The 55,825-nt window shown below is 73.2% G+C and carries 54 protein-coding genes (1 of these 54 cut by a window edge); 27 read left to right on the forward strand and 27 right to left on the reverse strand.

Annotation, left to right across the window (positions count from 1 at the left end):
* The first annotated feature begins 105 nt into the window (after nt 1–105).
* The 4 genes from ABT041_RS33115 (at nt 106) to ABT041_RS33130 (ending at nt 2,557) form a co-directional block, all read left to right on the forward strand.
* Nucleotides 106–585, forward strand: coding sequence for a hypothetical protein (locus tag ABT041_RS33115; RefSeq protein WP_351191488.1), 480 nt, complete (start codon nt 106–108; stop codon nt 583–585).
* Between the two features lie 168 nt (nt 586–753).
* Nucleotides 754–1,218 carry a hypothetical protein gene (locus tag ABT041_RS33120; RefSeq protein ID WP_351191490.1) on the forward strand — a complete coding sequence of 155 codons (465 nt, stop codon included), beginning with the start codon at nt 754–756 and terminating at the stop codon, nt 1,216–1,218.
* Between the two features lie 47 nt (nt 1,219–1,265).
* Nucleotides 1,266–1,811, forward strand: a complete 546-nt coding sequence (locus ABT041_RS33125) for an RNA polymerase sigma factor (protein ID WP_351191492.1) — start codon at nt 1,266–1,268, stop codon at nt 1,809–1,811.
* Nucleotides 1,808–2,557, forward strand: coding sequence for a hypothetical protein (locus ABT041_RS33130; RefSeq protein ID WP_351191494.1), 750 nt, complete (start codon nt 1,808–1,810; stop codon nt 2,555–2,557). The genes ABT041_RS33125 and ABT041_RS33130 overlap by 4 nt, the downstream gene beginning before the upstream one ends.
* Before the next feature lie 24 nt (nt 2,558–2,581).
* Here ABT041_RS33130 and ABT041_RS33135 read toward each other — a convergent pair whose 3' ends face one another.
* Nucleotides 2,582–4,636 (reverse strand): phosphocholine-specific phospholipase C, encoded by a 2,055-nt coding sequence (locus ABT041_RS33135; protein ID WP_351191496.1) that lies wholly within the window; start codon nt 4,634–4,636, stop codon nt 2,582–2,584.
* A gap of 249 nt (nt 4,637–4,885) precedes the next feature.
* Nucleotides 4,886–5,302 carry an organic hydroperoxide resistance protein gene (locus ABT041_RS33140; protein ID WP_351191498.1) on the reverse strand — a complete coding sequence of 139 codons (417 nt, stop codon included), beginning with the start codon at nt 5,300–5,302 and terminating at the stop codon, nt 4,886–4,888.
* 114 nt (nt 5,303–5,416) lie between these two features.
* On the opposite strand from ABT041_RS33140, the gene ABT041_RS33145 reads away from it, so the two are divergent.
* A complete protein-coding gene (locus tag ABT041_RS33145; RefSeq protein ID WP_351191500.1) occupies nt 5,417–5,908 on the forward strand; it encodes a MarR family winged helix-turn-helix transcriptional regulator in 492 nt (163 codons plus the stop codon).
* 193 nt (nt 5,909–6,101) lie between these two features.
* Here the strand turns inward: ABT041_RS33145 and ABT041_RS33150 are convergent, their stop codons facing one another.
* The 3 genes from ABT041_RS33150 to ABT041_RS33160 form a co-directional block, all read right to left on the reverse strand.
* A complete protein-coding gene (locus ABT041_RS33150) occupies nt 6,102–6,530 on the reverse strand; it encodes a MarR family winged helix-turn-helix transcriptional regulator (RefSeq protein ID WP_351191502.1) in 429 nt (142 codons plus the stop codon).
* Nucleotides 6,530–6,946 (reverse strand): SRPBCC family protein, encoded by a 417-nt coding sequence (locus ABT041_RS33155; protein WP_351191504.1) that lies wholly within the window; start codon nt 6,944–6,946, stop codon nt 6,530–6,532. Before ABT041_RS33155 ends, ABT041_RS33150 begins: the two co-directional genes overlap by 1 nt.
* 80 nt (nt 6,947–7,026) lie before the next feature.
* The gene (locus ABT041_RS33160; RefSeq protein WP_351191506.1) at nt 7,027–7,272 is read right to left on the reverse strand and encodes a hypothetical protein; all 246 of its coding nucleotides are present in this window, start codon (nt 7,270–7,272) and stop codon (nt 7,027–7,029) included.
* 45 nt (nt 7,273–7,317) lie between these two features.
* Between ABT041_RS33160 and ABT041_RS33165 the strand changes: the two genes are divergently transcribed.
* A complete protein-coding gene (locus tag ABT041_RS33165; protein ID WP_351191508.1) occupies nt 7,318–7,770 on the forward strand; it encodes a GNAT family N-acetyltransferase in 453 nt (150 codons plus the stop codon).
* On the forward strand, nt 7,767–9,050 hold the full coding sequence (locus tag ABT041_RS33170) for an MFS transporter (protein WP_502976648.1): 1,284 nt from the start codon (nt 7,767–7,769) through the stop codon (nt 9,048–9,050). The genes ABT041_RS33165 and ABT041_RS33170 overlap by 4 nt, the downstream gene beginning before the upstream one ends.
* Nucleotides 9,051–9,099: 49 nt before the next feature.
* Here ABT041_RS33170 and ABT041_RS33175 read toward each other — a convergent pair whose 3' ends face one another.
* A complete protein-coding gene (locus ABT041_RS33175) occupies nt 9,100–10,533 on the reverse strand; it encodes an acyl-CoA synthetase (protein WP_351191510.1) in 1,434 nt (477 codons plus the stop codon).
* A gap of 33 nt (nt 10,534–10,566) precedes the next feature.
* A complete protein-coding gene (locus tag ABT041_RS33180) occupies nt 10,567–11,088 on the reverse strand; it encodes a hypothetical protein (RefSeq protein WP_351191512.1) in 522 nt (173 codons plus the stop codon).
* 151 nt (nt 11,089–11,239) lie between these two features.
* Between ABT041_RS33180 and ABT041_RS33185 the strand changes: the two genes are divergently transcribed.
* A complete protein-coding gene (locus tag ABT041_RS33185; RefSeq protein WP_351191514.1) occupies nt 11,240–12,454 on the forward strand; it encodes a sensor histidine kinase in 1,215 nt (404 codons plus the stop codon).
* Between the two features lie 38 nt (nt 12,455–12,492).
* Nucleotides 12,493–13,131, forward strand: coding sequence for a response regulator (locus ABT041_RS33190; protein WP_351191644.1), 639 nt, complete (start codon nt 12,493–12,495; stop codon nt 13,129–13,131).
* A 9-nt stretch (nt 13,132–13,140) separates the two neighbouring features.
* Here ABT041_RS33190 and ABT041_RS33195 read toward each other — a convergent pair whose 3' ends face one another.
* The 3 genes from ABT041_RS33195 to ABT041_RS33205 form a co-directional block, all read right to left on the reverse strand.
* Nucleotides 13,141–14,325 carry an MFS transporter gene (locus tag ABT041_RS33195; RefSeq protein WP_351191646.1) on the reverse strand — a complete coding sequence of 395 codons (1,185 nt, stop codon included), beginning with the start codon at nt 14,323–14,325 and terminating at the stop codon, nt 13,141–13,143.
* A gap of 111 nt (nt 14,326–14,436) precedes the next feature.
* Nucleotides 14,437–15,972 (reverse strand): GAF domain-containing sensor histidine kinase, encoded by a 1,536-nt coding sequence (locus ABT041_RS33200; protein WP_351191516.1) that lies wholly within the window; start codon nt 15,970–15,972, stop codon nt 14,437–14,439.
* 37 nt (nt 15,973–16,009) lie between these two features.
* The gene (locus ABT041_RS33205) at nt 16,010–17,077 is read right to left on the reverse strand and encodes a rod shape-determining protein (RefSeq protein ID WP_351191518.1); all 1,068 of its coding nucleotides are present in this window, start codon (nt 17,075–17,077) and stop codon (nt 16,010–16,012) included.
* A gap of 460 nt (nt 17,078–17,537) precedes the next feature.
* Here ABT041_RS33205 and ABT041_RS33210 point away from each other — a divergent pair, with 460 nt between their 5' ends.
* Nucleotides 17,538–18,590, forward strand: coding sequence for an SCO2400 family protein (locus ABT041_RS33210; RefSeq protein WP_351191520.1), 1,053 nt, complete (start codon nt 17,538–17,540; stop codon nt 18,588–18,590).
* Between the two features lie 194 nt (nt 18,591–18,784).
* Here the strand turns inward: ABT041_RS33210 and ABT041_RS33215 are convergent, their stop codons facing one another.
* Nucleotides 18,785–19,225 carry a MarR family winged helix-turn-helix transcriptional regulator gene (locus ABT041_RS33215; protein ID WP_351191522.1) on the reverse strand — a complete coding sequence of 147 codons (441 nt, stop codon included), beginning with the start codon at nt 19,223–19,225 and terminating at the stop codon, nt 18,785–18,787.
* 106 nt (nt 19,226–19,331) lie between these two features.
* Between ABT041_RS33215 and ABT041_RS33220 the strand changes: the two genes are divergently transcribed.
* From ABT041_RS33220 to ABT041_RS33235, 4 genes are all read left to right on the forward strand, one after another.
* Nucleotides 19,332–20,351 (forward strand): NADP-dependent oxidoreductase, encoded by a 1,020-nt coding sequence (locus tag ABT041_RS33220; RefSeq protein ID WP_351191523.1) that lies wholly within the window; start codon nt 19,332–19,334, stop codon nt 20,349–20,351.
* 64 nt (nt 20,352–20,415) lie between these two features.
* Nucleotides 20,416–20,838, forward strand: a complete 423-nt coding sequence (locus ABT041_RS33225) for an organic hydroperoxide resistance protein (protein WP_351191525.1) — start codon at nt 20,416–20,418, stop codon at nt 20,836–20,838.
* Nucleotides 20,839–20,918: 80 nt separating this feature from the next.
* Nucleotides 20,919–22,469: a serine/threonine-protein kinase gene (locus tag ABT041_RS33230; protein ID WP_351191527.1), complete on the forward strand. Its 1,551-nt coding sequence runs from the start codon at nt 20,919–20,921 to the stop codon at nt 22,467–22,469.
* 9 nt (nt 22,470–22,478) lie between these two features.
* The gene (locus ABT041_RS33235; protein WP_351191529.1) at nt 22,479–23,309 is read left to right on the forward strand and encodes an EI24 domain-containing protein; all 831 of its coding nucleotides are present in this window, start codon (nt 22,479–22,481) and stop codon (nt 23,307–23,309) included.
* Between the two features lie 96 nt (nt 23,310–23,405).
* Here ABT041_RS33235 and ABT041_RS33240 read toward each other — a convergent pair whose 3' ends face one another.
* Nucleotides 23,406–24,362 carry a LysR family transcriptional regulator gene (locus ABT041_RS33240; RefSeq protein ID WP_351191531.1) on the reverse strand — a complete coding sequence of 319 codons (957 nt, stop codon included), beginning with the start codon at nt 24,360–24,362 and terminating at the stop codon, nt 23,406–23,408.
* Between the two features lie 138 nt (nt 24,363–24,500).
* Here ABT041_RS33240 and ABT041_RS33245 point away from each other — a divergent pair, with 138 nt between their 5' ends.
* A complete protein-coding gene (locus ABT041_RS33245; protein WP_351191533.1) occupies nt 24,501–26,690 on the forward strand; it encodes a M4 family metallopeptidase in 2,190 nt (729 codons plus the stop codon).
* 103 nt (nt 26,691–26,793) lie between these two features.
* Here the strand turns inward: ABT041_RS33245 and ABT041_RS33250 are convergent, their stop codons facing one another.
* Both ABT041_RS33250 and ABT041_RS33255 read right to left on the reverse strand, forming a co-directional pair.
* A complete protein-coding gene (locus tag ABT041_RS33250) occupies nt 26,794–27,507 on the reverse strand; it encodes a carbon-nitrogen hydrolase family protein (RefSeq protein ID WP_351191535.1) in 714 nt (237 codons plus the stop codon).
* 32 nt (nt 27,508–27,539) lie between these two features.
* Nucleotides 27,540–28,421, reverse strand: a complete 882-nt coding sequence (locus tag ABT041_RS33255) for a LysR family transcriptional regulator (protein WP_351191648.1) — start codon at nt 28,419–28,421, stop codon at nt 27,540–27,542.
* Nucleotides 28,422–28,518: 97 nt separating this feature from the next.
* Here ABT041_RS33255 and ABT041_RS33260 point away from each other — a divergent pair, with 97 nt between their 5' ends.
* Entirely contained in the window at nt 28,519–29,316 is a 798-nt protein-coding gene (locus ABT041_RS33260; RefSeq protein ID WP_351191537.1) for an NAD(P)-dependent oxidoreductase, read from the forward strand.
* On the opposite strand, the gene ABT041_RS33265 is transcribed toward ABT041_RS33260, so the two are convergent.
* The gene (locus ABT041_RS33265; RefSeq protein WP_351191539.1) at nt 29,313–29,876 is read right to left on the reverse strand and encodes a TetR/AcrR family transcriptional regulator; all 564 of its coding nucleotides are present in this window, start codon (nt 29,874–29,876) and stop codon (nt 29,313–29,315) included. The two genes, ABT041_RS33260 and ABT041_RS33265, sit on opposite strands and share 4 nt — an antisense overlap.
* A gap of 158 nt (nt 29,877–30,034) precedes the next feature.
* On the opposite strand from ABT041_RS33265, the gene ABT041_RS33270 reads away from it, so the two are divergent.
* A complete protein-coding gene (locus ABT041_RS33270; RefSeq protein WP_351191541.1) occupies nt 30,035–32,467 on the forward strand; it encodes a glycoside hydrolase family 3 protein in 2,433 nt (810 codons plus the stop codon).
* 54 nt (nt 32,468–32,521) lie between these two features.
* Here ABT041_RS33270 and ABT041_RS33275 read toward each other — a convergent pair whose 3' ends face one another.
* Nucleotides 32,522–33,403, reverse strand: a complete 882-nt coding sequence (locus tag ABT041_RS33275; RefSeq protein WP_351191543.1) for an SGNH/GDSL hydrolase family protein — start codon at nt 33,401–33,403, stop codon at nt 32,522–32,524.
* A 259-nt stretch (nt 33,404–33,662) separates the two neighbouring features.
* Here ABT041_RS33275 and ABT041_RS33280 point away from each other — a divergent pair, with 259 nt between their 5' ends.
* Both ABT041_RS33280 and ABT041_RS33285 read left to right on the forward strand, forming a co-directional pair.
* Entirely contained in the window at nt 33,663–34,157 is a 495-nt protein-coding gene (locus ABT041_RS33280; protein ID WP_041129084.1) for a DUF3145 domain-containing protein, read from the forward strand.
* Nucleotides 34,158–34,227: 70 nt separating this feature from the next.
* Nucleotides 34,228–35,712 carry an outer membrane protein assembly factor BamB family protein gene (locus ABT041_RS33285; RefSeq protein ID WP_351191546.1) on the forward strand — a complete coding sequence of 495 codons (1,485 nt, stop codon included), beginning with the start codon at nt 34,228–34,230 and terminating at the stop codon, nt 35,710–35,712.
* Nucleotides 35,713–35,768: 56 nt separating this feature from the next.
* On the opposite strand, the gene fabF is transcribed toward ABT041_RS33285, so the two are convergent.
* The 5 genes from fabF to fasR all read right to left on the reverse strand — a co-directional run bounded on the left by fabF (nt 35,769) and on the right by fasR (nt 40,680).
* On the reverse strand, nt 35,769–37,031 hold the full coding sequence (gene fabF / locus ABT041_RS33290; RefSeq protein WP_351191548.1) for a beta-ketoacyl-ACP synthase II: 1,263 nt from the start codon (nt 37,029–37,031) through the stop codon (nt 35,769–35,771).
* 79 nt (nt 37,032–37,110) lie between these two features.
* A complete protein-coding gene (locus ABT041_RS33295; protein ID WP_351191550.1) occupies nt 37,111–37,359 on the reverse strand; it encodes an acyl carrier protein in 249 nt (82 codons plus the stop codon).
* A 58-nt stretch (nt 37,360–37,417) separates the two neighbouring features.
* Entirely contained in the window at nt 37,418–38,449 is a 1,032-nt protein-coding gene (locus ABT041_RS33300; protein WP_351191552.1) for a ketoacyl-ACP synthase III, read from the reverse strand.
* Between the two features lie 18 nt (nt 38,450–38,467).
* The gene (locus ABT041_RS33305) at nt 38,468–39,409 is read right to left on the reverse strand and encodes an ACP S-malonyltransferase (protein ID WP_351191554.1); all 942 of its coding nucleotides are present in this window, start codon (nt 39,407–39,409) and stop codon (nt 38,468–38,470) included.
* Nucleotides 39,410–39,498: 89 nt separating this feature from the next.
* Nucleotides 39,499–40,680 carry a fatty acid biosynthesis transcriptional regulator FasR gene (gene fasR / locus ABT041_RS33310; RefSeq protein WP_351191556.1) on the reverse strand — a complete coding sequence of 394 codons (1,182 nt, stop codon included), beginning with the start codon at nt 40,678–40,680 and terminating at the stop codon, nt 39,499–39,501.
* Nucleotides 40,681–40,738: 58 nt separating this feature from the next.
* Between fasR and ABT041_RS33315 the strand changes: the two genes are divergently transcribed.
* Nucleotides 40,739–41,392 carry a pirin family protein gene (locus ABT041_RS33315; protein WP_502976649.1) on the forward strand — a complete coding sequence of 218 codons (654 nt, stop codon included), beginning with the start codon at nt 40,739–40,741 and terminating at the stop codon, nt 41,390–41,392.
* Between the two features lie 327 nt (nt 41,393–41,719).
* Here ABT041_RS33315 and ABT041_RS33320 read toward each other — a convergent pair whose 3' ends face one another.
* Nucleotides 41,720–42,892 (reverse strand): Ig-like domain-containing protein, encoded by a 1,173-nt coding sequence (locus tag ABT041_RS33320; RefSeq protein WP_351191558.1) that lies wholly within the window; start codon nt 42,890–42,892, stop codon nt 41,720–41,722.
* A 210-nt stretch (nt 42,893–43,102) separates the two neighbouring features.
* Between ABT041_RS33320 and ABT041_RS33325 the strand changes: the two genes are divergently transcribed.
* Genes ABT041_RS33325 through ABT041_RS33345 form a run of 5 tightly spaced genes read left to right on the forward strand, consistent with a single transcriptional unit; the run spans nt 43,103 to nt 48,780 of the window.
* Entirely contained in the window at nt 43,103–44,290 is a 1,188-nt protein-coding gene (locus ABT041_RS33325; RefSeq protein ID WP_351191559.1) for a lipid II:glycine glycyltransferase FemX, read from the forward strand.
* Nucleotides 44,287–45,939, forward strand: coding sequence for a murein biosynthesis integral membrane protein MurJ (murJ, locus tag ABT041_RS33330; protein ID WP_351191561.1), 1,653 nt, complete (start codon nt 44,287–44,289; stop codon nt 45,937–45,939). Before ABT041_RS33325 ends, murJ begins: the two co-directional genes overlap by 4 nt.
* A 50-nt stretch (nt 45,940–45,989) precedes the next feature.
* Complete coding sequence (locus ABT041_RS33335) at nt 45,990–46,673, forward strand: response regulator (protein WP_351191563.1); 684 nt, start codon at nt 45,990–45,992, stop codon at nt 46,671–46,673.
* Nucleotides 46,674–46,681: 8 nt separating this feature from the next.
* Nucleotides 46,682–48,175: an ATP-binding protein gene (locus ABT041_RS33340; protein ID WP_351191565.1), complete on the forward strand. Its 1,494-nt coding sequence runs from the start codon at nt 46,682–46,684 to the stop codon at nt 48,173–48,175.
* A complete protein-coding gene (locus tag ABT041_RS33345) occupies nt 48,172–48,780 on the forward strand; it encodes a hypothetical protein (protein WP_351191567.1) in 609 nt (202 codons plus the stop codon). The genes ABT041_RS33340 and ABT041_RS33345 overlap by 4 nt, the downstream gene beginning before the upstream one ends.
* 196 nt (nt 48,781–48,976) lie before the next feature.
* On the opposite strand, the gene ABT041_RS33350 is transcribed toward ABT041_RS33345, so the two are convergent.
* Nucleotides 48,977–49,807, reverse strand: coding sequence for a serine hydrolase domain-containing protein (locus ABT041_RS33350; protein ID WP_351191569.1), 831 nt, complete (start codon nt 49,805–49,807; stop codon nt 48,977–48,979).
* 52 nt (nt 49,808–49,859) lie between these two features.
* Here ABT041_RS33350 and ABT041_RS33355 point away from each other — a divergent pair, with 52 nt between their 5' ends.
* Both ABT041_RS33355 and ABT041_RS33360 read left to right on the forward strand, forming a co-directional pair.
* The gene (locus ABT041_RS33355) at nt 49,860–50,270 is read left to right on the forward strand and encodes a MerR family transcriptional regulator (RefSeq protein WP_351191571.1); all 411 of its coding nucleotides are present in this window, start codon (nt 49,860–49,862) and stop codon (nt 50,268–50,270) included.
* Nucleotides 50,267–51,292: an aldo/keto reductase gene (locus tag ABT041_RS33360; protein WP_351191573.1), complete on the forward strand. Its 1,026-nt coding sequence runs from the start codon at nt 50,267–50,269 to the stop codon at nt 51,290–51,292. Before ABT041_RS33355 ends, ABT041_RS33360 begins: the two co-directional genes overlap by 4 nt.
* Before the next feature lie 284 nt (nt 51,293–51,576).
* Here the strand turns inward: ABT041_RS33360 and ABT041_RS33365 are convergent, their stop codons facing one another.
* The 4 genes from ABT041_RS33365 to ABT041_RS33380 all read right to left on the reverse strand — a co-directional run.
* Nucleotides 51,577–52,773, reverse strand: coding sequence for an acyltransferase family protein (locus tag ABT041_RS33365; RefSeq protein WP_351191575.1), 1,197 nt, complete (start codon nt 52,771–52,773; stop codon nt 51,577–51,579).
* The gene (locus ABT041_RS33370) at nt 52,770–53,750 is read right to left on the reverse strand and encodes an alpha/beta hydrolase (RefSeq protein ID WP_351191577.1); all 981 of its coding nucleotides are present in this window, start codon (nt 53,748–53,750) and stop codon (nt 52,770–52,772) included. The genes ABT041_RS33365 and ABT041_RS33370 overlap by 4 nt, the downstream gene beginning before the upstream one ends.
* A 243-nt stretch (nt 53,751–53,993) precedes the next feature.
* A complete protein-coding gene (locus tag ABT041_RS33375) occupies nt 53,994–54,671 on the reverse strand; it encodes a response regulator (RefSeq protein ID WP_351191579.1) in 678 nt (225 codons plus the stop codon).
* Nucleotides 54,668–55,825 carry the 3' portion of a sensor histidine kinase gene (locus tag ABT041_RS33380; protein ID WP_502976650.1) on the reverse strand. Its footprint extends 204 nt past the window's final position, so only the last 1,158 of its 1,362 coding nucleotides appear in the window; the start codon falls outside the window, past its right edge — the gene reads right to left on this strand; it ends in the stop codon at nt 54,668–54,670. Before ABT041_RS33380 ends, ABT041_RS33375 begins: the two co-directional genes overlap by 4 nt.

The following is a 55,825-nucleotide window of genomic DNA, read 5'->3' on the forward strand; positions in this document are numbered from 1 at the left end:
TACGCCGGACCGGCCCCCCTCCCGCCCGCGGGGGGCCCCGCCGACCGACCCCCAGGGATCCCTGGGGGTCGGCCCCGCCGCCCGGAACGACTGGAAGGAGAAGGCGTGAAGCTCGACGTGTTTCGCATCGGCGCGATCCTCGCGACTGCCACTTTGACGGCACTGGCCTCGACCGCTTGCAGGGCAGGCGGACCCGCCCCCGTACATCCGAAGGCCGTACAGCATTCCGAATTGGTCGGCCGATGGGACGGGGATCCGAAATGCGGCTCGCCGGTCCTTCGGCTGCGTGACGACTACACCTTTTCCGGCAAGGGCGTTCCGGTCGCGTGGGACGGTCCCATTCCGGACGCGAAGGTGACGCGCCGTTCAGCCGACGGGAAATGGCATGCGGTCAACGAGGATCCCGGCCTGCCGCCTTATCTGGTGCTTCGTTTCGACCATCAGAACGACCATCAGATTCTGTCGTTCACCCTGGAGCAGGGGAAGCTGCTGATGGACGGGAGTGTCACGGCGGACGGGGGGGATCCCTATTCCTACTCATGTGACTACAGGCGCACTTCCGCCGACCCCGACTTCGACCGATAGCGAGCCCGCCCGAGGGTGTGACGCTCATCACAGCGTGGACCCGTGATGATCCGGCGTCCGGTTCCGCTGGCTTGGTGGGAGGGCGGGCAGACCCGCGGTCCTCCCGAGGAACCGAGGAACCAGGGGACCGGGGGAACCATGCCGGTTCGTACACGAGGGGTGGGACCGATGGACCGAGTCAGCCGCACGCTGCGGGCCGCCGACATGAGCCGGCACGCCTCCGCGTTCGCCGCCCGCACCACCGCGAGAGCGCGGCTCCCCCTCGACTTCTCCGCGGCCAGCCTGCGCATCGTCGACCGCGTGGTGGACGGTCTGCGGCGGGGAGCCGGGGACCCGCTCGACGTGACGCCGATCCTCCAGGAGCTGGGTGCGTACGTCGGGGAGGTGCTCGTCCGGCAGGCGCGGGCCCGCTGGGTCGACTTCGACGACGTGACGTCCGAACTGTTCGGGCAGCCGGTCGGCGTCCGGACCTGCGACGGACGGGCGTGGAACCCGCTCGGCAAGGTGGTCAACCGCTTCGAGGCGGGCCCCGACGAATCCGCCTACGGGCTCTTCCTGCAGGTCCCGCGCCGTCCGAAGGACCTGCCGCCGGCACCGGGCACGGCCGACGGCCGACGCCTGACGGCCGCGTAGGGTGATGCGCCGGGCAGCGCTACGCGGGAAGACCAGGGGAAGATCATTTGAGGGCGGACGACGCCACTCTGCAGCATGCCGTGGAGCGTGCGCAGAACGGTGACGACGAGGCGTTCGCCGGCGTGTACCGCATCGTGCAGCCGGGGCTTCTGGGCTATCTGCGAGGGCTCGTCGGCGAGTCCGCCGAGGACGTGGCCTCCGAGGCGTGGCTCGAGATAGCCCGCGACCTGGGGCGGTTCCGCGGAGACGGCGCGGGGTTCCGCGGCTGGACCGCGACCATCGCCCGCCACCGCGCGCTGGACCACCTGCGGCGCCTGCGCTCCCGGCCGCGTACGGCCCCCTTCGGGCAGGAGATCCTCGACCTGCCCGCGCCGGGGGAGACGGCGGGCGAGGCCCTGGAGGCGATCTCCACCGCCGAGGCCCTGGCTCTGGTCGCCGGACTGCCCCGGGACCAGGCCGAGGCGGTGCTGCTGCGGGTGGTCGTCGGTCTCGACGGACCCGCGGCGGCACGGGTGCTGGGCAAGCGGGCAGGGGCGGTGCGCTCCGCCGCCCACCGCGGGCTGAAGCGGCTCGCGAAGGAAATGCTGGGATGAGTGCGGGGAACGGTATGCGGGAACACGACGGCGTCGAGGCGGCTCTGGCCGCCGCCCTGTGTCCCAGGGGCGTGGACGACGCCTCGGCGCGAGCTGCCGTCGCCGCGTTCCGCACCGCCCGCGACTCGGGCCTGCACCGGTCCCGGCGCACGAGACGCCGCGAGGACTGGCGTCCCGTGCGGGACCGCCGCGGCGGCCGCCCGCTGAAGACCGCACTCGCGGCCCTGGCGGCGAGCCTGACCCTGGGCGGCGTGGCCTTCGCGGCGGCCGCGTCGCACGACACCGCCGAGGAGCAGGAGCCCCGCGACCCCGAACCCGGCAGCAGCACCTCCGTCCCGCTGCCGCCGCGGGGGCCCGGCCTCCCACCGTTCACGCTCCCGAACGGGGCCTCAACGCCCCCACCCGGAGCCCCCGGCACCCGCATTCCTCACGACCGGACCGCCCCGCCGCACCCGAACGAAGCCCTCTGCCTCGCGTACGAGAAGTCCCGGGACCAGGGCAAGGCGCTGGAAGCCGCGGCCTGGCAGCGCCTGGTGGCGGCGGCGGACGACCACGACGTGGCGACCTACTGCGCCACGCTCCTGACGCCCACGCCGGCACCCCCGAACGACCACCCGGCCCCGACGGGGGAGAAGACCCCCTCCGGCACCCCGGCCGACCCCGCATCGACCCACCCGGCCCACCGTCCCCCGACGCCCTCGGGCGCCGTGCGGCTGCCGGAGGGCGCCCCGGTGACCGGTGAGTGATCCGGTGGCGGGGCGCCCTGGGGGTCAGTACGTCAGGGTGGCAGGGTCCGAGACGTCCGGGGTGCCCGTTTCGATGTGGCCCGCGAGGCGGCGGAGGTAGTCCGCGTTCGACGCGGTCGTGATCGTCACGTCGTACCAGCGGTGGCCCGTGGACGGAGCGACCGTGTGGGTGGTCGTGGTGCCCGCCGGGACCGAGAGCGTGGTCGGGCTGCCGCCGTAGGCGTTGGCGACCGTCACGGTGGTGGTGGCGCCCGCGTTCGTGAAGGTCAGGTCCAGGGCGCCCGTGCTCGCGTTGTGGCGGGCCGACACCTCCGGGACCGCCGTCTTGCCGGGAGAGCGGAAGCGGCGCAGGAAGCCGTTCGGGCCGTGGACCGTGAGGTCGGTGACGCCCTTGGAGTACTTGGTGTTCCAGGTGTCCGCGATCGACTTGTCGGCCTCCGCCGTGTACGTCCACGGGACGTCCGTGCGGTTCGCCGACGTCACGTAGAACTGGGCGCCCGCCGCCGGGCCGCCGCTGAACGTGAGGCGGTAGGTGCCCGCCGTCACGTCCGCCGCGCCGTCCACGTACGGCGCGTACTTCAGCGGGCGGGTGGGCTTGCTGCCCGGCTCCTGGCGCGGCATCGTGCCGACGGCCGGGGCCGTGGCCAGGAAGTCCGGGTGGCGGTTCTTGTCCGGCGGGTAGTAGCCGGCGGTCGACGGCAGCGGGGCCGGCTGCGCGTCCGTACGCGTGAAGTCGAACGCCGAGGTCAGGTCGCCGCAGATGGCCCGGCGCCAGGGCGAGATGTTCGGCTCGCGCACCCCGAAGCGGCTCTCCATGAAACGGATCACGGAGGTGTGGTCGAAGGTCTCCGAGCAGGTGTAGCCGCCCTTCGACCACGGCGAGACGACGATCATCGGGACGCGCGGGCCGAGACCGTACGGGCCGGCCGCGTAGCCGACCTTGCCGGGGAACCAGTCCAGGGTGGTGGCCACCGTCGACTTGCCCCAGGACGCGTCGGCCGGGACGAAGGGCGGGACCACGTGGTCGAAGAAGCCGTCGTTCTCGTCGTACGTGATGAACAGCGCCGTACGGGCCCACACGTCCGGGTTCGAGGTCAGCGCGTCCAGGACCTGCGCGATGTACCAGGCGCCGTAGTTCGCCGGCCAGTTGGCGTGCTCCGAGAAGGCCTCGGGCGCGGCGATCCAGGAGATCTGGGGCAGGGTGCCCGCCTGGACGTCGGCGCGGAGCTTGTCGAAGAAGCCCTCGCCGGCCTTGGCGTTCGTGCCCGTGCGGGCCTTGTCGTACAGCGGGCTGCCGGGCTGCGCGTTCCGGTAGTTGTTGAAGTAGAGGAGCGAGTTGTCGCCGTAGTTGCCGCGGAAGGCGTCGTTGATCCAGCCCCAGGAGCCCGCCGCGTTCAGGCCGTCGCCGATGTCCTGGTAGACCTTCCAGGAGACCCCCGCCGCCTCCAGGCGCTCGGGGTAGGTGGTCCAGCCGTAGCCCGCCTCGGCGTTGTTCAGGACGGGGCCGCCGCCCGTGCCGTCGTTGCCGACGTAACCGGTCCACATGTAGTAGCGGTTGGGGTCGGTCGCGCCGATGAACGAGCAGTGGTACGCGTCGCAGATGGTGAAGGCGTCGGCGAGCGCGTAGTGGAACGGGATGTCCTCACGGGTGAGGTGCGCCATCGTGGCCTTGGTCTTGGCCGGGATCCAGTTGTCGTACTTGCCCTTGTTCCACGCGGCCTGGCCGCCCTGCCAGTCGTGGTTCAGGCCCTGGAGGTACTCCATGCCCAGCTTGTCGCTGGCCGGGCGGAAGGGGAGGGTCTCCTTGGAGCCGTCCGTCTGGTGGAAGACGGACTTGCCGCTGGGCAGCGTGACCGGTCGCGGGTCGCCGAAGCCCCGTACGCCCTTCATGGCCCCGAAATAGTGGTCGAAGGAACGGTTCTCCTGCATCAGGACCACGATGTGCTCGATGTCCTGGATCGTGCCGGTGGAGCCCTGCGCCGGTATCGCGGCGGCGCGGGCGATGCTCTCCGAGAGCATCGTGAACGCGGCGGTACCGCCGGCCAGCTGAAGGAACCGGCGGCGATTGAGGTCGGCCATGGGGGAGTTGTCCTCCGGGGATGCGTGCGAACGGTGGGGGTGCGGGTGCGCGCACGGCCGGACGGACCCGGCCGACGGGCGCCCCAAGGAGAGCGCCCGTGGACCACGGCCCGGCGGCCTTTCCATGACTGCCCGCCGTACACCAGACGAACCCCCCGTGCCCGAACGTGAAAACTCACAACCGAACGCCCTCGGTGGGTCATTGACCTCCGGGGGCGGGTGTGAATCAACAGAATCCCACGCGGCTTCTTACTCGACGACGAGCTCGACCTCGATGTTCCCGCGGGTGGCCTTCGAGTACGGGCAGAAGGCGTGCGTCTTCTTCAGGAGGGTGAGGCCCGCCTCCCCCTGGAGGTGGTCCGGGAACTCGGCGCGCATCACGACCGCGAGGCCGAAGCCGCCGTCGGCCGGGTCCTTGCCGATGGAGACCTCGGCGGTGACGGAGGCCTCGGAGATGTCGATCTTCTCCTGGCGGGCGACCACGCCCATGGCGCTGGCGAAGCAGGCCGCGTACCCGGCGGCGAAGAGCTGCTCGGGGTTGGTGCCCTGACCGTTGCCGCCGAGCGCCTGCGGGTGGGCGAGGGGGAGGTCGATGTGGCCGTCGGAGCTGACGGCGCGGCCCTCGCGGCCGTTGGCGGTGGCGACGGCGGTGTAGATCGCGTCCATGGGTGTTCTTCCGTCCTGTCCGGGTTCCGGGAAGTGCTGACCCCTCATTTGTAGCGCACGATTTAGTTGTGCACAACTTAATCGCGTGTGAGGAGCCTCGCGTATCCTTGAGCCATGGAGACGCTCGACTCGGTCCCGGACGCCGAATTCCTCCGGCTGGACCATCAGATCTGCTTCTCGCTGCACGCGGCGACCCGCGCCTTCAACGGCGTCTACCGCGAGGCCCTCAAGGAGCTCGGGCTCACCTATCCCCAGTACCTCGCCATGCTCGTGCTCTGGGAGCACGGCGAGCTGCCCGTGAAGGGGATCGGGGAGCGGCTGCGGCTCGACTCCGGAACGCTGTCGCCGCTGCTCAAGCGGCTCGAGGCGGCCGGATACGTCGAGCGGCGCCGCAGCCCCGAGGACGAGCGGTCCGTCACCGTACGCCTCACCGCCGACGGCGCCGCCCTGCGCGAGAAGGCCCTGGGCGTGCCGCGCCGCATCGCCGCCGCGACGGGCCTCGGCCTCGACGAGATCGTCGAACTGCGGGAGCGGCTCGACGCGCTGGCGGCCCGGCTCGACGCGGTCGACCCGGACGACCTCGCGTCCTGCGCGACGGGTCTCTGAGGCGCCGGCGACCGGTAGAGCCCCTGTGAAGCGCAGGCCCCGGCGGGTTTCCCGGGCTCGGGTCTCCGGCGTCCGGGCCCCGGGAGGCCCCCGGTCTCGGTGACCTCCCTGCGAGGCGGGCCCCGCAGGGCCTCGGGAGGCCCCCGGTCTCGGTGGTCTCCCTGCGGGGCGGGCCCCGCAGGGCCTCGGGGCCTCAGGCCTCCGGGTGGGCCAGGCGGCCGAGCAGGGTCACCGCCTCCTCGGTCCGCACCGGGCGGAAGAACTCGGCGTCGACCGTCTCCACCGCCGCGATCGCGCGGGGCGCCAGGGCCGCGCCGGCCTCGGTGACCCGCAGTCGCTTGGCGCGGGTGTCCGCGGGGTCGACCTCGCGCGCGACGAGCCCCTTGTTCTCCAGGGTGCGCAGCACCTGCGAGGTCATCTTGACGTCCGTGCCGGCCTGCCGGGCCAGGGTCAGCTGGTTAGGCCGCTCGCCCTGGCCGTTGAGCCACCAGGCGCAGGCGAGCAGCACGAACTGCACATGCGTGAGGCCGAGCGGCGCCAGGGCCGCCGCGATGTCGCGCTGCCAGCGCAGCGTCGCGTGCCACAGCAGGAATCCGGGGCTCTGGCCGGGGTCGAGGGGCATCAGCGCTGCGCCAGTTCGACGAGGGCGGCCATGGTGTCGGGCCAGTCGGCGGTGATGCCCGGGCCGATCTCCGGACCGGCCTCGTCCGCGCCGGCGCCGGTGATCTCCATCCGGTAGACCACCCGGATGCGGCCCTGGCCGGCCCGCTCGATCCGGTGGACCGTGCGCAGCAGCAGGTCCCCGAAGCGGGCCTCGTCGACGAACCGCTCGTTCTCGACGGCCTCGGCGACGTGCAGCAGGACCGGGTCGTCCCCGGGCGGCGTCATCGTGATCCGGGCGCCCGCCGCGAAGGGGCCGCTGATCTCGATCTTCTCGATCTCGGCGTTCCAGGTGCCCCACCCGGCGACGTCGGCCCAGAGGCGCCAGACGGCCTCCGGGGTGGCGCTGGTCTCGATGCTGTGCTCGTACTCCCACATGAGGGCCTCCTCGACCAGATGATGTGTACGTAGATTATCTCCGCGCAGATCATCTGTCGAGGGGTTCCGCCGTGCGGGTCTCAGGGCGCCGCGATCACCAGCGCCGCGTTGTGCCCGCCGAAGCCCACCGAGGTGGAGAGGGCGAGCCGGGGCCGGGCCGCCCGGGCCGTCGCGGGGACGTCCAGGTCGATCCCCTCGCCCGGCTCCGTGAAGTTCGCGGTCGGCGGCGCCCGACCCGCCCGGTTCCGCGCATCGTCCTCTCCCCGGGGCCGCAGGCGATGCGGCCCGCCGAGCGGTGAGCCGAGCGGCTTCCGTTGCGCGTTCACTAAATGGTAAGGAGCATCTTCGGTGCTCGCTCCTATACTCGCTCCATGTCCGACATCACCATCCGGCGCGCCACCGCCGACGACTCCCCACGGCTCACCCGGCTCGTCCGGACCTCCCGGGCCTACCGGGGCGACTACGCCGCCATGGTCGAGGGCTACCAGGTCGGCGGGCCGTACATCGAGCACCACCCGGTCTACGTCGCCGTCGACGAGGCGGACGGCGGCCGGGTCCTCGGGTTCTACGCGCTCCTCGTCGACGAGGCCGAGCTCGACCTCGCGTTCGTCGCCGACGCCGCCCAGGGGCTCGGCATAGGCCGGCTCCTCATGGAGCACATGACCGGACGGGCCAGGGCCGCCGGGCTCGGCTCCGTCCGGGTCGTCGCCCATCCGCCCGCCGAGGAGTTCTACCTGCGGACCGGTGCCGTCCGCACCGGCACCGTGCGACCCGCCGGACGCATCCACTGGGAGCGCCCCGAGCTGCGGTACGACATCGCGTGACCGCCACCCAGAACACCAAGGGCACCGAAGACGCCGGGGAGCGGGAGCGGGACCGCCGCAAGGTCCTCGCCGACCTCACCCCGCTGCGTACCTCCGCGCACTACCGCCGCCTCTGGTTCGGGAGCACCGTCTCCTGGGTCGGACAGGGCATGACGGCCCTCGCCGTCTCCCTCCAGGTGTACGACATCACCCGCTCGCCCTTCTCCGTCGGGCTCGTCGGGCTCTTCTCCCTCGTGCCGCTCGTCGTCTTCGGCCTGTACGGCGGCGCCATCGCCGACACCGTCGACCGCCGCAAGCTCGGCCTCGCCAGCGCCGGCGGCTCCGCCGCGCTCTCCGCCGCCCTTGCCGGGTCCGCGTTCGCGGGCTTCCACCACGTCTGGTTCCTGTACGGGATCGTCGCCCTCCAGGCCGTGTGCACCGCGCTCAACGCGCCCGCCCGCTCCTCGATGATCCCCCGGCTCCTGCCCCCCGAGCAGCTGCGCGCCGCCAACGCGCTCAACTCGATGGTCATGACGTTCGGCACGCTCGTCGGGCCCAGCCTCGGCGGCCTCATCGTCGGCCTGGCCGGTTACCAGGCCGCGTACCTCATCGACTTCCTCGCCTTCTCGGCGAGCCTGTACGCGATGTGGCGCCTGCCGTCCATGCTCCCCGAGCGGAACGGCAGCAAGAGGGCCTCCGTCCTCGACGGGCTGCGGTTCCTCGCCACCCGCCCCAACCTGCGCATGACGTTCTTCTCGGACTTCTGCGCGATGATCCTCGCCCACCCCCGCGCCCTGTTCCCGGCCATCGCCGTCCTCTGGTACGGCGGCGACGCGAAGACCACCGGACTCCTCGTCGCCGCGCCCGCGTTCGGCGCGCTCCTCGGGGGAGTCCTCTCCGGCTGGCAGGGCCGCATCCGCCACCACGGGCAGGCGATCCTCCTCGCCGTCGCCTCCTGGGGCACCGCCATCGCCGTCTTCGGACTGACCCGGAACCTCTGGCTCGGGCTGCTGCTGCTCGCCCTCGCCGGCTACTCCGACACCGTCTCGATGATCTTCCGGAACACGATGATGCAGGTCGCCGCCCCCGACGAGATGCGCGGCCGGCTCCAGGGCGTCTTCATCGTGGTCGTCGCGGGCGGCCCCCGGCTCGGCGACTTCCTCGCGGGCTCCGTCGCCGACCTCACCTCGCCGGCGGTCGCCGTCACCGGAGGCGGCATCGCCTGCGTCCTGGCGATCGGAATCCTCGCCCTCCACGGGCGCGGATTCCGCCGCTATGACGCCCTCGATCCGACTCCGTGACCGTGCACGCCCGACGCCCCGGCCGGGGGCCCGGCCTTCTCCCCGTCTGTCAACGGGCGTTCGGCAACGCCTTCTTCAGCACCTTGCCCATGTCGTTGCGGGGGAGTGCGTCGAGGTAGCGGACCACCCGGGGGCGCTTGTGCGGGGCGAGGAGACCCGCCACGTGGTCGGCCAGGTCCGCCTCCGCGGGCGGCTTCTCCCCGTCCTGCGGGACCACCCAGGCCACGATCCGCTCGCCGAGGTCCGGGTCGGGCTCGCCGGTCACGGCGGCCTCCCGCACTCCCGGGTGGTCGAGGAGGGCGTTCTCGATCTCGCCCGCCCCGATCTTGTAGCCGCCGCTCTTGATGAGGTCCGTCGCCTTCCGGCCCACCAGGCGCACGCCGCCGTCCGCCTCACGGACCGCCATGTCGCCGGTGCGGAACCAGCCGCCGTCGAAGGCTGCGGCGGTCGCGTCCGGCCGGTTGAGGTAGCCGGAGAAGAGGTGGGGCCCGCGCACCTGCACCTCGCCGACGGACTCCCCGTCGAGCTCCTCGATGACGGAACCGTCCTCGTCCACGAGCCGCAGGTCCACGCCCGCGAGCGGGGTCCCGACGGTCCCGGGGCGCGGCTCGCCGCCCGGGCGCACGCTGGTGTTCATGAGCGTCTCGGTCATCCCGTACCGCTCCACGACGGTCCGGCCCGTCGCCGCGGCGATCCGCTCGTGGTCGTGCACGGGGAGCGCGGCGGAGCCGGAGACGAGGAGCCGGGCGCCGGCCAGGGCGGCGGTGAGGTCCGGGTCCTCGTCGAGGGCGTCGGCGATCCGGTGGTACATCGTCGGTACGCCGAAGAGCATGGTCCCCCCGTCGGCCAGCTCGCGCCCGACACCCGCCACCGAGAACGCCCCCAGGTGCCGGACCTCGCCGCCGCGGCGCAGCGGGCCCAGGATGCCGAGGACGAGCCCGTGGACGTGGAACAACGGCAGCGCGTGCACCAGGACGTCGTCCTCCGTCCAGGCCCAGGCCTCGGCCAGCGCGTCGAGGGAGGCGGCGACGGCCCGGTGCGAGAGCAGCACGCCCTTCGGGGGGCCGGTGGTGCCGGAGGTGTAGACGACGAGGGCGGGTTCCTCGGGGCCGACGGGGGGCCAGGCTGCCGCTGCGGGCCCGGTGAGCTCCACGTCGATGCGGGGGAGCGCGGTCGGCAGCTCGTCGCCCGGCCCCGCGAGCACCACGTCGGGCTCGCTGTCCCCGAGGATGTGCGCGAGCTCCCGCTCCCCGGTACGGGGGTTGAGCGGAACGGCGGGGACGCCGGCGAGCAGGGCGGCGACGACGGCGACGGCGGTACGAGCGGTGGGCGTCGCCCAGACGGCCACGCGCCGGGCGGTACGGATGCGGGTGGCGAGGGCGGAGGCGGCGCGGGCGAGTTCGCCGTAGGTGAGGGCGTCCGCGCCGACGCGGAGGGCGGGGCGGTCGGACGGGTTCTGCAGGGCGGGGATGAGCGCACTCACCGGTCGTACTCCTCGGGTCGTCGACGGCAGGGGCTACCAGGAGGAATTCTGCCCGTGCCGCGGGCGTGGCGTGCCCGATGACCCGGGCCGGCGACAACTGCGCGGTGGGCGCGCGGCGATGACCGCGCACAGGGCCGCGAGGGGGAGTTCCGCGGCCACGGCCATGGCGACGGCGACGGCCAGTTCCGGTCCGGTGGCCGAGGTGGCGAGGTCGATGCAGGCATCGGCCAGGAGGAGCACCGCCGCGGCGGCCGCGGGCGCGCGGTGACGGGCGTCACCGCGCGACAGACGGCTGCCGGCGCTGAGCAGTGCGGCGGCCTCCAGGGCATCGAGGGTGACCCAGGCGGCGGCCTCGGCGGGTGGCAGGGTGCCGGCGAGGTAGCCGAGCCAGGGCAGCAGGGCGAGTCCCGCGCCCATGAGCACCCGGCCCTGCCGGCGGCGGGTCCGGCCGGGGCCGGAGGAGTCGTGGGCGGTGTCGGTCGATGGGCAACTGTGCCTGGCAGTAGGGGAGATGAGGGCGGTGAGGGCCACGTCGGAGGTCTCTTCCGGTGTCATGAACCCGGCCGTCGGGCTCGTGATCAACCCTCCGGTCTCCGGTCTCCGGAGTCAGTAACACTGTTGTCCGTCCTGGGGTGGCACTGGTTGTACCTTCCTGCCGGACGACAGGTTCATGGCAGGCCGCGGGACCGGCGCCTACGGTGGGATCATGAAGATCCGGCCCCGGCTGCGGCGGGCGCTCACCCGACTGACGCGCGACACCTCGTTCCTCGCTCTGGGCGTGCCGCTCCACCTCCTCATGGGGTTCCTGCTGTTCGTGGACTTCGGCCTCGTGTGGGAGATCGTCGCGGGAAACGACAGCAGCGCGCCGTACGTCCTGAGCCTCGCGCTCGTGCTGACGGCGGTCTGCGTGCCGGCGCTGACCCCGGCCCAGCGCTGGCGATTCCGGCGGCTGCTCGGCGTCGACATCCCCCGCCCCGGACTGCGGCGGCCGTGGCGGCAGTTCGCCTACCACTCCCTGGCCGGGACGCTGTTCGGCACGCTCGAAGCGGTGGTGGCGGCGCTGATCCCGGCCGGACTCGCTCTCTCCCTGACCACGGTGTGGGTCTACGCGATCCCCTGGAAATGGCGGTTGAAGCACCCCGAATACGCCACGCAGGCCGCTTACATCTCCGTCGTGGGACTGCTTGTGCTGGCCGCTGTCCCCTACCTGGCCGCCGCCCTCGTCCGCTGGGAGACCCAGGTGGTCCCCACCCTGCTCGGCCGCAGCAGGGAGGAGGACCTGGCGCGACGGGTCGAGGACCTCACCGAGAGCAGGGCGGGCGCGGTGGACGCGGCGGACGCGGAACGGCGGCGCATCGAACGGGATCTGCACGACGGCGCGCAGCAGCGACTCGTGTCGCTGGCGCTGAACCTGGGCATCGCCAAGGCCACGCTGGTGGACCTGCCGCCGGAGGCGCGCGAGGTGATCGACGCGGCGCACCGGGAGGCGAAGGAGGCGATCGAGGAGCTGAGCAGTCTCGTGCGGGGGCTGCACCCCGCCGTCCTGGACGAACTCGGCCTCGACGCGGCGCTGTCGGGGCTCGCGGCCCGCGCCCCGCTGCCCGTGCGGCTGCGCGCGGACCTGCCGCGGCGCATCGCGCCGGCGGTGGAGGCGGTCGCCTACTTCGTGGTCTCCGAGGCGCTGACGAATGTCGCCAAGCACGCGCGGGAGGCGACCCGGGCGGATGTGACGGTCACCCTGCTGGGCGGGATACTGCGGATGGTGATCGCGGACGACGGCCTGGGCGGCGCCGACCCCGGCAGGGGAAGCGGCCTGACGGGGCTCGCCCAGCGCGTGCGGTCCGTCGACGGAACGTTCCGGATGAGCAGCCCGGTGGGGGGACCGACCATGATGAGTGTGGATCTGCCGTGTCAGAACTGAGGGGTGCGGGGCAGGAGGAGCCCCGTGGACGACGTGCGGTGATCGCCGAGGACTCCGTCCTGTTGCGGATGGGTCTGGTCAAGGTGGTGGAGATGGCCGGCTTCGAGGTGGCCGCCGAGGTGGGTGACGCGCAGGGCCTCCTCGACGCCGTCGAGGAGCACCGGCCCGACCTCGCCGTGGTGGACGTCCGGATGCCGCCGGGATTCACGGACGAGGGGGTGCGTGCCGCGCTGTCGATCCGGCGCAGCCGGCCGTCGACCGCCCTGCTGCTGCTCTCCCAGTACGTCGAGGAGCGTTACGCGGCCGACCTGCTCGCCGCCAACACCAGTGGTGTGGGGTATCTGCTCAAGCAGCGGGTCGCGGACGTGGAGGAGTTCGTCGAGGCGCTGCGGCGGGTGGCGGACGGTGGAACCGCGCTCGATCCGCAGGTCGTCGCCCAGTTGCTGGTTCGCCGGTCGAACGATCCGCTGGACCGGCTCACGGCGCGCGAGCGGGACGTGCTCGCCCTCATGGCCGAGGGCCGCTCCAACGCGGGCATCGCCGCCGGGCTCGTGGTCAGTGAGAGCGCGGTCGCCAAGCACATCAACAGCATCCTCGCCAAGCTCGATCTCCCCAGGGCGGAAGCCGACCACCGCCGGGTACTGGCCGTCCTGCGCTTCCTGGGAGTGGGTGGCTAGGAGTCCCCCCTACGGGCGGCCCGCCGTGACCTTGGCCCGCTCGGGGTCCGGTTCCTCGCCCCCCGGGCGGATCCCGCGCATCCGTCCGTACGCGTACACACACCCCGCCAGCGCCAGGTCCGACAGCAGCATGAAGCCGATCGAGTACGAGCCCTTCGCGCTGTAGATCGCGCCCATCACCAGCGGCGGAAGGAAGCCGCCGAGGCCGCCCATCGCGCCGACGATGCCGGTGACGCTGCCGACCTTCGCCTGGGGGGTGACCTGGGAGACCAGGGCGAAGACGGAGCCGCTCGCCGTGCCGAGGCCGGCGGCCATGATGAGGAGGGCCGTCGTGCCGCCCGGGTACAGGGGCGGGTCGAAGGCCTGGACGACGGCGAGGAGGGCGACCACGCCGAGCGCGACCGCCGTGACGAGTGCCGGGTGGATCCGGTCGGAGAGCCAGCCGCCGATCGGGCGGAACACGACCGTCACCAGCGCGAACCCGGCCGCCTTCGTGCCCGCGTCCGTCGGGTCGAGCTCGTACCAGGTCTTCAGATACGTCGGCAGGTAGACGCCGAACGCCACGATCCCGCCGAACCCGATCGCGTACAGCGCCGACAGCTCCCACGTCACGCGCAGCCGGGCCGCCGAGCCGAGGCGGGTCGCCAGGGACGCCGTCGGTACCGGGCGGTCCGGGCGGTCCGTGATGAGGAACGCGGCCAGCGTCGCGTACGCCGCCAGCGCGATCGCCACCACGAGGAACGGCAGGTTCTCGCCGTGCTTGGCGATCCGGGGCGTGAAGTAGCCGGAGAGCGCGACCCCGCCCATGCCCATGCCGAACACCCCGAGCGCCAGGCCGCGCTTGGCGGGCGGGAACCAGGAGTTGACCAGCGGGATGCCGATGGCGAAGGTCGTGCCGCCGAGGCCGAGGAGGAAGCCGACGACCAGCATCAGACCGTAGCTGTCCTTCACCACGATCAGGAGCAGCACCGGGATGATCGTCAGCGCCGACACCAGCGGGAACATCAGCTTCGCCCCATACCTGTCGGTCAGCGCCCCGGCCGGGATGCGGCCCACCGAACCGACCAGGACCGGCACCGCCACGAGCAGCGACTGCTGGAAGGAGCTGAGTTCGAGCCGGTCGCCGTACCAGCTCGCGAGGGGCGCGATCAGGTCCCACGCCCAGAACGTGAGCGTGAAGCCGATCGTGGCCATCACCAGGTTGCGGTAGGCCGCCGCTGTCGGCGGCTTGGTCTCGGTGGTCACGGAATCAGTCAAGATCCGGGGGCGGTGTCCGGCGCGCCGGACTGCTCCGTACGGGGGCGGTCAGGGCCAGTCGACCGTGACGGGGGGCACGGCGTCGTCCTCCACGTGGAGCCGGGCGCCGCCCCCGCCCGCCGACACCTCGACCGTGATCGCGCCGACCCCGGCCCGCCGGTGCGCCGCCGCGAGCGCCCCGCGCAGGACGGCGAGGAGCTTGTCCGCCGTCGCCTCGTCGACGAGCGTGTCGACCGCGCCGGAGAAGTGCACGGACGGCTGGAAGCCCAGCAGCGCCGCCGCGCCGCCGGTCTCGCGCAGCACCCGCCCCCGGAAGGAGGCCGGCGCGTCGGCCGGCGGCTGCTGGAGGGCGAAGATGGTCGTCCGGACCTCCTGGATCGTCGAGTCCAGTTCGTCCACGGCCCTGCCGAGCAGCGCGTCCTCGTCGGAGGAGCCGGCGGCCCGCCGCCGGGTGGACTCCAGCATCATCTCCGTGGCGAACAGCCGCTGCACCACCAGGTCGTGCAGGTCCCGCGCGATCCGGTCGCGGTCCTCGAAGACCGCGAGCCGCTCCCGGTCGTGCCGCGCGTCCGCGAGGACCAGCGCGAGCGCCGCCTGCGAGGCGAACTGCGAGGCCAGCAGCCGGTCCACGGCCGAGTAGGGCGCGCCGCCGCGCCGCCGGGGCAGGGCGAGGGTGCCGATGAGCTTCCCGCCGCTCTGCAGCGGCAGCATCATCGAGGGGCCGAAGCGGGACCGCACATGGGTGGTCATCCGGGGGTCCGTCGCCGAGTCTTCGATGAACACCGGCTCCCCGCCGAGGAGTTGGGCGAGGACGGGGGAGCCGGGCGCGATCGTCGTGCCGACCAGGTCCCCCGGGTCGTCCGTCGTGGAGGCGGCGACGATCTCCATCCCGCCCTCCTCGGTGGGCTGGAGGACCACCCCGGCCGAGGCGTCGGCGAGGATGCGGGCCTGCTCGGCGACGGTCGTCAGGGCGTTCTCGGCGGGGGCGCCGGTCAGCAGGGCCGTGGTGACCGCGGCCGCGCCCTCGATCCAGCGTTCCCGCTGACGGGCGGTCTCGTACAGCCGGGCGTTGCCGATGGCGATCCCGGCCTGGGAGGCGAGGACCCGCAGCAGGGCGAGGTCCTCGTCGGTGAAGCCGCCCTCGCGCTTCTCGGTGAGGTACAGATTGCCGAAGACCTGGGTGTGCACCCGGATCGGGACGCCGAGGAAGGTGCGCATCTCCGGGTGGCCCGCGGGCACGCCGGCGGAGCGCGGATCGGCCGTCAGGTCGTCGAGCCGCAGCGGCTGCGGGTCCTGGACGAGGACGCCGAGCAGCCCGGTGCGGCCGTCGGGGAGCCGGCCGATCCGCTGCCGCTCCTCCTGTGTCATGCCGGAGGTGAAGAGCTCGGTGAGGCGGTGGCGCTCGGGGTCGACGACCCCGAGCGCCCCGTAGCGGGCTCCGGTCAGCTCGGTGGCGGAGTCCACGATGTGCTGGAGGGTGGTGCGGAGTTCGAGGTCCGTGCCGACACTGAGGACCGCTTCGAGCAGCATGGGCAGGCGGGGCGTCTCCGTGTCGTCGTCGGTGCCCTCGTCCATGATCGTCATGGTCTCATTGTCGTACGAAACATCCTGTTTGTGTGCTTCAGTCCACGTCGTCGTCGGCGAGCGGGTCACGCTCCGCCAGCGGGTCGAGGACCATCGGCTGGACCTTGCCCTCCAGCATCGCGCCGAGGCCCAGGACCGCGCACACGTCCGGCCGTTCGGCGATGTGCACCGGCATCCCGGTCGCCTCGCGCAGCATCTGGTCGAGGCCCGGCAGCAGGGCGCTGCCGCCGACCATCATGATCCCGCGGTCCGCGAGGTCGGCCACCAGGTCCGGCGGGCAGTCCCGCAGCACCTTCCCGATGCCGTCGAGGACCGCCGTCAGCGGGGTGTGGATCGCGTCCCGTACGGCGGCGGTGTCGACGGTCACCGAACGGGCCAGGCCCGTCGCGACGTCCCGGCCGTGGATCTCCGTCCAGGCGGGTCCCTGCGTGGTCAGCCCGTTCCCGCTGAGGGCGAGTTGCAGGGGACGCACCGACTGGCTCGGCAGCATCAGCTCGTGGTGGTGGCGCAGGTGCTGGATGACGGCGTGGTCGATGGCGTCGCCGCCGACCGGCATCCGCTCCGCCGTCACGATCGCGCCCAGCGACAGCACCGCGACCTGCGTGGTCGCCGCCCCGCACACCAGGATCATGGTCGCGGTCGGCTGCTCGACCGGCAGCCCGCAGCCCACGGCCGCCGCGATCAGGGTGTCGACCAGTTCGACCCGGCGGGCCCCCAGGCCGACGAGGGTCTCCACGGCGGCGCGCTGCGCCAGTGGATCGCTGTCGTGCGGGGTGCAGGCCGCCGCGCGCAGCCGGGGCTTGCGGCGCAGCTGGCGGCGCAGCTTCTCGCCGAGGAGGTGACGGAGCATCCGCTGCGCCATCTCGATGTCGACGACCGTGCCGCCCGAGACCGGGCGCACGACCCGGATGTAGTCGGGGGTGCGGCCGGTCATCTTCTCGGCGAGGGCGCCGACGGCGATCAGCGCTCCGGTACGGGTGTTGACGGCGGCGACGCTCGGCTCGTCGACGACGAGTCCGGCGCCCTTGACGTAGACCCGGGTGCGGGCGGCACCCAGGTCGACGGCGACATGGCAACGACGCAGCTGCTCAAGGCTGACGGTCACGGCGGATCCTCCGGAGTGCGGTGCTGGCACGGGCGAGGCGGGTCGCGATTCGCGGTCCTGTTCGCATCGTCCGACCGTCCGGGTCGCGGCGCGCGCTGGGCTGCGCCGCCCGGGGGCTCCGGCCGCGGGTGGCGGGGTGTCGGCGGGAGGGCTCCGGCGCGGGTGGCGGGGTGTCGGCGGGAGGGCTCCGGTACGGGTGGCGGGGTGTCGGCGCGAGGGCTGCTAGCGCGAGCGGCGGGGTGTCGGCGGAGGGCTCCCGTGCGCGGCGGGGCGCCCCCGCCCGAGCCGGTCCGGTGCGGGCGGTGTCGGTGTCCCCACTCCGGGTGAGGGGCGACGCGGAGGCCATCCCTCCCGAAGCGGGAGATTCACGGCGCACCGCCGACGACCTGCGGTTTCCACACAGGATCCTCACTTCCGCGCCTACCTGACGCCGTACCGGGCCGCATAGCCTGCGGGCCCCATGGACTACTGCCACGCGTGCCGGCGGCATCTCAACGGGGCCCTCGCCTGTGCCGGGTGCGGGACTCCCGTCGAGGAACTGCGGTACGAGACCCCCCACATACCGGTCCACACCCCGGACCACGGTTACGGCGGGCCGACCCGGCCCGCGATCTACGAGACGCCGAACCGGTCCGCGACGTACGGCGGTCCGTACGGCGTGCCGAGCGTGCCCGCGACGTACGGCGATCCGTACGGTGCGCCGAACGGACCCTCGGTGTACGGCGAGCCGGCCCGCCCCGCCGTGTACGGCGACCCGACGCGCCCGGCGATCTACGACACGCCGGGGACTCCGGACGCGCCCGACGCTCACGCGCCCCCGGACGCGCCCCCGGACCCCGACGAGCCCGACCGGCCCGCGCCCGAGCACGTCTACGAGCTGGACGTCCTCGAACCGCCCCGCCCCGCCCCGGGCGGCCGCCGCGCCGCCTCGCGGGGGCGCTCCGCCGCGCGACGGGGGAGGGGCTCGCACTCGCGCCGGGGTCGTACGGTCCTGGTCGGCACGGTGGGCCTGGTCCTCGCGGCCGGGACGCTGAGCCTGGCGAAGCTCGCCCTGGAGGAGCCGCCGCAGGACGGCGCCGCCACGGCGGTCGAGGAGCTGGAGGTCACCGAGACCCCGATGTCTCCCGGACCCGTGGAGACCTCGGAGACCCCGGAGGGCACGAGCCCGTCCCCGGCGACGGACGCGCCGAGCGCCGTCCCCGCACGCCCCCGCCAGGTGAGCACGGGCTCGGGCTCCGGCTCGGGTACGGGTACGGGCTCCGGTACGGGTACGGGTACGGGCTCCGGCCCTGGAACCGGGGGTTCCCCCGCTCCCGCCCCGACGACGACCGGCCCGGCGGCCCCGCCCGCCCCGCCCAGCGCGACCACGTCCGCGACGGCGAGCGGCCCGACGCCGACCGGCTCGGGCACGCCCGGCACGGCCGCCCCCGCGACCACCGGCCCCACGCCGAGCCAGAGCCCGACGCCGAGCCCGGAGCCGACGTGCACCCGCTTCCTCTGGTGGTGCGTCTAGGCCGCCTCTTTCGGATCTTGCCTGACCCGCGACGCCTGGCACCGCACCTCGCCGCGTTGTCGGGCCCGCCCAAGTACGTCCAGTAATCGGGCGACCCTCCGCCTTGCGATGTGTCCCCTCGGCCCTGGCGGGCCTGGGGAGACCCCAGGCACCAGACGCCGCGGGCTTAACCGGCAAGATCCGAAAGAGACCGCCTAGGGCTGCTCCGCGTCCACGCCCAGCATCCGCTTCAGCAGGTCCCGCAGCAGGGTCCGCTCGGTCTCGGAGAGCTCGCCGAGCGGCTCGCGCGCGAAGTCGAGGGACTCGCGGAGCCGGCGGGCGGTGTCCCGGCCCTCGTCGGTGGGGACGGCCAGCTTGACCCGCCGGTCGTCCGGGTCGGGCCGGCGCTCGACCAGGCCGCGCGCCTCCAGGCGGTCGACGATCCCGGTGATGTTGGAGGGCTCGCACTTCAGCTTCTGGGCGATGCGGCGCATCGGCAGCGGGTCGAGCGAGAGCAGGCCGAGGACGCGGGCCTGGGCGCCGGTCAGCGCGTGCTGCGCGGCCGCCTGCTCGTACTCGTCGTAGTAGCGCGCCACGACCGTGCCGATCAGCTCGACGACTTCGAGGGTCAGGGGGTCCGTGGGTGAGGTGGCCATGAGCCTCAGTCTACCCGGATACTTGACAACATGAAATATCCAGGCGCATGGTTGTTTCAGGCAGTGAACCTTTTGTGTTGTCAAGCTTTACCTGGAGGCCGTGCTCATGTCCGTTCTTCCCGCGTCCAGCCGTGAGTGGCACCTCGTCGCCCGTCCGCACGGCTGGCCCGTGCCGGCGGACTTCGCCCTGCGCGAGACGCCGGTCGCCGCGCCGGCCGAGGGCCGCATCCTCGTGCGCAACCTGCACTTCTCCGTCGACCCGTACATGCGCGGCCGGATGAACGACGTGAAGTCGTACATCCCGCCCTTCCAGCTCGACCAGCCCATGGACGGCGGCGCGGTCGGCGAGGTCGTCGCCTCCAACGCCGAGGGCTTCGCCGTCGGCGACCACGTCCTGCACGGCCTCGGCTGGCGCGAGTACGCCGACGTCCCCGCCAAGGGCGCCACCAAGGTCGACCCGGCGCTCGCCCCCCTCTCCGCCTACCTCGGCGTGCTCGGCATGACCGGCCTCACGGCCTACGCCGGCCTCTTCGAGGTCGCCTCCTTCAAGGAGGGCGACGCCGTCTTCGTCTCCGGCGCGGCCGGCGCCGTCGGCAGCCAGGTCGGCCAGATGGCGAAGCTCAAGGGCGCCTCCCGGGTCATCGGCTCCGCCGGCTCCGACGAGAAGGTCAAGTTCCTCGTCGAGGAGCTCGGCTTCGACGCCGCCTTCAACTACAAGAACGGCCCGGTCAAGGACCAGCTCCGCGAGGCCGCCCCGGACGGCATCGACGTCTACTTCGACAACGTCGGCGGGGACCACCTCGAAGCCGCGATCTCCTCGCTCAACGTGCACGGCCGCGCCACCATCTGCGGCATGATCGCCCAGTACAACGACACCGAGCCGGTCGCGGGACCCCGCAACATGGCGATGATCATCGGCAAGCGGCTGCGGCTCCAGGGCGTCCTCGTCGGCGACCACTACGGCCTGCAGAACCAGTTCGTCCAGGAGGTCGGCGGCTGGCTGGCCTCGGGCGAGCTGAAGCACCGCGAGACCTTCGTCGAGGGCATCGAGAACGGCGTGGACGCCTTCCTCGGCCTGCTCCGCGGCGACAACACCGGAAAGATGATCGTCTCGGCGACCCGCTAGTCTTCCCTCAGCCGTCGCGATCGTGGGCGCGAGTCGCGGCGAACGGAAAAAGGAAGACAACAGCATGTCGATTCAGCAGTCCGACGTCCTGTACACCGCCGTCGCCACCGCCGAGAACGGCCGTGACGGCCGCGTCGCCACCGACGACGGTCAGCTCGACGTCGTCGTGAACCCGCCCAAGGCCATGGGCGGCTCCGGCGCGGGCACCAACCCCGAGCAGCTCTTCGCGGCCGGCTACAGCGCCTGCTTCCAGGGCGCCCTCGGTGTCGTCGCCCGGAACGAGAACGCCGACGTGTCCGGCTCGACGGTCACCGCCGAGGTCGGCATCGGCAAGAACGACGACGGCTTCGGCATCATCGTCAAGATCTCGGCGACCATCCCGAACGTGGACGCCGAGACCGCCAAGAGCCTGATCGAGAAGGCCCACCAGGTCTGCCCGTACTCCAAGGCGACCCGCGGCAACATCATGGTCGAGCTCGCCGTCTGAGTCACGGACGCGCCGCGCGAGGGCCGCACCCCGACCGACCGGGGTGCGGCCCTCGCCGTGTCCGGAGGCGCTGCGGCATCATGTCCGTGTCCTGCGGACAGGGGGAACGAGTGGTGGCGTACGACGGGTCGGAACAGGCCGATCACGAGCTGATCGGCGGGCGGTACCGCCTCGGCGAGCTGCTCGGCCAGGGCGGCATGGGTGTCGTCCGGCGGGCCACCGACGAGCTCCTCGGACGCCAGGTCGCCGTCAAGACGCTCGCGCTCGACTCCGGCGCCGACCCGGCGGGCGCCCTGCGGGAGGCCCGGGTCGTCGCCCAGGTCCGCCACCCGCACGTGATCGTCGTCCACGACGTCGTCGAGCACCGGGGGCAGCCCGCCCTGGTGATGGAGCTGGTCGACGGCGGCTCGCTCGCCGACCGGCTGGCCGCCGGCGAGGTCCTGTCCCCGCGCGAAACGGCGCGGCTCGGGCTCGACCTGCTCGACGCGCTGTCCGCCGCCCACGCCCGCGACGTACTGCACCGGGACGTGAAGCCCGCCAACGTGCTCCTGGAGAAGGGCACCGGCAGGGCCGTCCTGACCGACTTCGGCATCGCCAGCCTCCCCGGCGCGACGACCCTCAGCCGCACCGGCGTCTTCATCGGGACCCCCGAGTACACGGCGCCGGAGCGGATGCGCGGCGAGGACGCGGGACCCGCCTCCGACCTGTGGTCGCTCGGCGCCCTGCTGTGCGCGGCGGCGACGGGCACGTCCCCGTTCCGCCGGAACTCCATCGGCGCCGTCCTGCACGCGATCGTGTACGAGGAGATCCGGCCGTCCGAACGGATGGGACCGCTCGTCCCCGTCGTCCGGGGCCTCCTCGAACGCGACCCGGACCGCCGTCTCGATGCCGCCGGGGCCCGCCGCCTGCTCGCCGCCTGCGCGGCCGAGCCCCAGCCGGCGCCGGACCCCCACCACCCGACCGCCCGGGACACCGCCCCGGAACCACGGCACCACGCCGCCGCCCCCGCAGGCCCCTCCCGCCGCGGCGGGCTCGCACTGCCGTTCGTCGCCGCCGCCGTCGCCGCCTCCGTCGGGGCGGTGACGGTGGCCGTGCTGCTCGCCGGCCGCGACGAGCAGCCCGCGGGCGCGGGACCCTCGCCCACCGGTGCACGGAGCTCATCGGCGGCGCCCGCGCCCGCCCCCGTACCCGCCGGGTACACCGCCGTCCGGGACGAGCGCGGCTTCGCCCTCGACGTGCCCGCCGGGGCGCGCCGCTCGACCGACGGCGAGCGGGTCTTCTACACGACGGGCGACGGGGCCGTCTGGGTCGGGATCAGGATCCGCGCGATCCCGTCCGGCGGGGCGATCGGGGTGATGCGTACCGCCGACGCGGCCGGCCCCGGCACCAACAAGGGCTACCGCGACGCCACGGTCGAGGAGACGCGGCACAAGGGGCTGCCCGCCGCCCGCTGGGAGTTCACCTGGGACGGCTTCACCCGCGCCGAGGGCCCGCGGCACACCGTCGACCTCTGCTGGGAGCAGGCCGGGACCCTCTACGACCTGTGGGCATCGGCCCCGGTGAGCCGCGCCGCCGAGGCCCGCCGTCACTTCGACACGGCCCTGGAGTCCTTCCGTACGACCGACGGTTAGGGTTTCCCCATGCGTGATCTCGGGGTGGGTTTCAGATACCTGTTGCAGGGCCAGAAGTGGGTCGGACAGCACGGTCGGTGGTTCGGCTTCGGGCTGCTGCCCGGACTCGTGACGCTCGTCCTCTACGCGGGGGCGCTCGTCGGCCTCGGTTACGGCGCCGACGACCTGGCCGCGTGGGCGACGCCGTTCGCCGACGACTGGTCCTCGCCCTGGCTCGACCTCTTCCGCGGCACCCTGACGGCGCTCGTCTTCGCGTTCGGGCTCTTCCTCGCGGTCATCACCTTCACCGCCGTCACCCTGCTCGTCGGCCAGCCCTTCTACGAGTCGCTGTCCGAGGAGGTCGACCGCAGCGAGGGCGGCGAGGTGCCCGAGTCGGGCCTGCCGCTCTGGCGCGAGCTGTGGATCTCGGCCCGTGACAGCCTGCGGGTCCTGCTGCGGGTGGCGTTCTACGGCGTCCTGCTCTTCGCCTGCGGGTTCATCCCCGTCGTCGGCCAGACCGTCGTCCCCGCCATCGGCTTCTGCGTCTCCGGCTTCTTCCTCGCCGAGGAGCTGACGGCCGTCGCGCTGCAGCGCCGGGGCGTCGAGCTGAAGGAGCGGCTGCGGCTGCTGCGCGGGCGCCGGTTGGCCGCCCTCGGCTTCGGCGTTCCGCTGACGCTCGCCTTCCTGGTGCCGTTCGTCGCCGTCCTCCTCATGCCGGGCGCGGTCGCCGGAGCCACCCTGATGGCCCGTGACCTGCGCGGTGAGACATCCGGCGACGACGACGCCGACGAGAACGACCACGAGGGCGGCGACCTTCCCTCCTTCGGCGGCGACCAGCAGGTGCATCACCTCCCTCGCTGAAGGCACCGGTGAGCTGGGCTCGGACGACAGGACGAGAGCCGGCAGCCGGTCTTCGTCCTCGCGGACGTGAGCAGGTCCCGTGACGCACCCGGCCCCTCAGAAGGTCGGGTGCAGTTCCGGACGCGCGTCCCACCAGGCCCGGTGGAAGGCGTTGTTGTCGACGTTCGCCAGATAGGCGCGGGCCGCCGCCCCGTACAGCAGCTCCGCCTGCGGGGCGGGTACCGCGGCCCGGTTCCAGGCGAGCCGGATCCGGCCCGTCACCGGATCGCCCTCGATCGGGCGCAGGACCGTGCCCTCCGCCGCCGGGGCCGTCGGCTGGCTCATCGAGATCGCCCGGCCCGCCGCGATCAGGTCGTAGTGCATCTTGCGGTCGGCGACCCGGTGCCGCAGCGAGGGCGTGAACCCCGCCCTCTCGCAGGCCGCGACCAGCGCCTCGGGGCCGCCGTCGTCGTCCTCCACCAGCGTCATCCAGGACTCGCCGGCGAGCTCGGCGAGCGCGATCCGCTCCCGGCCGGCCAGCGGGTGCGCGGCCGAGAGCCGCACGCAGAACGGTTCCTTGGGGACCAGGGTGCGGGCGCTCGTCCCCTCGGGCAGCGGCACCTCGTGGTCGTTGACCTCCCCGTACAGCACGGCGTCGTAGCGTCCCGCGCCGAGCTGCCGGGTCAGCGTCGTCGCCGAGTGCTCCACGGTGACCGAGAAGTCCTGCCCCGCCATGACCTGCTCCAGCTCTCCGAGGAGCCGGTCGACGAGGACGAGCAGGATGCAGCCGAGCCGCAGCGGCGTGTGCGGGGCGACGGCCCGCGCCCCGGCGGCCAGCGCGTCCATCTCGCCGAGCACGAGCCGCGCCTTGGAGAGCACGAACTCGCCCAGGGGGGTGGGCTCCACGCCGTGCCGGCCGCGCAGGAAGAGCTCCCCGCCCGCGACCCGCTCGATGCGGCGGAGCTGCGCGGAGAGGGCCGGCTGCGAGACCCCGAGCCGACCGGCGGCCCGCCCCAGACTTCCCGCCTCGGCTATCCGGCAGACGGCTTCGAGATGCCTCAACTCCAGCTGCATTTCAGCAGCGTACGCAGCGGTCCCTGGTCTGCACCATAACCCGCGTCTTATGCCGCGTGAGATGTCCCGAACTCGCCATGTCCACGCCCATACTCGGCGCGACGATCCGTCTCCCCCACCCTTGAACGGAGCACGACGTTGCACCCGACCAGACTCACGGCGGCCGTGGCCGCCCTGGCGCTCTCGGCGAGCCTCGCGACCGCCCTCGTCGGACCGGCGACCGCGGCGACCCCGCAGGCCCAGCCCGTACCCCCGGGCCACGGCAAGGCGCTCGCCCTCGCCGCCGCCGACCGGGCCGCGAGCAGCGGCCTCGACGAGCTGCGGCACGGCGCCGACGAGGACCTCGTCCGGACGTCCGTCACCCCCTGGGCGAACGGCCTGTACTACGCCTCGTACGAGCGCACCTACCGCGGCCTCCCGGTCGTCGGCGGCGACGCGGTCGTCGTCTCCGACAGCTCCGGCAAGGTCCGCGAGGTCACCGGCGCCCCGGCCCCCGCGATCCGGCTCTCCACGAAGGCGACCGTGACGGCCGACGCGGCCCTCGCCACCGCCCGCGGGCAGCTGGCCTCCGTCGAGAGCGCGAGCACCCCCGAGCTGACCGTGCTCCTCCAGGGCGGCAAGGCCGTCCTCACCTGGCACACCCTGGTCATCGGCCGCACCGCCGGGTCCGCCCCGAGCTCCCTCGACACCTTCGTCGACGCGCGCACCGGGGCCGTCGCCCGCGCCACCGACAAGATCCTGCACGCCGACGGCCGCGGCTACCACAACGGCAACGTCACCATCGACACCGCCGCCACCTCCATGACCGACACCAGCCGCGGCGGCTTCAAGTGCGGCGGCCAGAACGGCAGCGCCTACACCGGCTCCTCGCCGTGGGGCAACGGCAGCGCCAACGACCTGGTCACCGCCTGCGTCGACATCATGTACGCGGCGCAGAAGGAACACTCCATGCTCAAGGAGTGGTTCGGCTACAACGGCCAGAACGGGCAGGGCGGCATGGTCCCGGCCCGCGCCGGCCTCGGCGAGGTCAACGCGTACTACGACGGCACGAAGACCACGTACGGCCACAACCAGAACAGCAGCATGCAGCTCACCGGCATCGACGTCGTGGCGCACGAGTACGGCCACGAGATCTTCGACCGCACGCCGGGCAGCTCGGGCTCGTCCAACGAGAACGGCGGCATGAACGAGTCGACGGGCGACATCTTCGGCGCGCTCACCGAGCACTACGCCAACAACCCGAACGACACCCCGGACTACACGGTCGGCGAGAAGCTGAACTTCACCGGCAACAACCAGCCGATCCGCAACATGTACAACCCGTCGCTCATCAACAACGACCCCAACTGTTACACCCAGTTGACCTCCGGCACCGAGGTCCACGCCGGCGCCGGCCCGCAGAACCACTGGTTCTACCTGCTCGCCGAGGGCTCCAACCCGGGCGGCGGCAAGCCCAGCAGCCCGATATGTTCCGGCGGTCCGTCCTCCGTGACCGGCATCGGCATCCAGAAGGCCGGCAAGATCTTCATGGGCGCCCTGCTCATGAAGACCTCCTCCTGGAACCACCCGGCCGCCCGCAAGGCGACCCTGAGCGCCGCCAAGAACACGTACGGCAGCGCCGAGTGCAACGCGGTGAAGGCGGCCTGGAACGCGGTCGGCGTGCCGGCCCAGTCCGGTGAGACGGACTGCGGCGGCACCACGACCCCGGACTTCTCGCTCGCCCTGAACCCGTCCTCGGGCTCGGTGCAGCCGGGTGCCTCCGTCACCTCCACGGTGAACACCTCCACCACCGGCGGCAGCGCGCAGACCGTGCAGCTCTCGGCGAGCGGCGCCCCGAGCGGGGTCACCGTCTCCTTCAGCCCCGCCTCGGTGACCTCGGGCTCCTCGTCCACGATGACCGTGCAGGTCGCGGCGGGCACCGCCAACGGCACGTACCCGATCACCGTCACCGGTACGGGCTCCGCCACGCACACGGTCACCTACCAGCTGTCGGTCGGCACGACGACCCCGCCCACCGGCTGTGACAACACCGAGTACACGTACCAGGGTTCGCTGACCGACGGCGCGGCCGAGGCCCAGCCGGACGGCTCGTACTACTACTCGGCGACCTCCGGCACCCACGTGGGCTGCCTGCGCGGCCCGGCCGGCGCCGACTTCGACCTGTACCTGCAGAAGTGGAACGGGTCGACCTGGGCGGACGTGGCCGTCGGCGGCACGGCGACCGCCGACGAGGACACCAGCTACTACGGCACAGCGGGCTACTACCGGTACGTGGTCCACGCGTACAGCGGCTCCGGCTCGTACACGCTGGGCCTGAGCGCCCCGTAAGGGGATGAGCGGGGGCGCCGTCACGGACCGGGGGTTCCGTGGCGGCCGCCCCGGAGGGCCGGACGGTCGTATGTCCCACGGCCGTCCGGCCCTTCCTCCGTGCTCAGCCCACCTCGGCGAGCACGAACCCCGGCTCCTCGGCGCCCGCGTCCGCGATCCGCCCGCCGTCCGGGCCCCAGGCCCCGGCCAGGCCGCAGCCCATGCCGTCCTCGTTGGGCCCCAGGACGTTGCCGAGCACCACGTGCAGACCGAAGTCCCGGGCCCGCGCGGGATACACCTTCTCGAAGGAGTCGTTGTCGGAGCCGAGCACCGAACTCGCGAGGTACACCGCACAGTTGTCGGCCGCCGCCCGCTCGGCGAGCTCGGGGAAGCGGTTGTCGTAGCAGGTGGCCAGGGCGAAGCGGACCCCGTCGAGCGTGAACCGCCCGTCGGCGGCGCCCGGTTCGAAGACCTCGGCCTCGACGCCGTACAGGTGCTGCTTGTCGTAGCGGGCGAGGAGCGAGCCGTCGGGGCCGATCACGAGCGTGGTGATCCCGGCGCCCGAACCGCCCGTCCGCACGGGGCCGTTGACCACGGCCGCCGCGCCGGCGGCCCGGCACGCCTCCCGTACGGGGTCGAGTCGGGGGTCGTCCTCGGTGAGGACCAGCGCGGGGGTGTCGCGGATCAGGGAGGGCTCGTACCCGGTCAGGCAGAGCTCGGCGAAGACGACCACGCGGGCCCCCTCCGCCCCGGCCGCCCGGACCAGGTCGGCGATGGCACGGACGTTGGCGTCGATGTCCCCGGCGACCGGGGCGAACTGGGTGGCTGCGACGAACATGGCGGCCATCATCTCGCGCCCGCCTGTAAGGGTCAATATGGGGTTGAGTCTGTTAGCTCCCGGGCCGTCCCGCGCAGGACGGCGAGGAAGGCGTCCGCCGCGACCGTGGGGGCCGGCGGGGTGGCCGCGCAGATCCGGCGGTACGGGACGTCCTCCGGGTGGATCGTGACGAGCGCGACGTCCGGGCGGACCGAGGCCGCCGCGAGCGCCGGTACGAGCGTGACGCCCAGGCCCGCCGCCACCGCGCCCAGCTTCGCGATCCAGTCGTGGGCCAGCAGCCCGGTGCGCGGGCGGAACCCGGCCGCGACCGCCGGGCGGAACAGGGTGTCCTCCAGGCGCTCGTTGCCGACGATCCACTCCTCCTCCGCGAGCTCCCCGAGCCGCACCGCCCGCCGCCCCGCGTGCGCGTGCCCCCGTGCGAGCGCCACCAGCATCGGCTCGTCCAGGAGGTGGTGCAGCGTCACGCCCGGCGCCGGAGGAGCGTCCCGGGGCGGGCTGACCACCGCGAGATCCTCCTCCCCGGCGGCCACCAGACGCAGATGCTTCACGGAGGGCCCCTCCACCCGGCTGACCGTCACCCCTGGATGCCGCTCCCGGAACGCCGCCTGCGCGCGGGGCACCAGGGCAGCCGTGGCGCTGGAGAAGGAGCCGAGCCGCAGCAGTCCGCCGCCCAGGGAGCGCAGCGCCTCCAACTCCGCCCGGGCGGTGGCCAACCGGTCCCGGACCGCCTCGGCGTGCGGAACCAGCACCCGGCCCGCCTCGCTCAGCCGCACCCCGCGCGGCAGCCGCTCGAAGAGCTCCGCACCGACCTCGTCCTCCAGAGACTGCACCTGCCGCGAGACCGCGGACTGCGTATAGCCGAGCAGCCGGGCGGCGGCGGTGAAGGAGCCCGCGCGGGCGACCGCGAGGAACACCTCGTACAAGCCATGAGAAGAGCCATGAGCAGCAGGCATGGGAAGCATGCTAGACCCTCGCTTGTCGCATACCGGAGCTCGTCCTAGCGTCGAGGACATGACCCACACCCCGCAGAAGACCGCCTTCCTCGGCCTCGGCTCCATGGGCCTGCCCATGGCCCGCCGCCTCCTCGACGCCGGACACCCCCTGACCGTCTGGAACCGCACGGCCGCCAAGGCCGACGCCCTCGTCGCCGACGGCGCCGTCCGCGCCGCGACCCCCGCCGAAGCCGTCCGGGACGCCGCCGTCGTCGTCACGATGCTCGCCGACCCGGCCGCCGCCCTCGCCGTCGCGGACGAGCTGATCCCCGCGCTGCGCCCCGGCACCCACTGGGTCGACACCTCGACGGTCGGCCCGGACACCGTCGCCGCCCTCGCCGCCCGGCTCCCCGCCGGGGTCACCCTGATCGACGCGCCCGTCATGGGCAGCGTCGACCGGGCCGCCACCGGAGAGCTGATGATCCTCGCGGGCGGCGACACCGCGCCCGTCGCCGCCGTCCTCGACCGGCTCGGCGCCGTCACGCCCTGCGGCGGGCCCGGCACGGGAGCCGCCCTCAAGCTGGTCCTCATCAACGCCGCGATCGGCGGGGTCGCCCTCGTCGCCGAGGCCCTCGCGCTCGCCGGCGCCCTCGGCCTGCCGCGCGAGCTCGCGCTGCGCACCCTCGGCGCGGGCCCCCTCGCCGGCGCCGTCGGCCGGGCCACCGCCACCGGCTCGTACTTCCCGGTCGCCCTCGCCGCGAAGGACGTCGCCCTGGCCACGTCGGCGGCGAAGCTCCCCGTCCTGGAGGCGGTCCACCACCTGCTGACCGAGGACCCGGCCCTGCTCGGCGCGGACCTGGCGGCGATCGTCCGTTAGTCCCCCCGCAGCAGCCGCAGGAAGTCCCGGAAGGCGCCGGGCATGTCCACCGACGACGGGTCCAGGAGCCACTGGTACTGGAGGCCGTCCATCACCGCCGTGAGCAGCGGCGCCGCCCGTTCCGGGGTGAGGCCGCCGGGCAGCCGCTCGCCGAACTCCAGCCGCAGCACGTCCGCCATGTTGGCCCGCACCTGTGCGTACCGCTCGGTGAAGAACTCCCGCGCCGGATGCCCGTCGGTGACGCTCTCGCCGAGCAGTGCGGAGAAGGTCTGCACGATCCCCGGCCGCATCGCGTTGTACTCGACGAGGGACTCCAGGAGGTCGAGCCGCCAGCCCTCGCGGTCCCGGCCTCCGCTGGTGTCCCAGCGGTCCCGCTCCTCCAGGACGGCGACGAGCAGCGCCTCCTTCGTCGGGAAGTAGTGCAGCAGCCCCTGCTGGGTCAGCCCGACGCGCTCGGCGACGGCGCCGAGGGTGGCGCCCCGGTAACCGCGCTCGGCGATCACTTCGAGGGTGGCGCGCAGGATGTCCGCGCGGCGCTCCTCGCTTCTGGCCCGCACCATCGCCGGGGCCCCCTTCCGCAGGTTCGTCCGACAGGACCGTACCCCCTCTCGAAGGCAGGCAAGTAACGGAATGATTACGTCACCTACCGATCTACAGGTAGGTGGGTGCACGATGGGCGCATCGGGGTCATCCAGTACGTCAACGAGGAGGTACGGCCATGGCGGAGACCAGCGCGGAGACCGTGAGGAACGCGGTCGTCGAGGCGGCGCTCGGCAAGCTCGACCTGGACGCCAAGACCCGGCTGCTCGCGGGCCAGGACATGTGGTCCCTGCCCGCCCTGCCGGAGATCGGCCTGAAGTCCCTGGTCATGTCCGACGGCCCCATCGGGGTCCGCGGCGTCCGCTGGACCGCCGACGACCCGTCGATCGCCCTGCCGTCCCCGACCGCCCTCGCCGCCACCTGGGACCCCGCGCTCGCCCGCCGGGCCGGCCGCCTCCTCGCCCAGGAAGCCCGCCGCAAGGGCGTCCACGTCCTCCTCGCGCCCACGGTCAACCTGCACCGCACGCCCCTCGGCGGCCGCCACTTCGAGGCCTACAGCGAGGACCCGTACCTCACCGGCGCCATCGGCACCGGCTACGTCCAGGGCGTCCAGGACGGCGGCGTCGGCACCACCGTCAAGCACTTCGTCGCCAACGACGCCGAGACCGACCGCTTCACCGTCGACAACCGGATCGCCCCGCGCGCGCTCCGCGAGCTCTACCTCGCCCCCTTCGAGGCCATCGTCAAGAACGCCCGCCCGTGGGGCATCATGACCGCCTACAACCAGGTCAACGGCGTGACGATGACCGAACACCACCAGCTCGTGAACGAGGTCCTGCGCGGCGAGTGGGGCTTCGACGGCTACAACGTCTCCGACTGGATGGCCGCCCGCTCCACCACCGCCGACATCACCGGCGGTCTCGACGTCGCCATGCCGGGACCCGACACCGTCTACGGCCCGGCCCTCGCCGCCGCCGTCCGCGCCGGCGAGGTCGAGGAGTCCGCCGTCGACACCGCCGTGCGCAACGTGCTGCGGCTCGCCGCCCGCGTCGGCGCCCTCGAAGGCGCCCCGCCGGTCGTCACCGAGGACCCGGCCGCCATCGACGGCGACGCGCTCGCCCGGGAGATCGCCCGCCGCGGCTTCGTCCTCGTACGCAACGAGAACGCCCTCCCGTTGAAGAACGGCACCGTCGCCCTCTCCGGCGCCGCCGCCCGCGACGCCCGCGTCCTCGGCGGCGGCTCCGCCCAGGTCTTCCCCGACCACGTCGTCTCCCCGCTCGACGGCCTCACCGCCGCGCTCCCCGAGGGTGCGCTGAGCTACGCCGTCGGCGCCGACCCCAGCGAGGAACTCGCGCCCGCAGATCAGGGCTTCACCCTCCGCGCCCGCTGCCGCGACGCCGCCGGGAACGTCATCGGCGAGGGCTCCCTGCCCAACGGCCAGGTCCAGTGGATCGGCGACGACCTCCCCGAGGGCGTCACCCACGAAGCCCTCGCCTCCATCGAGGTCGTCGGCACCTTCACCCCGCGCGAGTCCGGCGAGCACGCCTTCGGCACCCGCGGCCTCGGCGCCTTCACCCTCGGCGTCGCCGGAAAGACCGTCTTCGACGGCGTGCAGGTCATGGGCCCCGAGACCGACCCCTTCGAGGCCTTCTTCGGCTCCCCGGTCGAGCGCGCCAAGGTCACGCTCACCGCCGGCGAGACCGTCGAGGTCTCCCTCCTGCACACCCTCGACAAGGAGTTCGCGGCCCCGCTCCCGGCCGTCATGTTCTCCTTCGTCCACCTCGGTCCCCGCCGTGACCCCGACGAACTGATCGCCGAGGCCGTCGAGGCCGCCCGCGCCGCCGACACCGCCGTCGTGGTCGTCGCCACCACCGAACGCGTCGAGTCCGAGGGCTTCGACCGCAAGGACCTGGCCCTCCCCGGCCGCCAGGACGACCTCGTACGGGCCGTCGCCGCCGCCAACCCGAACACCGTCGTCGTCGTCAACGCCGGCTCCCCGGTCGAACTGCCCTGGCGCGAGGACGTGGCCGCGGTCCTGCTCGGCTGGTTCCCCGGCCAGGAGGGCGGCGCCGCCCTCGCCGACGTCCTCACCGGCGCCGAGGAGCCCGGCGGCCGCCTCCCCACCACCTGGCCCGTCGCCCTCGCCGACGCGCCCGTCACCGAGGTCACCCCGACGGACGGCGAACTGCACTACACCGAGGGCGTCTTCATCGGCTACCGCGCCTGGGACAGGGCCGGCGCCGTCCCCGCGTACCCCTTCGGCCACGGCCTCGGCTACACCACCTGGTCGTACGACTCCCTGGTCGCCGCCCCCGACAAGGTCACCGTCCGCCTCACCAACACCGGCGACCGCCCGGGCCGCGAGACCGTCCAGATCTATCTGGCGCCCGTCTCCGACCGGGTCGAGCGCCCCGTCCGCTGGCTCGCCGGCTTCGCGAGCGTCGAGGCCGCGCCCGGCGAGACCGTCGAGACCGAGATCGCGCTGCCCCGCCGCGCCTTCGAGATCTGGGACGAGGACCGGCACGCCTGGACGTCCGTCGCGGGCGCGTACGAGGTCATCGCCGCGCACTCCCTGACGGACAGTCGCCTGACGGCCGCCCTGGAGGTCTGACCAGAGCCTCATGACCGGCCCCGGGGCGGCACCTGACAACCGCCCCGGGGCCCCTCACTCCTTCGTGATCCGCCGGTACGCGAGCTCCGCGAGCCGCGCCTGCCCGTCCTTGCTCGGATGGAACCAGTCCCAGGGGCTCAACTGCCCGCCGCCGAAACGGAACCCGAAGACCGCCCCGCCGTCGTACCGGCAGCGCGCGTCCTTCGCGCAGACCTGCTCCAGGACCTCGTTGTACGCCACCACCCGGTCCCGCACCGCGGCCCGCCGCCGCTCGGCCGCCGGACCCAGGTCCTCCGCGTCCGCCAGCATCGCCCCGCAGATCCCCAGCTTCCACACCTTGCGCCCCATCGGGCTCACCCGCCCCGTCGACCACAGGTGCTTCAGGTCCGGCACGCTCGCCACGTACACCTGCGCCTTCGGCGCGCCCGCCCGCAGCCGGGCGAGGGCCGACTCGAAGGAGGCACGGAAATCGGCCACCGGGGTCATCAGGTCCGGGGTGGCCCGGCAGGCGTCGTTCGCCCCCATCATCACCGTCACCAACTCGGGCTTCTCGGCGGCCGCCCCGGCCATCTGCTCCGGGAGCTCCGCCATCCGCGCGCCCGTCCTCGCCAGGTTCCAGCTGCGGGTGGCCACCTTCTCCGGGCCGAGCAGCCGCAGCGCCAGACTGTTCACGGCGGTGTCCGTGCCGGTCGCCCACGACACCTCCGGGCAGTCCGACAGGACCGAACAGGCGTCGAAGGCGCGGGTCACGGAGTCGCCGACGGCCGCGACGGAGGCGGGGGAGACGTCCCACAACGGGGCCGGCTTCGGCACCGGTCTCGCCGAGGGAGCCTTCGCCGCCGGGGCCCCGGCCGTGCAGCCGGAGAGCAGCCCGCCGCACAGCAGCGCGGCCGTCACGGTGGCGACAGCGGTACGAAATCGGCCTCGGCCGCGCATCCCCGGCCCCTCCTTCGGCGTCCTGGCGGGTGAAAGCTTCGTGTCCACCGGCCCCCGGACCGACCGTACGTCACACCGATGACGGTGCGGCACGGTAGCTTTTCCCCCGTCGAACCAGAGGCGCCTTCGCCAACCGGCTCCGGTAAATTACATCACGTCACATGCTGTCCCCTTTTAGAGGGTTTGCGATGTTCTGCTCCTGATGCTGTTTACTGAGGCCGCTGGGCAAGGCGAACCTCGTCCCACACTGGAGGTCCCGGTGACGACACGTGGAGTCCTGTACGTACACTCCGCACCGCGCGCGCTGTGCCCGCACGTCGAATGGGCGGTCGCGGGCGTCCTCGGTGCGAGGGTCCAGCTCGACTGGATCCGCCAGCCGGCGTCCCCCGGCACCTGGAGAGCCGAGTTCTCCTGGCAGGGCCAGACCGGCACCGCCTCCAAACTCGCCTCCGCGCTCCGCGGCTGGCAGATGCTCCGCTTCGAGGTCACCGCGGAGCCCTGCCCCACCGCCGAGGGCGAGCGCTACAGCGCCACCCCCGACCTGGGCATCTTCCACGCCGTCACCGGCATGCACGGGGACATCCTGATCCCCGAGGACCGGCTGCGGGCCGCCCTCGCCCGCTCCGCGCAGGGCGAGACCCAGCTGGAGGCGGAGATCGCCAAGCTGCTCGGCAAGCCCTGGGACGACGAACTGGAACCCTTCCGGTACGCGGGCGAGGGCGCCCCCGTCCGCTGGCTGCACCAGGTCGTCTGACGCGCTTCACCAGCGCGTTGTAGATTCCCGCGCGGGCGCGCAGGGGGCGCGCCGGGTGGGGAGAGAAGCGATGCGTGACGGTATACCGGGCGCTGCGTTCGGCGCGGCGGCGGTCTTCCTGGGGGCGGGTGTCATCGGCGGCGCCTGGCCGACGGGCTGGGCGGCCCTCGTGTGCGCCCTCGGGTGCGGGGTGGTGGGGGCGACGCTCCTCGCGGTACGGCGGCGCGGTACGGCCTCCGAGGCCCCGGAGGAGGTACGGGACGCGGTCTCTGCCGTGAAATCCGTACGGCCCGGCCGGTCCTCGCTCGTCGCCGCCGCCGTGGTCTGGGCGCTCGCCCTCCTCGCTGGCGGCATCTGGACGCTCACGGCCGGGGACGACACCGAGGCCGGGGCACCCGCGAAACCCTCGGCGTCCTCCGACGCGAAACCCTCGGCGTCCTCCGACGCGAAGCCCTCCGTCAGGTGGGTGGTCCCGGCCGCCGGTCAGAGGGGCGACAAGGGCGTCGGCTCCTGGGGCCTCGGTCCCACCGTCGCCCACGGACGGATCGACGGACTCTTCGCCTACGACTCCGCCGACGGCTCCCTCCGCTGGAGCGTGCCCGCGCCCCCACGCGAGGCGTTCTGCGCCATGTCCCCGCAGACCGCAGAGGGCGTGGGCCTGGTCGCGCACGGCCGCTACGAGAAGCCCTGCGCGGCCCTGCTCGCCGTCCGCGCCTCGGACGGCAAGGTCCTGTGGAAGCGGCACCTCGGCGGCGAGGGTCTCGACGGCGGCGCGCTCGCCGTCGGCGGCGCCACCGCCGTCACCGCCGAGGACGGAGCCGTACGGGCCAGGTCCACCGAGACCGGAGAACAGCGCTGGCAGCGCCGGCTCGGCAAGGACTGCACGGTCCTCGCGCTCGACGCCGACGCCACCCGTACCCGCCTCGTCGAGCAGTGCGGCAAGGGCGCACGGCTCGTCGCCCTGGACACCCGTACCGGAGACCAGCGGTGGACCCGGGACCTGCCCGTCGAGTCGGCGGCCACGGCGTCGGTGGTCTCCGTCTCCCCGCTCGTCGTCGACGTCGACGAGGCGGACGCCCGCGGTACCCACGCCTTCCTGGGCTTCGACGACGAGGGAGCCCCCACCGCGACCGTGCCGCTCACCGGCCCCGAGGGCGCCCTCTCCGCCCTCTGGAGCGTGGCCGACGGCCGTACCGTCAGGCCGCTCGTCCTCGACGGCCTCCTCATCACCTTCGCCGAGAAGGACTCGATCTCGCCCAGCACGGTCGTCGCGTACTCCCTGAAGGACGGCCGGAAGGTCTGGGCGCACCACAGCGAGGAACAGCTGATGGCGCTCGCGGCGGAGCCCGACGGCAGCGTCGCCTACCTGGGGTTCGGCGCCTCCGTCACCCTCCTCGACCGCTCGACGGGCAAGGTCCGCAAGGTTCTCGCACCCGACGCGGGCAAGCGGCCGACGGTCTCCATCCACCCGGAGCTGGTCCCCGTCCCAGGCGGCCACGTCGTCCTCAACCAGATCCTCCTCCAGAGCGAACCGGCGGCCTTCGCCCTCCGCTGACCCACGAGAAAGGCCCACCCCCGACCAGGGGGTGGGCCTCACAGTTCAGTCGCGGATCAGACCGTACGGAACGCCAGCACCACGTTGTGGCCGCCGAAGCCGAACGAGTTGTTGATCGCGGCGATCGTGCCCTGCGGGAGTTCGCGGGGCTCGTCGCGGACGATGTCCGCCTCGACGTCCGGGTCCAGCTCGTCGACGTTGATCGTCGGCGGGGCCAGGCGGTTGTGGAGGGCCAGGACCGTCGCGACGGTCTCGATGCCGCCCGCGCCGCCCAGGAGGTGACCGGTCATCGACTTGGTCGCGGAGATCGCGACGTGGTCCAGGTCGTCGCCCAGGACCTTCCGCAGCGCCTTGATCTCGGCGACGTCGCCCTGCGGCGTCGACGTGGCGTGCGCGTTGAGGTGGACGACCTCGGACGGCTTGAGGTCCGTCGAGTCCAGCAGGTTCTGCATCGCGGCGGCGATGCCCCGGCCGGTCGGCTCGGGCTGCGCGATGTGGTGGCTGTCGGCCGACAGACCCTGGCCGAGCACCTCGCAGTAGATGCGGGCGCCGCGCGCCTTCGCGTGCTCCTCGGACTCCAGGATCACGACACCCGCGCCCTCGCCGAGCACGAAGCCGTCGCGGCCGGTGTCGTAGGGACGCGAGGCCTTCGTCGGCTCGTCGTTGTTCTTGGACATCGCCATCATGTTGGCGAAGGCGGCGATCGGCAGCGGGTGGATCGCGGCCTCGGTACCGCCGGCGACGACCACGTCGGCACGGCCGGTACGGATCATCTCGACGGCGTAGCCGATCGCCTCGGCACCCGACGCGCACGCGGAGACGGGGGTGTGGACGCCCGCCCGGGCGTTCACCTCAAGGCCCACGTTCGCGGAGGGGCTGTTCGGCATGAGCATGGGCACGGTGTGCGGGGAGACGCGGCGGACGCCCTTCTCCTTCAGCACGTCGTACTGGTCGAGCAGCGTGGTGACACCGCCGATGCCGGAGGCGATGACGGAGCCGAGCCGCTCGGGCGCGATCTTCTCGTCCTCACCGGCCGGGGCGGTGTAGCCCGCGTCGGCCCACGCCTCACGGGCCGCGATCAGCGCGAACTGCGCCGAGCGGTCCAGCTTGCGGGCCAGCGGGCGGGGCAGCACGTCGCCGGGGTCGACCGCGGCGAGGGCCGCGATCTTGACGGGCAGTTCGGCGAAGCGCTCGCCCTCGAGGGGCCTGACGCCGGAGCGTCCCGCGATCAGACCTTCCCAGGTCGATGCGGAGTCGCCACCCAGCGGTGTGGTTGCGCCGAGACCGGTGACGACCACGGTGCGATTGGTCGAGCTCACAGGAATTCTTTCTCCACGTGTGTGATGGTCGAAATACGGCGCCACCGCCGGGTGGCGAACCGAGTCAGCGAGGACCGGATCAGTCCTGGTGCTTCAGGATGTAGGCGGCAGCGTCGCCCACGGTCTTGAGGTTCTTGACGTCCTCGTCGGGGATCTTGACGTCGAAGCGCTCTTCGGCGGCGACGACGACCTCGACCATGGACAGCGAGTCGACGTCCAGGTCGTCGGTGAAGGACTTGTCCAGCTGGACGTCCTCGACGGGGATGCCGGCGATCTCGTTGACGATCTCGGCGAGACCGTCGACGATCTCCTTCTCGGTGGCGGCCATGTGGCGCTCCTTCTTGTGTCTGTACTGAGGAAAACGGCTTCCGGAAGGTCCGGAGTGCCTAGGGGAGGGTAACGACCGTCGCGGCGAAGACGAGACCCGCCCCGAAGCCGATGACGAGCGCGGTGTCGCCGCTCTTCGCCTGCCCGGTCGCCAGGAGCCGCTCCATCGCGAGCGGGATCGAGGCGGCCGAGGTGTTGCCGGTGGTCTCCACGTCACGGGCGACCGTGACGTGCTCCGGCAGCTTCAGAGTCTTCACCATCGAGTCGATGATCCGCATGTTCGCCTGGTGCGGGATGAAGACGTCGAGGTCGTCCGCCGAGATGCCGGCGGCGTCCAGCGCCTGCTGGGCGACCTTCGCCATCTCGAAGACGGCCCAGCGGAAGACCGCCTGGCCCTCCTGCGTGATGGCGGGGAACTTGATCTCGCCCTGCTGGTTGAGGGGCAGCTTCGACACGTCGCCGACCTGGAACTCGTTCCACGGCACGGTCTGCTTGATCGTCTCGGACTTGTCGCCCTCGGACCCCCACACGGTGGGGCCGATGTGCGGCTCGTCCGAGGGGCCGACGACCACGGCGCCGGCGCCGTCGCCGAACAGGAAGGCCGTCGCGCGGTCCTCCAGATCCGTCAGGTCGCTGAGCCGTTCGACGCCGATGACGAGGACGTACTCGGCGGAACCCTCGACGATCATGCCCTTGGCGAGGGTCAGGCCGTAGCCGAAGCCCGCGCAGCCGGCGGAGATGTCGAACGCGGCCGGCTTACCGGCGCCGATCTTGTCGGCGATCTCGGTGGCGACGGCCGGGGTCTGCTTGAAGTGCGAGACCGTGGAGACGATCACGGCACCGATCTGCTCCGGGTTGATCCCCGCGTCGGCGATGGCCTTGCCCGAGGCCTCCACCGACATGGCGGCGACCGTCTCCTCCGGGGAGGCCCAGTGGCGGGTGGCGATGCCGGAGCGCGAGCGGATCCACTCGTCGGACGAGTCGATCTTCTCGAGGATCACCTCGTTCGGCACGACCCGGGTCGGGCGGTAGCCGCCGACACCGAGGATCCGCGCGTACGGGGCGCCCTTGCTGGGCTTGATCTTCGACATGTTCCTCGACACTCCTTGTCAGACGGCCGCGTGCTCGGCGATGAGCGTACGGGCCGCGTCCAGGTCGTCGGGAGTCTTGAGGGCGACCGTGGCCACCCCCGGCAGGGCCCGCTTGGCGATGCCGGTCAGGGTGCCGCCGGGGCACACCTCGATCAGCGCCGTCGCGCCGAGCTCCTGGAAGGTCTCCATGCACAGGTCCCAGCGGACCGGGTTCGCGACCTGGCCGACCAGGCGGGCCACGACCTCGGCGCCGTCGGTGACGACCTGTCCGTCCTTGTTGGAGACGTAGCGGGTGGTCGGGGCGGCCGGGGACAGCTCCTTGGCCGCCTCCTCCAGCTTCGCCACGGCCGGGGCCATGTGGTGCGTGTGGAACGCGCCGGCGACCTTGAGCGCGACGACCCGGCGGACGCCCTCGGGCTTGTCCGCCTCCAGGGCGGCCAGCTGCTCCAGGGTGCCTGCGGCCACGATCTGGCCGGCGCCGTTCACGTTGGCCGCGGTCAGGCCGAGCTTCTCCAGGTGCGGGACGGTGACCTCGGGGTCGCCGCCGAGCAGCGCCGACATGCCCGTCGCGGTGATCGCGGCGGCCTCGGCCATCGCGAGACCACGGGTGCGGACGAGGCGCAGCGCGGCCTCGTCGTCGAGGACGCCCGCGAAGGCGGCGGCGGTGAACTCGCCGACGCTGTGACCGGCGACGACGCCGGCGACGCGCGCCGACTCGGCGGCGGAGTTCCCGTCGCCGAGCGCGGCCGCGGACAGCAGGCCGGCGGCGACGAGGAGGGGCTGTGCCACGGCGGTGTCACGGATCTCGTCCGCGTCCGCCTTCGTGCCGTAGTGGACGAGGTCGAGCCCGATCGCGTCCGACCAGGCCGCGAGGCGGTCGGCGGCGCCGGGGAGTTCGAGCCAGGGGGTCAGGAAGCCGGGCGTCTGGGCGCCTTGGCCGGGAGCGACGAGTACGAGCACCCTCACACCTTCTCTTGGGGACGGCTTCGAGCGCCCGTGGGGACAGGGACGAAGAACCGTCGGGGGATTTGTTGGTGTTCGACAAAAGTCTAGGACTGCGGATCTCCGTCGGCCAAGCGTCCCAGGATGAGGGCGATCCGCAGCGTGAACGCGGAGCGAACATCGGAGGGTGACCAACCGGTGACGTCGGTCACACGTCGCAGCCGGTAGCGCACGGTGTTCGGGTGGACGAAGAGCATCCGGGCCGCGCCCTCCAGGCTGCTCGCCTGCTCCAGATACACACTGAGAGTTTCGAGCAGCGCCGAGCCCGCCTCCTCCAGCGGTCTGTAGATCTCCTCCACCAGTTGCTCGCGTGCCGAAGGGTCGGAGGCGATGGCGCGCTCCGGGAGGAGATCGTCCGCCAGAACCGGCCGCGGCGCGTCCTGCCACGCCGAGCAGGCCTTGAGCCCTGCGGCGGCTGCCTGGGCGGACCGGGTCGCGGCGAGCAGGTCGGGCACGACGGGCCCGGCGACGACGGGCCCGGGCGCGTACGGCCCGATCAGCGCCTTCGCGACGGCGAGCGGATTGTCGTTGCCGCCGGCGATGACGACGAGCCGGTCGCCGAGGACGCCGGTGAGGACCTGGAGCTTGGCGTGCCGGGCGGCGCGGCGGATCGCCTCGACGGTGAGCTCGCTGTCCCCGTCGGGGGCGGTGCCGAGGACGACGCACACGTGGTCGGGCGAGTTCCAGCCGAGCGCGGCGGCGCGGGAGACGGCCCCTTCGTCGGCCTCCCCCGAGAGCACCGCGTTCACGACGAGCGATTCGAGCCGGGCGTCCCAGGCGCCCCGGGCCTCGGCGGCCTGCGCGTACACCTGGGCGGTGGCGAAGGCGATCTCGCGGGCGTAGACGAGCAGGGCCTCCCTGAGGACGCTCTCGTCCCCGGGGGCGGCGACCTCCTCGATGGCCGACTCCATGACCTCGATGGTCGTCCGGACCATCTCCACGGTCTGCCGCAGGGTGATCGCGCGGGTCAGCTCGCGGGGCGCGGTGCCGAAGACGTCCGTCGAGATGGCCTGAGGGGTCTCCGGGTGCCGGAACCACTCGGTGAACGCGGCGATACCGGCCTGGGCGACCAGACCGATCCACGACCGGTTCTCGGGCGGCATCGCGCGGTACCACGGCAGCGTCTCGTCCATGCGGGCGATGGCGCCGGCGGCGAGCCGCCCGGACGACTGTTCGAGGCGCTTCAGGGTCGCGGCGTGCGGATGGGCGGCGTTCACGGGTTCAGGCACGGGGACAAGACTGCCTTATCGGGACGCCGGCGTGCGGGGGCGGGGCTACGGTACGTGCGTGATACGCATCCAGCGCGCCGGCGAGCGCTACCCCGGGGGCGACCCGGCGGCCGGGATCGAGACCCGGCACGCCCTGTCCTTCGGGCCGTACTACGACCCCGAGAACCTCCGCTTCGGCGCGCTCCTCGCCTGCAACGAGGAGCGGCTCGCGCCGGGCGCCGGCTTCGACGAGCACCCCCACTCCCACACGGAGATCGTGACCTGGGTGGTGGAGGGCGAGCTCACGCACGCCGACAGCACGGGGCACACGTCGGTGGTCCGCCCCGGGGACCTCCAGCACCTCAGCTCGGCGGCGGGCGTCCGCCACGTCGAACGCAACGACGGCACGGTCCCGCTGGTCTTCGTCCAGATGTGGCTGGCCCCGCGGGAGCCGGGCGGCACGCCCTCGTACGAGGTGGTACGGGACGTCGGGGCCGGCTACGACGTCCCGGCGGCGGGAGCGGTCCTCCGCGTGGCGCGCCTGGACGCGGACGAGTCCGCCACGCTGCCTGCCGCGGACCACACGTACGTCCACGTGGTACGGGGCGGGGTGCGGCTGGCGGGGGAGGAGCTGGTGCGGGGGGACGCGGCGAGGCTGACGGGGGAGGGCCCGGTGAACGTCCACGCGACGACCCCGACGGAGTGCCTGATCTGGCAGATGCGCTCCGAGTAGGCCCCCCGTTGTGGGCATGCGTTCCTCCCCCAGACTTCGTCCGGGAGGTGCCCCCAGGGCGGAACGGGTGGGCACAACGGAACGGCGCCCCTGCCGGCGCCAGAGGCTCCCGCGCCTGAACCCGCACCACCCGCTCGGTGCACATGGGGTGCGGGTCCAGGCCCGGAACGCGGACGCCGCCGAGGGCGCCGTCCCGAGTGCCCACCCTCCCCCAAGCTCTCGGCTTCGCTCGAGCAGGGGGGACCCCCATCGCCCTGCGGGACGATTGCCCACACGGCAGCGGGGCACCGCCCCCACGCGGGCGCGGGTCCGGGCGGGCAGGCCGCGTCAGCGCAGCGCGCTCTTCGACTTCCAGGTCGGCCACGGCACGTTCCACGCCCCGTACCCGTTCCCCTCCGCCACGGTCCCCTTCGTCTCCCGCCCCGAGATCTCGAAGGGGTCACCCACGTTCACCGACGCGTAGAACGACGCCGCGTTCGCGTCGCTCATCCCGATGCACCCGGAACTGTGGTTCTCCTTGCCGAAGTACGCCGCGTTCCACGGCGCCGCGTGCGCGTACATCCCCGACCACGTCAGCCGCATCGAGTAGTCGACGTCCTTGTTGTAGGCGTCGCCGAGGCCGACCGTCTCCGAGTTCATGTTGATGGTGCCCTCCTTCGCCATCAGCACGGCCGTCCCCCGCCAGGACCGCTTGTCGCCGCCGGGCGTGCCGCCGGAGACGGGGATCGTGCGGACCGTCCGCCCGTCCCGCACGACACTCAGCCGGTGCGCGTCGAGGTCGACCTTCACGACCTGCGCCGCGCCGACGGTGAAGCCGGTGCGGTAGTCCCGTACGAACCAGCCGCCGCCCGAGTCCGTGCCGTCGAGGTCCGCTTCGAGGGTGACCTTCGTGCCCGGCTTCCAGTACTCCCGCGGCCGCCAGTCCACCCGGTCGCGACCCGAGTAGTCCTTGACCCAGCCCCAGGAGCCCTCGGTGCCGTTCGAGGTGGTGACCTTGAGCTGCTTCTCCACGTCCGCCTTCCGCGTGACCGGCAGGTCGAAGACGATCGAGAGGGGGTGGGCGATGCCGACGGTGGTGTTCTTGCCGGGCGCCAGGGTCAGCTTGTTGACCTTCCCGGGCTCCGGGGTCGCGAAGGACGACCGGCTGGTCGACTCCTCGCCGCCGGCGGTCCGGGACGTCACCTCGACCGTGTAGGTGGTGCCGGGCACCGCCTTGCGGTCGGAGGTCCAGTTCGTACCGCCCGCGTCCGTACGGCCCTCCAGGACACCGCCGTCGGCGTCGACGACCCGTACCGCCGCGAGCGTGCCGCCGGAAGCGGTCACCGTCACCGGGCTGCCGGCCGTCTTCTTCACGACCGTCACCTTCGCCGGGGGCGCGTCGGACGCCGCGGCCCGTGCCCCGGACGAGCCCCCGTCCGCCGCCTGGGCCGTGCAGGCGGTGAGGGACACGGTCAGCGCGACGACCGCCAGGGCGGGACGTGAGGTGCGTATCGGCAGCACGGAAGACCTCCGCGGTGTGAGGGAGAAAGGGTGGGATGTCCTGGACTGTAGGCCGCCACCGAGCACCCCCGGGGCGCCGGACGCCTCTGTGACGGCGGCTGCGGCAGAACGGTCATCGTCCGGTCACAAACGCCGCGCGCAACCGTCGAATTCGGCTGTGAGCCTGCTGTGCGCCCCACCACCGAGGGGCGGAACAAGGAGGCTCCCGTTGTGTCAGCGCTGCTCGTGACGGCCGCACCCGCCGACCGTCGCGCCCCCGCAGGACCGGTCAGGCTCGGGCCCGTGACCCCCGACGCGTACCGCGCGTTCCTCGACTCCCGCTCCGGCGCGGAGGGGCCCAGCTTCCTCCAACTCCCCTCCTGGGCCCAGGTGAAGGAGGGATGGAACCACCAACTGGTCGGCTGGGGACGGGAGGGGGACGCCCTCTCGGGCGTCGCGCTCGTCCTCCTCCGGCCCTTCCCCGGCACCCGGAAGTACTTCGCCTACCTGCCCGAAGGGCCCGTCGCCGACTGGGCCGACCCCGACCTCGACGGCTGGCTCGACCCGCTCCTCGGCCATCTGCGCTCCCTGGGCGCCTTCGCCGTCCGCATGGGACCCGGGCCCGCCTACCGCCGGTGGAACGCCGCCACCGTCAAGGCCGGCGCCGGACCGGGCCGCCGGCTCTCCGACGTCCTCGCCGACGAGGTCGACCCGCTGGGAACCGCCGTCGCCGAGCGGCTGCGCGCCCGTGGCTGGCGCAAGTGCGGCGGCGACTCCGAGGACGGCGCCGACGCCCAGCCCCGGCACGTCTTCCAGGTCCCGCTCACCGGCCGCAGCACCGACGACCTGTGGACCGGCCTCAACCAGGAGTGGCGGCGCAACGTCCGCAAGGCCCGCAAGTCCGGCGTCGAGGTCGTCGTCGGCTCCGCCGCCGACCTCCCCGAGTTCTACCGGCTGCTCCGCATCACCGAGGAACGCGACGGCTTCCGCCTCGGCCGCTCCCTCGCCTACTACGAGCGCCAGTACGCCGTCCTCAACGCCGAGCAGCCCGGTCGCATGAAGCTCTACCTCGCCCGCCACGAGGGCGAGATCCTCGCCGCGCACACCATGCTCACCGTCGGCGGCCGCGTCTGGTACCAGACCGGCGCCTCCGCCGACCACCGCCGCGAGGTCCGCCCCTCCAACGCCCTCCAGTGGCGCATGATGCTCGACGCCCACGCGCTCGGCGCCGCCGTCTACGACCTGCGCGGGGTACCCTCCACCCTTGATCCGGACGACCGCGCCCACGGGCTCCTTCGCTGGAAGCTCGGCACGGGCGGGCAGGTCGTCGAGACGCTGGGGGAGTGGGAGATTCCGATGCAGGGCACGACCAACGGGGCGCTGTACCGCGCCTTCCAGGCCTATCTGGCCCGTCGATGACGGCGACGCTCACCGAGGCGCCGCCCGAGCCGAAGTCCTCCGCCCTGCGCAGCGGCGCCCTCATGGCCGCCGGCTCGCTCGTCTCCCGCGCCACCGGCTTCGTCCGGGCCTCCGTCGTCGCCGCCGCGCTCGGCGCGGGCCTCGTCGCCGACGGGTACGCGGTCGGCAACTCCGTCCCCACCATCGTCTACATGCTGCTCCTCGGCGGCGCCCTCAACGCCGTCTTCGTCCCCGAACTCGTCAAGGCCGCCAAGGAGCACGAGGACGGCGGCGTCGCCTACACCGACCGCCTCCTCACCCTCTGCGCGCTGGCCCTCGCCGCGCTCACGGCGGTCGCCGTACTGGGCGCGCCGCTGATCGTCGACACGTACACCGACTACGTGGGCGGACAGCGGGACATGACGATCGCCTTCGCGCGCGCGTGCCTGCCGCAGATCTTCTTCCTCGGCCTCTTCACCCTGCTCGGACAGGTCCTCAACGCCCGGGGCCGGTTCGGCGCCATGATGTGGACCCCCGTCCTCAACAACGTGGTCGCCGTCACCGTCTTCGGTCTCTTCCTGGCCGTGAGCGACGGCGGCGAGCTCACCGCGGGGGAGACCGCCCTCCTCGGCTGGGGCACCACCGCGGGCATCGCCGTCCAGGCCCTCGCCCTGCTGCCCTCGCTGCGCGCCGCCGGCTTCCGCTGGCGGCCCCGCTTCGACTGGCGCGGCAGCGGCCTCGCCGCCCCGCTGCGCTCCGCGGGCTGGCTGGTGCTGCTCGTCCTCACGAACCAGGGCGCGTACTGGGTGACGACCTGGATCGCCACCTCGGCGGGCGGCCTGGTGCGGGACGGCGGCGCGGGCCTCGCCGCGTACAACAACGCGTACCTGCTGTGGACCGTCCCGCACGGCATCATCACCGTCTCCCTCGTCACGGCGCTGCTGCCCCGGATGAGCGGCGCGGCGGCCGAGGGCGACCTCGCGGGGGTCCGGCGGGACGTCTCGTACGCCCTGCGCACCAGCGCCGCGGCCGTCGTCCCGGCGGCCTGCGCGCTCCTCGCCCTCGCCGTCCCCCTGATGACGCTGGTCTTCGGGTACGGGGCGACCGGCGGCGACGACGTGCGCGCGATGTCCTGGACCCTGATGGCCTTCGCGCCGGGCCTGGTCGCCCTGTCCGGCCAGTACGTGTGCACCCGGGCCTTCTACGCCCTGCGGGACACCCGCACCCCGTTCTTCCTGAACCTGGTCATCGCCGCCCTGAACGCGGGCCTGTCCCTGGCCGCGTACCACTTCCTCCCGACCCGCTGGGCCGTCACCGGAATGGCGGCGGCGTACTCGCTCGCCCTGTGGGCGGGCTGGGCGGCCACCGCGTACGTGCTGCGCCGACGCCTCGGCGGCACGGCGAGCGGGGCGGCGAGCGGCACGGCGAGCGGGGCGACGGGCGGAGCGGTCCCCGCGCTGGCCCGGCTGCTCGTGGCGGCCGTGCCGGCGGCGGGCTACGGCCTGTTCGCCGCGGACACGACGGCAGTGGCGGGGCCGGTCGTGGCGGGCCTCGCCGGAGCGGCGACGATCCTGGCGGTCTTCGCCCTCCTCTCCCGCCCCCTGCGCCTCACGGAGCTCCAGGCCCTCCTCGCCTCGGCCACGACCCGCCTCCGCCTCCGCCGCACCTGACCCGCCCCGCCCCGTGGGGGCGCCCGAACCGACCTTGGGATACTCCACACATGCCCCGCGTGCTCCTCATAGAAGACGACCCCTCCGTCCGCGAAGGGGTCGAGCTGGGTCTGCGCCGCCGCGGGCACGAGGTCCGGACCGCCCCCACCGGCGAGGCGGGGCTCGCCGCCCTCGGGGAGTTCCGGCCCGACCTGCTGCTCCTGGACCTGATGCTCCCCGGCATGAACGGCGTCCAGGTGTGCCGGCAGGTCCGGGAGAGCAGCCAGCTGCCGATCATCATGCTCACCGCGCGCGGCGACGACTTCGACGTCGTCGTCGGCCTGGAGGCCGGGGCCGACGACTACATCGTCAAGCCCGCCCGCACCGAGGTCATCGAGGCCCGGATACGGGCCGTGCTGCGGCGCATCGAGGAGCCCGGCTCCGGCCGGTCCGCCGTCGAGTTCCACGGGGAGCTCGCGATCGACCGGGCAGGCCTGACCGTCGCCAAGGCCGGCGAGCGCCTCGCCCTCGCCCCCTCCGAGCTGAAGCTGCTGCTGCACCTCACGGCCCACCCCGAACAGGTCTTCAGCCGCCAGCAGCTCCTCGAACACGTCTGGGAGCACAGCTACCACGGCGACGCCCGGCTCGTGGACGCCTGCGTCCGCCGGCTGCGGAACAAGATCGAGGACACCCCGGGCGAACCCCGGTACATCCAGACCCTGCGCGGCTTCGGCTACCGCTTCGGTCCGCTGTGAAGGCCTGCGTGACCCCGGAGCCCGACACCGAGCCGCAGGCGGGACGGGCCCGCCGCCGCGCCCGCCGCCCACGTCCGCACCCCTTCGGCCTCCGTACCCGCCTCGTCCTCGCCTTCCTCCTCGTCGCGGCCGTCGGCTGCGGCACCACCGCCGCGCTCACCTACCGCGCCGCCCGCAACGCCATCCTGGAGCAGACCCAGGACACCGCCGTCTCCGCCCTGCGCGACCAGGTCGACCCGCTCGTCATCACCCTCCCCGCCGACCCGGAACACCTGCGCGAGGTGGTCCTCGGCATCGCCCGCCAGGGCAAGCCCCGCCCCTGGCGCGTCTACGCCGAGTACGGCTCCGTCCGCGTCTCCTCCACCGACCGCCCCACCTCCTCCGTCATCACCCCGGAGCTGCGGGCCCGCGCCCAGGGCCGGCAGGCCACCCCGCACGGCAGCTTCCAGCGGGTCGTGAAGAACGGCACCCCGTACCTGACCATCGCCGTCCCCGCCGTCTTCCGCACCCACGCGACCCAGGGAACGGCCCAGCCCACCGGCCTCGTCTTCTACGCCGTCATGGAGCTCGACGACGAGGAGGCGAACATCGAGGCCATGGTCAGCGCCGCCCGCGACGGCGCCCTGCCGGCCCTTGCCGTGGCCCTGATCCCCGCGCTCATCGCCTCGCGCAGCGTGCTCCGCCCCGTACGGGAACTGCGGCACGCGGCCCACAGCATGGGCCGGGGCCGGCTCGACACCCGCATCCACGCCAAGGGCAGCGACGAACTCGCCGATCTCGCCCGCACGTTCAACGAGTCCGCCGCCGAGCTGGAACGTTCCGTCACGGAACTCCGCGACGCCGAGGCCCGCGCCCGCCGCTTCGCCTCCGACGTCTCGCACGAACTGCGCACCCCGCTCGCCGGAATGCTCGCGGTCACCGAGGTCCTCGACGAGGACGCCGGGAGCCTCGACAGCGACACCGCCCGCGCCGTGCGACTGATCAGCGCCGAGACCGGGAAGCTCGCCGTGCTCGTCGAGGACCTGATGGAGATCTCCCGCTTCGACGCGCGCGCCGCCGAGCTGCACACCGACGAGGTCGACGCCGCCGACTGCGTCCGCAAGACCCTCCAGCACCGGCACTGGACCGACCCGGCGCAGGTCGTCCCGTACCTGGAGGAGGGCATCAGGGCCCGGCTCGACCCGCGCCGATTCGACGTCGTCGTCGCCAACCTCGTCGGCAACGCCCTGCGGCACGGGGCGGCGCCGGTGACGGTCAGGCTGTACGCGGAGGGGAACGAGCTCGTGACGGAGGTCGCCGACCGGGGGCCGGGCATCCACCCGGACGTGCTGCCGCACGTCTTCGACCGCTTCTACAAGGCGGACCAGGCCAGGACCCGTTCGGCGGGCAGCGGCCTCGGTCTGGCGATCACCCTGGAGAACGTCCGGCTGCACGGCGGCACCGTCCGGGCCGCCAACCACCCGGCGGGCGGGGCGGTCTTCACCGTGCGGATGCCGCTGTGAGGCGCCGGACGGCCGCCGCCGCGGCCCTGCTCGGGGTGGTGTCGCTCGCCGCCTGCGGGATCCAGCAGAGCGACGTCGTCGAGGCGGGCGGCGCAGCGACCGTCGCGGTGAACCCGCCGCCCGAGTTCCGCATGGTGCTCTACTTCCTCGGGCCGGACGGCCGGCCGACGCCGGTGGCGCGCGACGACGGCCGGCTGTTCCCCGATCCGTCGTCCGCCGCGGGCGTCTCCGAGTCGGAGGAGGACCGGAAGACCCAGGCGCTGCGCGAGAGCCATGGCACCTCGGTCGCCACCGACAAGGTGCTCGCCGCGCTCCTCGCGGGACCGGCCGACGCCGACAGGGCGGCCGGTCTCACGACGGGCCTGCCGGCGGCCGGGACATCCGGGTTCGCACCGCACGCCGAGCCGATCGAGGAAGCCGGCGTGACCGCGGAGGGCCGCCGGATCCTCCGGGTCCGGACGTCGTTCCCCGTCATGAACCTGTCGGACGCGGCCGTCCAGCAGCTGGTGTGCACGGTCGCGTACGCCGAGGACGGCGGGGGCATGGCCGAGGTGACCCTCGCCGGCGAGGACGGCACCCTCCCGGCGACCCGCTGCGAGCGCTGAGACCCGCAGACGCGTGGACCGGTGGATCGGGGGACCCGTAGCGCCGTGGACCGGTGGATCGGGGGACCCGTAGCGCCGTGAACCGGTGGATCGGGGGACCCGTAGCGCCGTGAACCGGTGGATCGGGAGACCCGTAGCCCCGTGCAACGGTGGATCGGGGGGCCCGCAGACCCTTGTACCCGTAGTCCTGTCCGCGTCAGAGGGCGCGCAGGTCCGCGAGGACCGCGTCCGTGAACGGCGGCCAGGCCTCGACCGCCCACGGCCCGAAGGGCCGGTCGGTGAGCGCCACGCACGCGGCCCGCGCGTCCGGGTCGATCCACAGGAACGTGCCGGCCTGCCCGAAGTGCCCGAAGGTGCGCGGCGAGGAGCTCGCGCCCGTCCAGTGCGGGGACTTGCCGTCGCGGATCTCGAAGCCGAGCCCCCAGTCGTTCGGCCTCTGGTGACCGTAACCGGGCAGGATGCCGGTCAGACCGGGGTACGTGACGGTCATCGCGTCCAGGACGGTCCGCGGGTCGAGCAGCCGCGGCGCCTGCACCTCGGCGGCGAACCGCACGAGGTCGTCCACGGTCGACACGCCGTCCTTCGCGGGGGAACCCTCCAGGGTCGTCGAGACCATGCCGAGCGGCTCGAGGACCGCCTGGTGCAGATACTCGGCGAAGGGGATGTCGGTGGCCTTGGCGACATGGTCGCCGAGCGCCTCGAAGCCGGTGTTGGAGTAGATCCGGCGGGTGCCCGGCGCGGCCGTCACCCGATTCTCGTCGAACGCCAGCCCCGAGGTGTGGGCGAGGAGATGGCGGACGGTCGCGCCCTCGGGCCCGGCCGGCTCGTCGAGGTCGATCGCCCCCTCCTCGTACGCGACGAGGACGGCGTACGCCGCGAGCGGCTTGGTGACCGAGGCGAGCGGGAAGCGCTGCCCGGTGGGGCCGTGGGACCCGGCCAGGGTGCCGTCCGCACGGACCACGGCGGCCGCCGCGGTGGGGACGGGCCAGTTCTCGATCGACGCCAGACTCGGCAGGCTGCTCTGCATGACGCCGAGCCTACTTGCTTCGAGTGCACTCCAACGTTTTAGCGTGGGTCCCATGAGCGTGATCGAGAGCACGACCGGGCTTGCCGGGAAGGACCGCTACACGATCAGTGAGGTGGCGGCCATCACCGGACTCACCGCGCACACCCTGCGCTGGTACGAGCGGATCGGCCTCATGCCGCACGTCGACCGTTCGCACACCGGACAGCGCCGCTTCACCGAGAAGGACCTCGGCTGGCTGGCCTTCGTCGGCAAGCTGCGGCTGACCGGGATGCCGGTCGCCGACATGGTCCGGTACGCGGAGCTGGTGCGCGAGGGCGACCACACCCGGGACGCGCGCAGGGAGCTCCTGGAGGCCACCCGGCGCGACGTGCTCGACAGGATCACCGAGCTCCAGGACACGCTCGCCGTGCTCGACATCAAGATCAGCCATTACGGGACCGCATGCGGAGGAACACCTTCATGACCAGCGTGACCAAGATCGACACCGTACGTCTCGGCGGCCAGGACGGACCGGAGATCGGCGTCCAGGGCTTCGGCGCCATGGGCATCAGCGAGTTCTACGGGGACACCGACGAGGCCGCCGCCCGCGACACCCTCGAAGCGGCCCTGGAGGCGGGCGTCACCCTGATCGACACCGCCGACATGTACGGCAGCGGCGCCAACGAGGAGTTCCTCGCGCCCTTCCTCGCCGCCCACCGCGACGAGATCACCCTCGCCACCAAGTTCGCCATCGACCGGAGCGCCGACAACCCCGAGCACCGCGGCATCCGCAACGACGCCGCCTACATCAAGAAGGCCGTCGAGGCCAGCCTGCGGCGCCTCGGTATAGAGACCATCGATCTCTACTACATGCACCGCCGCGACCCGCAGGTCCCGTTCGCCGAGTCCGTCGGCGCGATGGCGGAACTGGTGAAGGAGGGCAAGGTCCGGCAGCTCGGTCTGAGCGAGGTCACCGGTCCCGAGCTGCGCGAGGCTTACGCGGTGCACCCGATCGCCGCCCTCCAGTCGGAGTGGTCGCTCTTCTCCCGGGACGTGGAGCGCAGCGCCGTCGGCGCCGCCGCCGAGCTCGGCGTGACCTTCGTGCCGTACTCGCCGCTCGGCCGCGGCTTCCTGACCGGCTCGTTCGCCGACGCCACCAAGGACCTGTCGGTCAGCGACTTCCGCAAGCACCAGCCCCGGTTCAGCGGCGAGAACGCCGAGCGGAACGCCGCCCTCCTCGACCCGGTCCGGAAGATCGCCGCCGCCCACGGTGCGACCCCGGCGCAGATCGCCCTCGCCTGGGTGCAGCAGCGCGCCGCCGTGCACGGCCTCACGGTCGTCCCGATCCCCGGCACCCGCAAGCGCTCCCGCCTCCTGGAGAACGCGGCCGCCACCCGCATCACCCTCACGGCCGCCGAACTCGCCGAACTGGAGCCGATCGCCGGCCTGGTGACGGGCGACCGCTACCCGGACATGAGCCACACGGCGGTGAGCCGCGAGGTCTGAGGCCCGCGCGTCCTCACGCGAGCCCGGCTCACGCCAGTACCGGGCAACTAGGGCCTGTCTGACGATTCCCGCCGGGTCCGGCCCGTCCGGCACGCACTCCCCCGTAGCCCTTCGGGCACGGGAGGTGCCCCCACGCCGCACGGCCGAAACGCCCAAGTAGCTCCTTCCCCGAGCTCTCGGCTTCGCTCGAGCAGGGGAGACCGCAATCGAGGGTGTCCCGGCCGCACGCCGATCACACGCACCGGACGCCCCGGCCTGATCCGGCGCGCGTTGTCAGACAGGCCCTAGGCCAGCCCCAGGGCGAAGACCGCGAATCCCGCCGCCAGCGCGCCCGCCAGGGTGCGGCGGGCCGGGCCGGTCTTCGCCCACGGGGACTCGAAGACGCGCGCGTACCGGCCGATCAGGACCAGGAGGCCGGCGAAGACCGGCATCCAGGCCAGCCGGGCGAGGATCCAGCCGACCGAGTCCGGCGCGCCGACCAGACCGGCGACCTCCCCGGCGTACGAGGCGGGGATCGCGGCGGTGAGCATCGCCGTCTGGTGCCAGCACAGGACCGTCATCGCGGACAGGTTGATCACGACGACCGGCGCCCACAGCGCGGGCCGCTTCAGGAACCGGCCGAGCCGGTCCCGGAGCAGGATCGCCGCCCCGCTCTGCGCGGCGGCGAGGGCGAGGACGAGCAGCGATGGCGGGTGCGAGTTGGTGCGGGCCTCGCCGGGCACGCCGACCATCGACGCCGGGTAGCCGAAGGCGAGCAGCAGGGCGGCGAAGAGCGCGGCGCCGCCGAGCAGCAGCCCCCACGCGTGGCGCCGGGCGACCCGGCCCTCGCCCCACGAGACGCCGAGCTGGTACGCGAACAGCCAGCCCGGCAGGATGTTCAGCAGGCTCAGCCAGGACGGCACGGCGTCGGCGTACGGCCCGTACCGCAGGAAGTCCACGACGGCGACCGAGCTGAGCAGAGGCGCCGCGGCCCCCACCCCGAGACGGCGGGCCGCCCGCACGCACAGCGGGGTCAGCGCGGTGACCACCGTGTACACCCCGACGAACCAGAGCGGCTGGATCACCAGCGTGGACGCCGTCCGCAGCGTGTCCACCGGCACCCCGAGACCGAAGTGCAGCACCGGCAGCAGCGCCGCCCACACGGCGGTGACGCCGAGCACCGGGCGCCCGAGCCGGGCGAGCCGGCCACCGAGCCACGCGCGCGTGGAGCCCTTACGGCGCCGGTAGGACAGGACCGAGGCGTAGCCGCCGACCAGGAAGAAGATCCCCAGCATCTGCAGCACCCAGCTGACGGGCGCGAGACCGGCGAAGGTGCCGAGCGGGCTCGCGTTGTGGATCGCGCCGTCCGAGGAGAGCGTGAAACCGCCGAGCAGCCAGTGCCCGGTCGGCACCGCCAGCAGCGCGAGGGCGCGGAGCCCGTCGATCGCGCGGTCGCGGTGGGCGGGGGTCGAGGACTCGATCTTCGCGATGAGCGCCTTCATCGGACGTCCCCCTCGGCGATCGCGGCGAACGTACGGAGCGAGGAGGTGCCGGGGGCGAAGTAGCCGCCGTGCCCGGCGGCGTCCTCGGCCGGGATCCGGCGCGCTCCGAACTCCGGGTCGGTGGGGTCGGCGCCGTGCCCGAGCCCCGCGACCTCGACGTTCGGGACCCGGTCGATCCAGTCGGTGGGATCCTTCGCCGCCCAGACCCGGGCGGAGGTGCCGAGCTCGGAGACGTTCTCGGCGCGCATCCCGGGGGAGCCGAAGACCACCAGGTCCTTGGCCTTCAGCTGGTGGGCGGCGAGACCGCAGACGACGGAGCCGTAACTGTGGCAGAAGAGCGACGGCTCGGCGGTGCCGACGGCGGCGAGTCCGTCCGTGAACCGGGTCAGGCGCTCGGCCCCCGTCTCGGCGAGGCGGCCGGTGGCCGCGTCCAGGCCGACGCCGACGGGCGTCGTGTACCCGGCCCAGGCGACGACCGCGGTACGGCCGCCGGTCGCCCGGCGCAGCTCGGTCGCCATGTCGGCGAGCGGCTTGACGTGACCGGCGTCGACGTCGGAGCCGGGCACGATCACGGCCACGTGCTCGGCCCGCGCCAGATCCCCGTAGACCAGGGCCACCTGCCCCCGGCCGCGCGGATCGTGGGCGAGGACCCGCGCCCCGGCGAACCGGTCCCGTACGGACCGGGCGTTGGCCTCGTACCGCAGCTCAAGGGGCGCCCCGTCGAGGTTCCCGACGACCGTCGGGTGCGTCCGGGCCAGCTCGTGCTGTCGTACGGGACTCAGCCCGGCGAAGAACCGCGCGACCTCGGCCGGGCCCATCCGCTCCGGGTCGGGCAGCCCCGCAGCCAGCCACGCCCCCGTCCCGGCCGGAGCCCCGGTCACGGCCTCCTGGCTGTTCCCGGACGCCCAGCCGGCCGTCCCGGCGATCACGCCGGTCACCACGGCCGCGGTGATCAGGGTCCTCGTGAAGCGGCGCATCGGCCCGCCCTCCCTCGCTCTCGTCGTTGGCGAGAGGAAGGTAGGAAGACAATGGGTGACGGCACGTCACACCGGGGAGCCAACTCCCGTCTGATACCGGGGTAGGGGGTGGAGGAGCGGCCAACACCAGGTGGGGGGTGGGGTTTTCCCCAGGGGGTCAGCGGAAGGGTACGGGCGCGGGCACGAGGCCGCCGATGCCGACGCGAGGTCAGGTGGGCCGGCGGGAGTCTCGGGTCGTGCGGGCTAGGCGCCGGGGGTGACCAGGCCCGACTCGTACGCGAAGACCACCGCCTGCGCGCGGTCGCGCAGGTCCAGCTTGGCGAGGACCCGGCCGATGTGGGTCTTCACGGTCTGCTCGGCGAGGACGAGGCTGTCCGCGATCTCCTGGTTGGACAGCCCCCGGGCGATCAGCTCCAGGACCTCGGTCTCGCGGGGGGTGAGCCCGTTGAGGCGCAGGGCCGTGGTGTCCCGGCGCGGCGCGGGGCGCGAGGCCGCGAAGTCGGCGATGAGACGGCGGGTCACGGACGGCGCGAGCAGCGCCTCGCCCGCCGCCACCACCCGTACCGCCGCGATGAGATCGGCCGGCGGCGCGTCCTTGAGGAGGAAGCCGGACGCGCCCGCGCGCAGCGCCTCGTACACGTAGTCGTCGACGTCGAAGGTGGTCAGCATCAGCACCTTCGGCCGGTGCGTGACCCCGGCCGGCGGGTGGAGGATCTCCCGGGCGGCCGCGAGCCCGTCGAGCTCCGGCATCCGTACGTCCATCAGGACCACGTCGGGATGGGTGGAGCGCGCCACCTCGACGCCCTGGCGCCCGTCCGGCGCCTCGCCGACCACGTCGATGTCGGGCTGCGCGGCGAGGAGCGCGGCGAAACCGGCCCGCACCATGGCCTGGTCGTCGACGATGATCACGCGGATGGTCACTCGGTGTCCTTCGTACGCAGGGGAAGCCGGGCGGCGACCCGGAAACCGCCGTCCGGCAGCGGCCCGGTGTCGAGCGAGCCGCCGGTCAACCGTACGCGTTCCCGCATGCCGACGAGCCCGTGCCCGGTGCCGGGGGCGCCGCGTTCGACGGAGGAACCTTCCTCCAGGGAGGGCCCGTTGACGACGAGGACGGTCAGCCATCCGTCCTCGGCCCGTACGGAGACACGGGTCGAGGCCCCGGGCGCGTGCCGCACCACGTTCGCCAGGGCCTCCTGCACGATCCGGTACCCGGAGAGGTCCACCGCCTGCGGCACGTCCCCGAGGTCGGCGGCGAGCCGCAGCTCGGCCGGCACGCCCGCGCGTACGGTCGCCTCGACGAGCTGCTGGACCCGGTCGAGGCCGGGCTGCGGGGCACGCTCGCCCTCGCTGCCGTCGCTGCCGTCGCTGCGGAGGACGGAGAGGAGACGACGCATCTCGGCCAGCGACTCGCGGGCGCTCGCCGCGATCGAGGTGAACTCCTTTCGGGCCGCGTCCGGGAGCTCGGGGATGCGGTACGGGGCCGAGTCGGCCTGCACGGTGATCACGGACATGTGGTGGGCGACGACGTCGTGCAGCTCGCGCGCGATCCTGGCCCGCTCCTCCAGGAGCGTGCGGCGCGCCCGTTCGGCCTCGCTGATGGTCTCCTGCTCGGCGAGCCGCCGCTGCGCGTCGCCGCGGGCGCGGACCGCCGAGGTGAGGAGCAGCAGCACGCCGCTCAGGACGAGCAGGAGGAGGTGGAGGCTGCTGAGCCCGGCGGGCCGAAACGCCTCGAGCACGAAACCGGCCACGCCGGTGGCCAGCCACACCCCGAACAGCGCCCGGCGGAACTCGCGCAGCCCGAGCGCGACCATGAGGGCGCAGTAGCCGATGACGATGGGCGGGGTCCAGGGCCACATCTCGGCGCGGGGGCCGTCGAAGCCGAGCAGCACGAGCGCGCCGAGGACGTCGGCGGCGAAGACGATCCACCAGGCCTGGAGGGGGCGGGTGACGGCGAGGAGCAGCGGCGCGGTCTGGGCGGTGCCGAGGGCGCCGGCGAGGGCGCCGTTGACGCCGTAGTCGTTGACGAGGAGCAGGACGGTGGAGGGGAGGAGCGCGGCGGTGAACGCGAGGGCGAC

It is taken from the genome of Streptomyces sp. NPDC002825 (assembly GCF_040295385.1).
GTDB lineage: Bacteria > Actinomycetota > Actinomycetes > Streptomycetales > Streptomycetaceae > Streptomyces.

Bases quoted from the DNA above. Each gene is read 5' to 3' on its own strand.
- ABT041_RS33265 (WP_351191539.1), bottom strand. From the start codon at position 29,876: ATGGTGCGGGCCAGAAGCGAGGAGCGCCGCGCGGACATCCTGCGCGCC.
- ABT041_RS33185 (WP_351191514.1), top strand. From the start codon at position 11,240: ATGAAGATCCGGCCCCGGCTGCGGCGGGCGCTCACCCGACTGACGCGC.
- ABT041_RS33230 (WP_351191527.1), top strand. From the start codon at position 20,919: ATGTCCGTGTCCTGCGGACAGGGGGAACGAGTGGTGGCGTACGACGGG.
- ABT041_RS33235 (WP_351191529.1), top strand. From the start codon at position 22,479: ATGCGTGATCTCGGGGTGGGTTTCAGATACCTGTTGCAGGGCCAGAAG.
- ABT041_RS33200 (WP_351191516.1), bottom strand. From the start codon at position 15,972: ATGACGATCATGGACGAGGGCACCGACGACGACACGGAGACGCCCCGC.
- ABT041_RS33165 (WP_351191508.1), top strand. From the start codon at position 7,318: ATGTCCGACATCACCATCCGGCGCGCCACCGCCGACGACTCCCCACGG.
- ABT041_RS33225 (WP_351191525.1), top strand. From the start codon at position 20,416: ATGTCGATTCAGCAGTCCGACGTCCTGTACACCGCCGTCGCCACCGCC.
- ABT041_RS33300 (WP_351191552.1), bottom strand. From the start codon at position 38,449: ATGTCGAAGATCAAGCCCAGCAAGGGCGCCCCGTACGCGCGGATCCTC.
- ABT041_RS33220 (WP_351191523.1), top strand. From the start codon at position 19,332: ATGTCCGTTCTTCCCGCGTCCAGCCGTGAGTGGCACCTCGTCGCCCGT.
- ABT041_RS33180 (WP_351191512.1), bottom strand. From the start codon at position 11,088: ATGACACCGGAAGAGACCTCCGACGTGGCCCTCACCGCCCTCATCTCC.
- ABT041_RS33150 (WP_351191502.1), bottom strand. From the start codon at position 6,530: ATGCCCCTCGACCCCGGCCAGAGCCCCGGATTCCTGCTGTGGCACGCG.
- ABT041_RS33145 (WP_351191500.1), top strand. From the start codon at position 5,417: ATGGAGACGCTCGACTCGGTCCCGGACGCCGAATTCCTCCGGCTGGAC.
- ABT041_RS33120 (WP_351191490.1), top strand. From the start codon at position 754: ATGGACCGAGTCAGCCGCACGCTGCGGGCCGCCGACATGAGCCGGCAC.
- ABT041_RS33195 (WP_351191646.1), bottom strand. From the start codon at position 14,325: ATGGCCACGATCGGCTTCACGCTCACGTTCTGGGCGTGGGACCTGATC.
- ABT041_RS33130 (WP_351191494.1), top strand. From the start codon at position 1,808: ATGAGTGCGGGGAACGGTATGCGGGAACACGACGGCGTCGAGGCGGCT.
- ABT041_RS33210 (WP_351191520.1), top strand. From the start codon at position 17,538: ATGGACTACTGCCACGCGTGCCGGCGGCATCTCAACGGGGCCCTCGCC.
- ABT041_RS33295 (WP_351191550.1), bottom strand. From the start codon at position 37,359: ATGGCCGCCACCGAGAAGGAGATCGTCGACGGTCTCGCCGAGATCGTC.
- ABT041_RS33270 (WP_351191541.1), top strand. From the start codon at position 30,035: ATGGCGGAGACCAGCGCGGAGACCGTGAGGAACGCGGTCGTCGAGGCG.
- ABT041_RS33155 (WP_351191504.1), bottom strand. From the start codon at position 6,946: ATGTGGGAGTACGAGCACAGCATCGAGACCAGCGCCACCCCGGAGGCC.
- ABT041_RS33250 (WP_351191535.1), bottom strand. From the start codon at position 27,507: ATGTTCGTCGCAGCCACCCAGTTCGCCCCGGTCGCCGGGGACATCGAC.
- ABT041_RS33135 (WP_351191496.1), bottom strand. From the start codon at position 4,636: ATGGCCGACCTCAATCGCCGCCGGTTCCTTCAGCTGGCCGGCGGTACC.
- ABT041_RS33370 (WP_351191577.1), bottom strand. From the start codon at position 53,750: ATGCGCCGCTTCACGAGGACCCTGATCACCGCGGCCGTGGTGACCGGC.
- murJ (WP_351191561.1), top strand. From the start codon at position 44,287: ATGACGGCGACGCTCACCGAGGCGCCGCCCGAGCCGAAGTCCTCCGCC.
- ABT041_RS33140 (WP_351191498.1), bottom strand. From the start codon at position 5,302: ATGGACGCGATCTACACCGCCGTCGCCACCGCCAACGGCCGCGAGGGC.
- ABT041_RS33355 (WP_351191571.1), top strand. From the start codon at position 49,860: ATGAGCGTGATCGAGAGCACGACCGGGCTTGCCGGGAAGGACCGCTAC.
- ABT041_RS33365 (WP_351191575.1), bottom strand. From the start codon at position 52,773: ATGAAGGCGCTCATCGCGAAGATCGAGTCCTCGACCCCCGCCCACCGC.
- ABT041_RS33275 (WP_351191543.1), bottom strand. From the start codon at position 33,403: ATGCGCGGCCGAGGCCGATTTCGTACCGCTGTCGCCACCGTGACGGCC.
- ABT041_RS33215 (WP_351191522.1), bottom strand. From the start codon at position 19,225: ATGGCCACCTCACCCACGGACCCCCTGACCCTCGAAGTCGTCGAGCTG.
- ABT041_RS33360 (WP_351191573.1), top strand. From the start codon at position 50,267: ATGACCAGCGTGACCAAGATCGACACCGTACGTCTCGGCGGCCAGGAC.
- ABT041_RS33240 (WP_351191531.1), bottom strand. From the start codon at position 24,362: ATGCAGCTGGAGTTGAGGCATCTCGAAGCCGTCTGCCGGATAGCCGAG.
- ABT041_RS33350 (WP_351191569.1), bottom strand. From the start codon at position 49,807: ATGCAGAGCAGCCTGCCGAGTCTGGCGTCGATCGAGAACTGGCCCGTC.
- ABT041_RS33260 (WP_351191537.1), top strand. From the start codon at position 28,519: ATGACCCACACCCCGCAGAAGACCGCCTTCCTCGGCCTCGGCTCCATG.
- ABT041_RS33285 (WP_351191546.1), top strand. From the start codon at position 34,228: ATGCGTGACGGTATACCGGGCGCTGCGTTCGGCGCGGCGGCGGTCTTC.
- ABT041_RS33335 (WP_351191563.1), top strand. From the start codon at position 45,990: ATGCCCCGCGTGCTCCTCATAGAAGACGACCCCTCCGTCCGCGAAGGG.